Origin of the sequence: uncultured Caulobacter sp. (assembly GCF_947036865.1) — a bacterium.
In the GTDB taxonomy this organism is placed as follows: Bacteria; Pseudomonadota; Alphaproteobacteria; order Caulobacterales; family Caulobacteraceae; genus Caulobacter.
On the sequence record NZ_CAMQSF010000004.1, the window covers coordinates 1 to 57,671 of the forward strand.

The 57,671-nt window shown below is 68.6% G+C and carries 36 protein-coding genes (1 of these 36 running past the window's edge); 23 read left to right on the plus strand and 13 right to left on the minus strand.

Annotated elements, in window-relative coordinates:
* The first annotated feature begins 148 nt into the window (after positions 1 to 148).
* Positions 149 to 463 carry a DUF1330 domain-containing protein gene (locus Q0V34_RS04550; RefSeq protein ID WP_297508413.1) on the plus strand — a complete coding sequence of 105 codons (315 nt, stop codon included), beginning with the start codon at positions 149 to 151 and terminating at the stop codon, positions 461 to 463.
* Positions 464 to 468: 5 nt separating this feature from the next.
* On the opposite strand, the gene Q0V34_RS04555 is transcribed toward Q0V34_RS04550, so the two are convergent.
* Positions 469 to 2,079 (minus strand): class I adenylate-forming enzyme family protein, encoded by a 1,611-nt coding sequence (locus Q0V34_RS04555; RefSeq protein ID WP_297508415.1) that lies wholly within the window; start codon positions 2,077 to 2,079, stop codon positions 469 to 471.
* Positions 2,080 to 2,193: 114 nt separating this feature from the next.
* Between Q0V34_RS04555 and Q0V34_RS04560 the strand changes: the two genes are divergently transcribed.
* From Q0V34_RS04560 to Q0V34_RS04570, 3 genes are read left to right on the plus strand one after another with little or no spacing between them, the layout of a single operon-like run.
* Complete coding sequence (locus Q0V34_RS04560) at positions 2,194 to 3,591, plus strand: serine hydrolase (protein ID WP_297508419.1); 1,398 nt, start codon at positions 2,194 to 2,196, stop codon at positions 3,589 to 3,591.
* Positions 3,588 to 6,176 carry an aminopeptidase N gene (gene pepN / locus Q0V34_RS04565; protein ID WP_297508422.1) on the plus strand — a complete coding sequence of 863 codons (2,589 nt, stop codon included), beginning with the start codon at positions 3,588 to 3,590 and terminating at the stop codon, positions 6,174 to 6,176. Before Q0V34_RS04560 ends, pepN begins: the two co-directional genes overlap by 4 nt.
* Complete coding sequence (locus Q0V34_RS04570; RefSeq protein WP_297508425.1) at positions 6,169 to 7,290, plus strand: serine hydrolase; 1,122 nt, start codon at positions 6,169 to 6,171, stop codon at positions 7,288 to 7,290. The genes pepN and Q0V34_RS04570 overlap by 8 nt, the downstream gene beginning before the upstream one ends.
* Positions 7,291 to 7,321: 31 nt before the next feature.
* On the opposite strand, the gene Q0V34_RS04575 is transcribed toward Q0V34_RS04570, so the two are convergent.
* Genes Q0V34_RS04575 through Q0V34_RS04585 form a run of 3 tightly spaced genes read right to left on the minus strand, consistent with a single transcriptional unit; the run spans position 7,322 to position 10,602 of the window.
* Positions 7,322 to 8,113: an SDR family oxidoreductase gene (locus Q0V34_RS04575; RefSeq protein WP_297508429.1), complete on the minus strand. Its 792-nt coding sequence runs from the start codon at positions 8,111 to 8,113 to the stop codon at positions 7,322 to 7,324.
* 27 nt (positions 8,114 to 8,140) lie between these two features.
* Complete coding sequence (locus tag Q0V34_RS04580) at positions 8,141 to 9,271, minus strand: P1 family peptidase (protein ID WP_297508432.1); 1,131 nt, start codon at positions 9,269 to 9,271, stop codon at positions 8,141 to 8,143.
* Positions 9,268 to 10,602, minus strand: a complete 1,335-nt coding sequence (locus Q0V34_RS04585) for an aspartate aminotransferase family protein (protein WP_297508435.1) — start codon at positions 10,600 to 10,602, stop codon at positions 9,268 to 9,270. Before Q0V34_RS04585 ends, Q0V34_RS04580 begins: the two co-directional genes overlap by 4 nt.
* A 180-nt stretch (positions 10,603 to 10,782) precedes the next feature.
* On the opposite strand from Q0V34_RS04585, the gene Q0V34_RS04590 reads away from it, so the two are divergent.
* Entirely contained in the window at positions 10,783 to 12,165 is a 1,383-nt protein-coding gene (locus Q0V34_RS04590; protein WP_297508438.1) for an MFS transporter, read from the plus strand.
* A gap of 16 nt (positions 12,166 to 12,181) precedes the next feature.
* Here Q0V34_RS04590 and Q0V34_RS04595 read toward each other — a convergent pair whose 3' ends face one another.
* Positions 12,182 to 12,826 (minus strand): TetR/AcrR family transcriptional regulator, encoded by a 645-nt coding sequence (locus tag Q0V34_RS04595; protein ID WP_297508441.1) that lies wholly within the window; start codon positions 12,824 to 12,826, stop codon positions 12,182 to 12,184.
* 123 nt (positions 12,827 to 12,949) lie between these two features.
* Entirely contained in the window at positions 12,950 to 14,296 is a 1,347-nt protein-coding gene (locus Q0V34_RS04600; protein WP_297508444.1) for an amidase, read from the minus strand.
* A 264-nt stretch (positions 14,297 to 14,560) separates the two neighbouring features.
* Between Q0V34_RS04600 and Q0V34_RS04605 the strand changes: the two genes are divergently transcribed.
* The 7 genes from Q0V34_RS04605 (at position 14,561) to Q0V34_RS04635 (ending at position 27,423) form a co-directional block, all read left to right on the plus strand.
* Positions 14,561 to 16,783 (plus strand): TonB-dependent receptor, encoded by a 2,223-nt coding sequence (locus Q0V34_RS04605; RefSeq protein ID WP_297508447.1) that lies wholly within the window; start codon positions 14,561 to 14,563, stop codon positions 16,781 to 16,783.
* 284 nt (positions 16,784 to 17,067) lie between these two features.
* Positions 17,068 to 17,910, plus strand: coding sequence for a fumarylacetoacetate hydrolase family protein (locus Q0V34_RS04610; protein ID WP_297508450.1), 843 nt, complete (start codon positions 17,068 to 17,070; stop codon positions 17,908 to 17,910).
* Between the two features lie 70 nt (positions 17,911 to 17,980).
* A complete protein-coding gene (locus Q0V34_RS04615) occupies positions 17,981 to 19,255 on the plus strand; it encodes an MFS transporter (RefSeq protein ID WP_297508453.1) in 1,275 nt (424 codons plus the stop codon).
* 57 nt (positions 19,256 to 19,312) lie between these two features.
* Positions 19,313 to 20,461, plus strand: coding sequence for an ROK family transcriptional regulator (locus Q0V34_RS04620; protein WP_297508456.1), 1,149 nt, complete (start codon positions 19,313 to 19,315; stop codon positions 20,459 to 20,461).
* Between the two features lie 100 nt (positions 20,462 to 20,561).
* The gene (locus Q0V34_RS04625; protein ID WP_297508459.1) at positions 20,562 to 23,312 is read left to right on the plus strand and encodes a TonB-dependent receptor; all 2,751 of its coding nucleotides are present in this window, start codon (positions 20,562 to 20,564) and stop codon (positions 23,310 to 23,312) included.
* 196 nt (positions 23,313 to 23,508) lie between these two features.
* The gene (locus Q0V34_RS04630) at positions 23,509 to 24,429 is read left to right on the plus strand and encodes a glycerophosphodiester phosphodiesterase family protein (protein ID WP_297508462.1); all 921 of its coding nucleotides are present in this window, start codon (positions 23,509 to 23,511) and stop codon (positions 24,427 to 24,429) included.
* 150 nt (positions 24,430 to 24,579) lie between these two features.
* Positions 24,580 to 27,423 carry a bifunctional YncE family protein/alkaline phosphatase family protein gene (locus Q0V34_RS04635; RefSeq protein ID WP_297508465.1) on the plus strand — a complete coding sequence of 948 codons (2,844 nt, stop codon included), beginning with the start codon at positions 24,580 to 24,582 and terminating at the stop codon, positions 27,421 to 27,423.
* A 28-nt stretch (positions 27,424 to 27,451) separates the two neighbouring features.
* Here the strand turns inward: Q0V34_RS04635 and Q0V34_RS04640 are convergent, their stop codons facing one another.
* The 3 genes from Q0V34_RS04640 to Q0V34_RS04650 all read right to left on the minus strand — a co-directional run bounded on the left by Q0V34_RS04640 (position 27,452) and on the right by Q0V34_RS04650 (position 33,178).
* A complete protein-coding gene (locus Q0V34_RS04640) occupies positions 27,452 to 28,090 on the minus strand; it encodes a 4'-phosphopantetheinyl transferase superfamily protein (protein ID WP_297508468.1) in 639 nt (212 codons plus the stop codon).
* Positions 28,087 to 32,106 carry a Pls/PosA family non-ribosomal peptide synthetase gene (locus tag Q0V34_RS04645; RefSeq protein WP_297508471.1) on the minus strand — a complete coding sequence of 1,340 codons (4,020 nt, stop codon included), beginning with the start codon at positions 32,104 to 32,106 and terminating at the stop codon, positions 28,087 to 28,089. The genes Q0V34_RS04640 and Q0V34_RS04645 overlap by 4 nt, the downstream gene beginning before the upstream one ends.
* A 307-nt stretch (positions 32,107 to 32,413) precedes the next feature.
* Positions 32,414 to 33,178 (minus strand): isochorismatase family protein, encoded by a 765-nt coding sequence (locus Q0V34_RS04650; RefSeq protein WP_297508474.1) that lies wholly within the window; start codon positions 33,176 to 33,178, stop codon positions 32,414 to 32,416.
* A 112-nt stretch (positions 33,179 to 33,290) separates the two neighbouring features.
* Here Q0V34_RS04650 and Q0V34_RS04655 point away from each other — a divergent pair, with 112 nt between their 5' ends.
* The 11 genes from Q0V34_RS04655 (at position 33,291) to Q0V34_RS04705 (ending at position 50,948) form a co-directional block, all read left to right on the plus strand.
* The gene (locus tag Q0V34_RS04655; protein ID WP_297508477.1) at positions 33,291 to 34,184 is read left to right on the plus strand and encodes a LysR family transcriptional regulator; all 894 of its coding nucleotides are present in this window, start codon (positions 33,291 to 33,293) and stop codon (positions 34,182 to 34,184) included.
* 282 nt (positions 34,185 to 34,466) lie between these two features.
* Positions 34,467 to 37,310, plus strand: a complete 2,844-nt coding sequence (locus tag Q0V34_RS04660; protein ID WP_297508481.1) for a TonB-dependent receptor — start codon at positions 34,467 to 34,469, stop codon at positions 37,308 to 37,310.
* Positions 37,311 to 37,459: 149 nt separating this feature from the next.
* Positions 37,460 to 38,386, plus strand: coding sequence for a LysR substrate-binding domain-containing protein (locus Q0V34_RS04665; RefSeq protein WP_297508484.1), 927 nt, complete (start codon positions 37,460 to 37,462; stop codon positions 38,384 to 38,386).
* Positions 38,387 to 38,428: 42 nt separating this feature from the next.
* The gene (locus Q0V34_RS04670) at positions 38,429 to 39,013 is read left to right on the plus strand and encodes a metal-dependent phosphohydrolase (RefSeq protein WP_297508487.1); all 585 of its coding nucleotides are present in this window, start codon (positions 38,429 to 38,431) and stop codon (positions 39,011 to 39,013) included.
* Between the two features lie 74 nt (positions 39,014 to 39,087).
* Complete coding sequence (locus Q0V34_RS04675) at positions 39,088 to 40,362, plus strand: DUF5690 family protein (RefSeq protein WP_297508490.1); 1,275 nt, start codon at positions 39,088 to 39,090, stop codon at positions 40,360 to 40,362.
* On the plus strand, positions 40,359 to 42,521 hold the full coding sequence (locus Q0V34_RS04680; RefSeq protein ID WP_297508493.1) for a phosphocholine-specific phospholipase C: 2,163 nt from the start codon (positions 40,359 to 40,361) through the stop codon (positions 42,519 to 42,521). Before Q0V34_RS04675 ends, Q0V34_RS04680 begins: the two co-directional genes overlap by 4 nt.
* 131 nt (positions 42,522 to 42,652) lie before the next feature.
* The gene (locus Q0V34_RS04685; RefSeq protein ID WP_297508495.1) at positions 42,653 to 43,156 is read left to right on the plus strand and encodes an RNA polymerase sigma factor; all 504 of its coding nucleotides are present in this window, start codon (positions 42,653 to 42,655) and stop codon (positions 43,154 to 43,156) included.
* Positions 43,153 to 44,079: a FecR family protein gene (locus Q0V34_RS04690; protein WP_297508497.1), complete on the plus strand. Its 927-nt coding sequence runs from the start codon at positions 43,153 to 43,155 to the stop codon at positions 44,077 to 44,079. Before Q0V34_RS04685 ends, Q0V34_RS04690 begins: the two co-directional genes overlap by 4 nt.
* A 105-nt stretch (positions 44,080 to 44,184) precedes the next feature.
* A complete protein-coding gene (locus tag Q0V34_RS04695; RefSeq protein ID WP_297508499.1) occupies positions 44,185 to 47,076 on the plus strand; it encodes a TonB-dependent receptor in 2,892 nt (963 codons plus the stop codon).
* A gap of 207 nt (positions 47,077 to 47,283) precedes the next feature.
* Positions 47,284 to 48,531: an MFS transporter gene (locus tag Q0V34_RS04700; RefSeq protein WP_297508502.1), complete on the plus strand. Its 1,248-nt coding sequence runs from the start codon at positions 47,284 to 47,286 to the stop codon at positions 48,529 to 48,531.
* 2 nt (positions 48,532 to 48,533) lie between these two features.
* Positions 48,534 to 50,948, plus strand: coding sequence for a TIM-barrel domain-containing protein (locus tag Q0V34_RS04705; RefSeq protein WP_297508505.1), 2,415 nt, complete (start codon positions 48,534 to 48,536; stop codon positions 50,946 to 50,948).
* Between the two features lie 131 nt (positions 50,949 to 51,079).
* Here Q0V34_RS04705 and Q0V34_RS04710 read toward each other — a convergent pair whose 3' ends face one another.
* The 4 genes from Q0V34_RS04710 to Q0V34_RS04725 all read right to left on the minus strand — a co-directional run.
* Complete coding sequence (locus Q0V34_RS04710) at positions 51,080 to 52,012, minus strand: alpha/beta hydrolase (protein ID WP_297508508.1); 933 nt, start codon at positions 52,010 to 52,012, stop codon at positions 51,080 to 51,082.
* 265 nt (positions 52,013 to 52,277) lie between these two features.
* Positions 52,278 to 54,623 carry a TonB-dependent receptor gene (locus tag Q0V34_RS04715; protein ID WP_297508511.1) on the minus strand — a complete coding sequence of 782 codons (2,346 nt, stop codon included), beginning with the start codon at positions 54,621 to 54,623 and terminating at the stop codon, positions 52,278 to 52,280.
* Positions 54,624 to 54,742: 119 nt separating this feature from the next.
* Complete coding sequence (gene glpK / locus Q0V34_RS04720) at positions 54,743 to 56,251, minus strand: glycerol kinase GlpK (RefSeq protein WP_297508515.1); 1,509 nt, start codon at positions 56,249 to 56,251, stop codon at positions 54,743 to 54,745.
* On the minus strand, positions 56,248 to 57,671 hold the 3' portion of the coding sequence (locus tag Q0V34_RS04725; RefSeq protein WP_297508518.1) for a glycerol-3-phosphate dehydrogenase. Its footprint extends 94 nt past the window's final position; only the last 1,424 of its 1,518 coding nucleotides appear in the window; its start codon lies off the right edge, out of view — the gene reads right to left on this strand; the stop codon is at positions 56,248 to 56,250. The genes glpK and Q0V34_RS04725 overlap by 4 nt, the downstream gene beginning before the upstream one ends.

Sequence of the window (57,671 nt, forward strand, 5' to 3'; positions counted from 1 at the left end):
TCCAGGCCGCGAACGCCTTCCTCGAGGGCGAGGGCTGGCTGCGCTGGTGTTTCGCCGTCAGCGACGCCCGGCTCGAGGAAGGCGTTCGCGGCCTGGAGACCTGGCTCGCGGCCAGGGCGCGCTAGAGGCCATCGTGGAGAGAGCCACCATGTCGAACGGTTCCAAGGGCCCCAAGGGCTATGTCATCGCGCGGGTCACGGTCACGGATCCGGAAGCCTACCAGCGCTACGCCGAGGGCGCGCGCGAGGCGATGCGCGAGCACGGCGCCCGAATCCTGGCGCGCGGCGGGCGCTTCGAGGCGCTGGAGGGCGAGGCGCGGCCGCGCAATGTCATTCTCGAATTCGACAGCTTCGAAGCCGCCCGCGACTACTGGCGGTCCGAGACCTATCAGGCCGCCCGCGCCCACCGGCTGGGCGCGGCGGAGATCGAACTCTGCGTCGTCGAAGGGGTCGAGGAGGTCTAAGGCGATCAGCCTCCCGCCTCCCGCGCCGGCCGTTCTTCCCGCGCGAGCTCCGCCGCTCTTTGCCGCAGGATCTTCTTGTCGATCTTGCCCAGGGTGACTCTGGGCAACTCGTCGACCAGCACGATGGTGTCCGGGCGCTTGAAGCTGGCCAGCTTTTCGGCGCACGCGGCGAAAAGGGCGGGGCGAGGATCGGGCGCGCCCGGCGCGGCGATGACGAAGGCCATGGGGGTCTCGTCCAGCATGGGATGCGGCTTGCCGACGACGGCGACCTCGGCGACCAGGCCGGTGGCCATGAGCACGCGCTCGATCTCGGACTCGGCGACGTTCTCGGCGCCCACGCGCAGCATGTCCCGATCACGCCCCTCGAAGGTGACGCCCGTCGGGTGAAGGCTGACCCGGTCTCCGGTCTTGAACCAGCCGCGTTCGTCGAAGGCCGCGGCGGTGGCCGCGGGGTCGTTCAGATACTCCTGGAACAGCGAAAGGCCGCGCACGCCGCGGATCCACAGATGGCCGGTCTCTCCGAAGCCCACCGGCGCGCCGGCCTCGTCGCGGACCTCGATCTCGTAGCCCGGCGTCGGGGTTCCCATGGATCCGAGCCGGCTCTTCAGATTGGGCGTCGAGACCAGCGGCAGCGAGACGGTCTCGGTCATGCCGAACCAGCCCAGGCAAGGGATGCCGAAATGCGCGAGGACGGTCGGCGGATCGACCCCGCCCAGCCCCCAGAGCCGGAAGCTGTTGGCCGGCGCGGGCCTGGCCATCAGGGCCTTCAGCGTGAAGGGGATCTGGATGCCCCAGGTGCAGCCATGCTGGGTGACGCAATCCCAGAACCGGCTCGCGGAAAAGCGGCGCTGGAAGACGAGCGTCGCGCCCGCCCACAGCGTGCTGAGGTGGGAATAGGACAGCGCGTTGGTGTGATAGAGGGGCAGGCACGCGTGGCCGACATCCTGTGGTCCGACCTGACAGGCGAAGGCGCCCATCCGTCCGCCCCAAAGCGCGTTGGCGTGGGTCCAGACGACGCCCTTGGGCCGCGAGGTCGATCCGGAGGTGTATTGCACGCTGTTGAAGGCGAAGGGCTCGGGCGGTCGAAGCGGCGCGAGGGCCGGGTCGCCGGTCGCCAAGTCCTCGAACGGCGTCAACCCGGCCGGGCGGGGCGTCCCGGGCGTCTCGCCGCCGTCGGTGGCGGTGCAGGCGATCTCCACGAGATCCGGTCCCGCCTTGACAACGTTGGCGGCGTGGCAGGGCTCGGTCAGCGCGAGGCGCGCCCCCGAGTGGCCGATGAAATAGGCCAGTTCGTCCACCGAGGAGCGGGTGTTGGTCGTGACCGCCACCGCGCCGAGGCGAGAGCAGGCGTGCCAGGCCAGCAGGAACTCGATGCAGTTGTCCATGTGGATCAGCACGGGCTGGCCGAAATCGACGCCCCGGGCGGCCAGTCCGCCGGCCAGCCGCGCGACGGCCTGGTGAAAGGCCGCGTAGGACCAGATCTGGGGATCGCCCTCGAACGGGTGATAGATCAGAAAGGGATGGTCGCCCCGACGCGCGGCCTGGTTTTCCAGCAGGTGCGGAAGGTCCTGTCCCATGAAGGGATGCAGGGCGGACGGCTCCAGGCCAACAGTCACGGCGTCTCTCCCTTTTTATATAAGCGCTGATTACATTGACAGGGCTCTCGAAGCAAGGCTTGATATAATCACTGATAATATTTCCGGGCCCGCGCCATGCCGCTCAGCGATAGAATGCGCCGCTTCTCCGAGGCGCTGTTGCCGGTCAATCCCGTCGCCGGCGTCGACGAGACCTGGTCCGCCGCCGAGCGCCTGGCCCACTACAACTGTCCGGGCTTTTCGGTCTGCGTCATCGAGGATGGCGAGGTCGCGGACGCGGCGGGCTTCGGCGTCAAGACGCCCGGCGGAGACGCCGTCGAGGCCGACACCGTTTTCGCGGGCGCCTCGATCAGCAAGCCCCTGGCGGCGGTGCTGGCGCTTCAGCTGGTCGATCGGGGCGAGGTGTCGCTGGACGCGCCGATCAACACCTATCTGAAGTCCTGGCGCTTGCCGGAAAACGACCTGACCCGTCAGGTCCCCGTGACGCTCCGGCATCTCCTCAGCCATCGGGCCGGCACCACCGTGCACGGCTTTGGCGCCTATCCGCACGAAAAGCCCGCGCCGAGCCTTCTCGACGTTCTGAACGGAACGCCGCCCTCGCCGACGCCCGCCGTGGTGGTCGACAAGCTGCCGGGGACCTCGGTGCGCTATTCGGGCGGCGGCACCTCGATCGTCCAGCTTCTCCTCGAGGACCTGACCGGCCAGCCGTTCGCGGCGCTGGCGCAAGAGCGTCTCTTCTCGCCGCTGGGCATGACGCGCACGACCTTCGAACAACCCTTGCCGGAGCGGCTTCGGCCCTTCGCCGCCACGGGCCACCATCCCGACGGCTCGGCGGTCGCCGGGCGCTACACGTTCACGCCGCAGCTGGCGGCGGGCGGTGTCTACACCACGGCGCCCGACTACGCCCGTTTCATGATCGCGTGCCGCAAGGCCTGGCTCGGAGAGCCGAACCCGCTTCTGTCGCGAGACATCGCGCGCGAGATGATGACCCGACAGGGCGGCGGTCAGTTCGGTCTGGGCTGGGAAGTGTTCGGCGACGGCGCCTCGGCCCGCTTCGGCCACGGCGGTTCGAACGAGGGCTATCAGTGCAACACCGTCTGCGGCCTCGAAAAGGGCTGGGGCGGGGTGGTTCTGACCAACAGCCTCAGCGGCCTCATCCTCTATTACGAGGTGCTGAACGGGCTGGCGCGAGCCTTCGACTGGGACGGCTATCTGCGCGCGCCGCGCCAGATCCGCGCGCTGAGCCCCGAGGAGCAGGCCCGCTATGTCGGCCGCTACCGCATCACCGCCGGCATCGACGCGCCGCATATCGACATCTGGAGCGAGAACGGCGAGCTGCACAGCCACATCGTCGGCCTGATCCTGCCGCCTCGCCCGATCTATATGGACGAGAACGGCCGCTTCTTCTCGCAACAGACCCCCGGCGAGAGCCGGATCGAGTATGGTCCCGACGGGCGCGCCCAGCGCCTGATCGCCTATGCCGAGGGCGAGACCGAACTGCTCCGGGCCGAGCGGGTGGAGGAGGGCGCATGAACGGACCCGCCGTCGTCCGCCTCGCCGACTACCGTCCCTATCCGTTCGATGTTCCCGATATCGCCCTCGACATCGCGCTCGATCCCCAAGAGACCCGGGTGCGTTCGGTCCTTCGGATCGAGCGGCGCGCTGGCGGAGCCGGCGAGCCCCTGACGCTCGACGGTCAGGAGCTGGAGCTCGTCTCGGCCCGCCTGGACGGCGTTCCCCTGGATCCTTCGCGCTTCGAGGCGACGCCCGACCGCTTCGTTCTGCGCGCCGCGCCCGACGCCTTCACCCTGGAGCTGGAGGTGCTGATCCGTCCCGACCAGAACCTCGGCAAGAAGGGTCTCTTCTGGCACGCCGGCGTCCTGGCCACCCAATGCGAGGCCGAGGGCTTCCGCCGGATCACCTATTTCCCCGATCGCCCGGACGTGATGACCCGCTATCAGGTCAGGCTGGAGGCGGACGCGGACCGCTTTCCCATCCTTCTGTCGAACGGCGACCTGGCGGAGGAGGGCGTCGAGGGGGGACGCGCGTTCGCGCTGTGGAAGGACCCCTATCCCAAGCCGAGCTACATCTTCGCCCTGATGGCGGGCGACTTCGGCGTGGCGCGGGACCGCTGGAAGACGCCCTCGGGCCGCGAGATCAAGATCGCCATCCACGCCCGTCCCGGCGAGGAGGGGCGCTGCGGCTTCGCGTTGCAGGCGCTGAAGTCCGCCCTGGCCTGGGAGGAACGGACCTTCGGCCTCGAATACGACCTGGACCTCTACAACATCGTCGCGCTGGACGACTATTCCGGCGCCCAGGAGAACAAGGGTCTGAACCTGTTCGGGGCCGAGGGCGTCATCGCCGATCCGGCCATCACGACGGACGAGGAGTTCTCGCTGATCCAGCGGATCATCGGGCACGAATACTTCCACAACTGGACGGGCAACCGGGTCACCTGCCGCGACTGGTTCCAGCTGAGCCTGAAGGAGGGTCTGACGCGTCTGCGCGACCAGCTCTTCATGGAGGATGTGCTGGAGCCCGGCGCCTTCCGCATCGACCAGGTCAAGGCGCTGCGGCGCAACCAGTTTCCCGAGGACGACGGCCCCGCCGCCCATCCGGTGCAGCCGGACAGCTTTTCCGAAATCGAGAACTTCTACACCAACACCATCTACGAGAAGGGGGCCGAGATCCTGCGCATGCTGCGCAGCCTGGTCGGACCCGAGGTCTTCGTCGCCACGATCCGGGACTATCTGACGACCTTCGACGGCCAGGCCGTGACCATGGAGGATCTGTTCGACCTGTTCGCGCGGCGCAACGGGCTGGACCTTGATCTCTTCCGCAAGTGGCTGAAGCAGGCGGGCCGACCGACCCTGGCCGCCCGCGGCGCCTATGACCAGGCGGGCCGGCGCTACACGCTCACCCTCTCCCAGACCCCGCCCGACAAGCCGGGTCCCGGCGGCCCCCTGCACATCCCCGTCCAGGTGGCGCTGTTCGCGCGCGACGGCAAAAGGCTCTGCGCGCCGCGCCTTCTCGAGCTGAAGACCGAAGCCGAGAGCTTCGTCTTCGAGGGTGTCGCCGAGGCGCCGGTTCCCTCGATCCTGCGCGCCTTCACCGCGCCGGTCAGCCTGGACCTCGACCTCGCCGACGCCGACCTCGCCGTGCTGGCCCTGTGCGACGACGATCCGTTCGTGGCCTGGAACAGCGCCCAGGATCTGATGATCCGGGCCATCCGGTCCATGGCACGCGCGGAAGGGGAAGGGCGCTCGGCCGAGCCGCCCGAAGCCGTTCTCGATCTCGTCTCGCGCCTGCTGGAACAGGCCGAGTCCGCCCCGATGCTGACGGCGCTGAAGCTCGCGCTGCCGGACGAGCCGGTGCTGAGCGAGGGGCTGGAGGAGATCGCGCTCGATGCTCACATGCGCGCCCGCGCGCGCCTTCGCCAGCGCCTCGCCGAGCGGTGCGGCGCGCGGCTGTTCGCCCTGCACGAGGCGCTGGGCGGCCTCGATCCCCAGGACCGTTCGGCTCAGGCCATCGGCCGCCGGAGCTTGAGGTGCGCCTGTCTGGACCTGATGCTCGGCGGCGGCGCGGACGCGGCGGTGCAGGCGGCGCTGACCCAGATCGAGACCGGACCGTCGATGACCGAGCGGTTCGAGGCCTTGAGCCTGATCGCCCATGTCGACGTCCCGGCGCGGCGGGCGGCGTTCGAAGGCTTCTACCAGCGCTACAAGGACCAGCCCCTGGTTATCGACAAGTGGTTCAAGGCCTACGCCCTCTCGCGCGCGCCGGGCGTGATCGACGAGATCATGGCGCTGGAAGCCCATCCCGCGTTCGACATCCGCAACACGGCCCGCGTCGTCGCCTTCTATGGCAGCCTGTTCCGGCAGAACCGCGTGACCTTCCACGAGCCCTCGGGCAAGGGCTATCGCTTCCTCGCCGACCGGCTGCTGATGATGGACCAGATGGGGGGAGGCCGGCCCAGCTACTTCACGCCGCAACTCGACCAATGGCGGCGGCACCTGGAGCCCCGGCGCGGCCTGATGAAGGCGGAGCTGGAACGCCTGGCCGCGACGCCGGGCATCACCGCGCGTCTGCGCGAAGTGGTGGAGCGCGCTCTTGGCTGATCTGGCGTCGTCCTTTCTGCCCCAGGCGGAGGACCTTGTCCTCCGGGGCATGGAAAGCCTGAAGGTCCCGGGCTGCGCGCTCGCCCTGATCGAGGGCGGCGAAACGGTCGCGGTTCGTGTCTTCGGCCTGGCCGACGCCGAGAAGAAGACGGCGGTGACGGAGGAGACGCGTTTCAGCCTGCAGTCGATCTCCAAGTCCTATGCCGCGCTCGCGGTGATGGTCCTGGTCGAGGAGGGGCGTCTTGATCTCGACCAGCCGATCAATCGCTATCTCACGCGGTTCCGCCTGACCGCCGCCGGGCCGTTCGACCTGGATCTGGTCACGCCGCGCCGGCTGTTGTCGCACCACGCGGGCGTGACCGAGGCGGGATTTCGCGGCGTCGGGCTCGACCAGCGGGGCTTCACCCTGATCGACGCCATGGAGGGTCGCCTTCCGCCGCCGAACGAGGCGCAGGAGCGTCACTACGCCTATTGGGGCCTGCGTCGGGACGATGACCTGGTCGCGGTCACGCACCCGCCGGGCGAGGGCTGGCGGTACTCGAACGCCGGCTTCGGCCTGCTGGAATTGGCGATCGAGGACATCACGGGCCTGTCCTACGCCGCCTTCGTCGAGGCGCGGCTGCTGCGGCCGCTCGGCTTGTCCCGCACCGGCTTCGAGCGGATCGACGGCCTGCCCTTCGCCTCGCCGCACGACCGGGAGGGTCGGGTGACCGCCGATTACCGCTGGCTCTGCCGCGCCGCGGGCGGGGTCTACGCCACCGTCGGCGATCTCGCGGCCTTCGCGGCCGCGGAGTCGGCGGGGGCGCGGGGAGCGGCGCCAGGCCGCGGCGTGATCAGCCCCGCCTCGCTCGCCATCCTGCACACGCCTCACGGCGAGGCCGATTCCTTGCCCGATCTGCCGATGAAGGCGGGGCTGGGTCACATTCTCGTCGACGCGGGCGGGGTGCTGAACGTCCACCACTCCGGCGGCTCGATCGGCTGGCGCAGCATCTATTCGATCTTCCCGACCCTGGGCTCGGGCGTCTGCATGGTGATGAACGGCGAGGCCGCCAACGAGCTCTGGCAGCCGGTCGTTCGGGCCTGGACCGAAGCGGTTCTCACGCGCCGGGCTTGACGCCCCCGCCGAACCCGAACGACGCCGGGCCTCAGCCGACGACGCCCTGAGGGTTTCCGGCCAGTTGGCCGCCATCGCAGGTCAGGATGGCGCCCGTCACATAGGTCGCCGCCTCGGAGCAGAGGAACGCCGCCATGTCGGCCACTTCGCGCTTCTCGCCATAGCGTTGCAGCGGGATGGAGCGCGTGATCCGCTCGGCCATCTCCGGCGTGCTCGACAGCCGCCTCATGCCCTCGGTGTCGGCGATCGGCCCCGGCAGGATCGCGTTGACGCGCACGCCCATCGGCCCCCACTCGACCGCCAGGGCGCGGGTCAGCATGTCGATGCCGGCCTTGGCCGAGCAGACATGCGCCTGGAACGGCATGGCCTGCTGGGATTGCACGGCCGAGATGTTGATCAGCGAGGCGCCCGGCCGTCGAAGGTGCTCGAACGCCGCCCGAAGCACGTTGTAGGTCCCGTTCAGGTCGATATCGACGACGGTCCGAAAGGCGTTGGCGCTCATGCCGGCGGCCGGCGCGACGAAGTTGCCGGCCGCGCCCGAGACGACGAAATCGATGCCGCCGCCCTTCTCCGCGAAGGCCGACACCGCTGCCGCCACCTGGTCATACTGGCGCACATCGCCCGTATAGCCGCTGGCGTCGATACCGTCGGCGCGCAGGCTGGCGACCGCGGCGTCGATCTTGTCCTGGGTGCGGCTGAACACCGCCACCTCGGCGCCGAGCGAACCCAGCCTGCGCGCGATCTCCAGATTGATCCCCGAAGAGCCGCCCGAAACGAAGGCGCGCCTGTTCTCGAACAGGCCCGGGGCAAAGACGTCGCGCATGAAAACTCCTCCGGATGGGGCGAGGCGTCAGTCCGTCTCGACCAGGCGGTTATAGCGACGCAGAATATCACGGACGGCGTCGACGGGCAGGGCGCGGACGGTGAAGTCGTTGATCCCGCTCATGGTCTCGTTCGCGAACATGCTGTTGAGGATCGCTTCCTCGACGGCTTGGATCGTGGCCTCGTAGAAGCGGCTCATCGCCGCCTCGCCGACGAAACTGGCGCTGACCAGGCCCTCGTGCTGGCTGACGGCCTCGGCGTTCGCGGTCGAGAAGGCAAGGAACAGGTCCCCGGACTCGTTCGAGGCGATGCCGCCCGTCGCCGAGATGCCGTAGGCGGCGCGACGCGCGATCCGGCGCAGGTGGTGCGGGGCCATGGGCGCGTCGGTGGCGACGACGCCGATGATCGAGCCGAACTCCGGCGGCGAGAAGTCGACGATCGGCAGTTCCAGACCCACCGGAACGCCGGCGATCTTCAGCAGATGGCGCTTGCCGAAGTTGGACTGGACGAACGCGCCGACTGTGTAGGTCTCGCCGGCGAACTCCACCCGGCGCGAGGCCGTGCCCGAGCCGCCCTTGAACTCGAAGCAGCGCATGCCAGTCCCGCCGCCGACGCTGCCCTCCTCGATCCAGCCGCCGCGCGCGTCCTCGAAGGCGTCGATGACGTCCTGTTCCTTGACGTGGTGGCCGTTAATGTCGTTGAGCGAGCCGTCATGGGTCTCGGCCGCGACCGGCAGATAGAAGGGCTGGTCGGTCTTCTCGCCGGGCTGATGCTGGCTGTAGAGCCACTTCGCCGTCACGTCCCGCGTCAGACCGCAGGAATGGGTGTTGGTGATGGTGATCGGACCGTCGAAGCGCCCGCGCTCCTCGACAAAGGCCGCGCCGCTCATCTCGCCGTTGCCGCTCATGTTGAAGTAGCCGGCCCAGACGGCGCCTTCGGGCTTTTGCCGACCGCGCGGGAAGATGGCGGTGACGCCGGTGCGGACGGGACCCTGGCCCACGACCAGCGGGCCCGAACCCTGGATCAGGGTCTTGTAGCCGACCTCGACCCCCGCGACGTCGGTGATGGCGTTGGCCGGACCGGGTTCGCCGACGAAGGGCACGCCCGCGCCGCGCGCCCGAATCTTGCCGGCCGGCGTGGTGCGATGTTCCTGCCTCATGCGGCGGCCTTCCTCAGGGTCGAAAAGGCGACATGGGCCTCGTTGATGACATGGTCGATATCGGCCTCGGTGAGGGCGGTCGACAGGACGAAGAAGCCCGGCGCGCCCATCAGGACGCCATTGTCGAGCATATGGCGGAAGAAGTGCTCGGCCTTGCGGCCCGCCTCGGGGTTATCGACCCGCGACTTCACCATGTCGCGGAAGGTTTCGCCGGAGCCCGAGACGTGGAAGAGGCCGACGATCGACGCCGCGCCCGTGACCCGGGCGGTCGCGCCGGCGGCCGAGGCGGCTTCGGCGAGGCCTTTCCGCAGGCGGTCGCCGAGGCCCGAAAGCCGGTCGAACGCGGCGCGATCGAACAGGCGCATCGAGGCCGCGCCCGCCGCCATGGTCAGCGGGTTGGCGTTGTAGGTCCCGCCATGGGAGACCTTGGCCTTGCCGCCGCGCGGGTCGAACACGGCGCTCATGATCTCGGCCGAGCCGCCCACCGCGCCGACCGGCAGGCCGCCGCCGATGATCTTGCCCAGCGCCGTCAGGTCCGCCCTGACGCCCAGGACCTCCTGGGCGCCGCCATAGCCGAGGCGAAGGCTGTAGACCTCGTCGAAGATCAGCAGGGCGCCCGCGGCCCGGGTCTCCTCGCGCAGCATCTCGAGGAAGGCGGGAGAAGCGGGGCGATAGCCCAGGTTCTTGACGAGGGGATCGACCAGAACGCCGGCGAGTTCGGCGCCGTGGCGCCGGATCAGGCGTCGCCCGCCCTCGACGTCGTTCATCTGCAGGATGATCACGTCCGCCGCCGCGCCGGGACCCGAGCCCGGCTCGGCAACGCCTCGGCCTTCGTCCGGATCGGCCCATTTCGACGGATGGGGATAGGTGCTGACGGCGGCGGTGTCGTCGCTGCCGTGATAGGCGCCCTCGACCTTGGCGATCAGCCGGCGGCCGGTGAAGCCGCGCGCGGCCTTGATCGCCATCATCACGCCCTCGGTGCCCGAATTGGCGAAGCGGATCTGCTCCACCGAGGGCAGGCGCGCGCAGAGATGCTCCGCCAGCTCGATCTCGGCCTCGGTCGGCAGGGAGACGGCCTGCAAGGTCGCGGCCTGGCGGGTGATCGCCGCGGTCACTTCCGGATGGCAGTGGCCGTGAATCAGCGAGGAGTAGTTGTTGATGAAGTCCAGCCGCGAGACGCCGTCGACATCGGTCACCCGCGCGCCCTCGCCCTTGGCCGCGTAGACGGGATAGGGCGGAAAATAGACCGTGTGGCGCGAGTTGCCGCCGGGCATCACCTTGAGCGCTCGCTCGAACAGCGCCCTCGATCCGGGGTGGTCGTCAGGGAACATCCGTCTCCTCCTGTCGTCGGCGCCGCCGCGCCTTGGGCGCGTTAATGTGAGCAATGTATATATTCCGAGCAGCACGCGTCAATTGCGCGGCTGAAAAATCGCGGCACGCTTATCCTTTCTGGACAATGGCTTTTTAGTGTGCCGATGTAAGCGGCGATAATTTTTCGGCGGGGAGGTCGAATGTTTCGTTCCAGCCTTGGCTCGGGTCAGTCGCTCTCCGCGTTGCAGCGCGTGGTCTATGGCATGCCCTCCATGCCGCACGCCTTCATCGCCCTGCCGCTCTACATGCTGCTGCCGGCCTATTACGCGGGGCACACCCACATCACCCTGGCCCAGATCGGCGCCGTCGCGGCGCTGGGACGCGTGTTCGACGCGGTCTGCGATCCGATCATCGGCTTCCTGTCCGACCGGACCCGCGCGGTGTTCGGCACGCGCAAGCCCTGGGCCGTGGGTTCGATGATCTTCTGCGCCCTTTCGGCGACGCGCCTGTTCCAGCCGCCCGCGAACGCCGATGTGGGCTATTTCGCGCTTTGGTCGGCGCTTCTCTATCTAGGCTTCACCATGTTCGAGGTGCCCAACTCCGCCTGGGGCGCGGAGCTCAGCCGCGACTATGTCGAGCGCTCGCGCATCGGGGCGGCGAAGGCGATCTTCAATATCGCCGGCAGCCTGTCGTCCTATCTGCTTCCCATCGGGCTTTATTTCTACACGAAGAGCACGGCGATCAGCGGAACCTCGTTCGCGGTTCTCTCCACCGCCTATGTGATCGCTTTTCCGCTCTTCATGCTGCTGTCTCTGCTGATCGTGCCGAACGGTCCCGTGGTGGAGACCAGGCGGGTCGAGCTCGGGGCGGTGCTGTCCAGCCTGCGGCGCTCGGCCGTGTTGCAGCGCTTTTACGGGATCACCGCGCTGTGGGGCCTGGGCGAGGGCTTCTTCATGTCGACCACCTTCATCTTCATGACCGACTTCATGGGGCTGAAGGAGCAGTTTCCCTTCATCATGGTGGCGCTTTTCGTCGCCGAGATGGCGTTCCTGAACGTCTGGCCGCCGATCCTGAAGAAGGTCGACCGGCATCGGGCGTGGGCCTTCTGCGTCGCGGCCATCGTCTGCATGTCGCCGATCGTCCTGCTCCTGCCCAAGGGCGCGGCAGGCTTTCCCTTCTTCATCGGTCTCGTGTGCGTGCGCTCGTTCTTCGGCGCCCCGACCAACTTCCTGCCCGGCGCGGTGCTGGGCGACGTCATCGACCATGACGCCCTGAAGACCGGCTCATCCAAGGCCGGGAACTTCTTCGCCCTGCAGATGCTGATCATCAAGGTGATGATGGCGATCGGCGGCGCCTGCGCCTTCCTGATCCTGGACAAGGCCGGCTACAAGGTCGGGCGTCCGAACGGCGAAATCGCCAATCTCGGCCTGATCGCGGCCTATGTCGGGGTTCCGCTGATCGCGCATCTCTCCATGGCCTTCGTGGCCTGGAACTTCCCGATCACGAGCCGCAAGCACGGGATCATCCAGCGCCGCCTCGAGGCGCGGGCGCGGCGTCTGGAGGCGAAGGCGGCGACGGAGTGACGCCGGCGCGCGCCGCTCAGCCCATGTCCGTGATGAAGGTGCGGGTCAGCGCCTCGACATAGCGGATCAGGTCCTTTCGCGTGCCCGACGGGTTCGAGATCATGTCCGTCGAGATCGCCACCGCCACGCCGTATATGAACGAGAAGAAGGCGTAGGTCCGCTTGCAGTGCTCGTGCGACCAGGCGATGTCGTCGGCGCGGAAGATATCCTCGCCATAGACGATTTGCGTCAGGGTCGCGAGCGACCGGTCCGCCAGCTCGACATACTTCGGATTCTGCTTCGGATTTTTCGAGTATCCGAACATGATCCGGAAGAGCTGGGGCTTTTCGAGGCCCAGCTCGACGGTCTTGACCGCGCACTGGACCATGATCTCCTCGCGGGGCAGGCCGCGCTTCAGAAGGCGGCGCATCATGCGGATCCGCTCCTCGAAGCCCTTCGCGGCGATCTCCAGGAGCAGGAATTCCAGGCTCGGATAGTGGTTGTAGAAGTTGGCGGAGGTAACGCCCACTTCGCGGCAGAGGCGGCGGGCGGTGATGTCCTCGACGGTTTCGGTCGCCAGGATGCGCTCGGCCGCCTCCATCATGCGCAGCGGAACGTTCCCCTTGTGATAGGGGGCGTTGGCGCTGGCCGGCTCGGCGCCGGCGGGGGTGGGGGCGGTCATCGCGGCTTCATCGCTCCATAGTCACGGGGCCGTTCGGGCGGACGCAACCAGAACGCCCGCCTTGGTACACTTCGCGCCCCTCTTGATAAATGCCGGGTTGGGCCTCGTCTTCCGATCGCCGCGTCAAAGGGTCGGAAACGGCCATGGCGAGTCCAGTTCGGCCAGGCGGGCCAGTCGCAGCAGCATGTCGTCGCGATGGCGGCGCGCCGTGATCTGCAGCCCGACCGGAAGGTCGTCCGAGGTGAAGCCCGCCGGAATCGAGATCGACGGATTCCAGCAGGCGTTGGCCAGCATGCCGAAGGGCTCGGCGCCGGTATAGGTCGCGTCCCGGCCGTCGATCATCGGGGGAATCGGATCGTCGGCGCCATAAGGCGCGCACGCGGTGGCGGGGGACATCAGGAGGTCGACCTCGGAGAAGAGATCGGCCACCTGCCGCTCGAGGAGGTGGACCTGCTCCCACGACTTCTTGACGTCGACCTCGTCGCGGTGCTCGCGGAACTTGGACAGCAGGCGCTGAACCGGCGCGGAGAGCATGTCGAACCCGTCGGGCAGGATGCCGTCGCGCGTGAAGTCCTCCTCCAGCGTCGAGCCGAAGATCGCCCCGAAGTCGCGGTAGATGTTCACGGGGCGGAAATCGACCGGCGTCTCCGCCAGGCGCGCCGCGCGCATCAGCCGTTCCGCGGCCTCGCGCGCGATCGCCGCGACTTCCGGCTCCACCGGGGCGTAGCCATGGTCGGGCGTCCAGAAGGCGCGCAGGCCCGACACGTCCAGCGTCTCGATCGCGTCCTCGAAACGACCGGGATAGGCGGGCAGGGACTGGCGGTCGCCGTCGTGCGGGCCGCTGGCCACGTCCAGGTGACGGGCCGCGTCCGCGGCGGTTCGGGCGAGGGCGCCATGCACCGACCAGTTGGAGAAGCCGTTCATCTTGGGGATGCGGCCGTGGCTGGGTTTCAGACCGACAAGACCGGTAAAGGCCGCCGGCTCGCGGATCGAACCGCCCGCGTCGGTGCCGGTGGCCAGCGGCGTCATGCCGGCGGCGACCGCCGCCGAGGAGCCGCCGCTGGACCCGCCGGGCGTCTTGTCGAGGTTCCAGGGATTCCGCGTCACGCCATAGAGCCGCGAGGTGGTCGCCGAATCCATGCCGAATTCCGAGGCGGCGGTGATGCCCACGATCACGGCGCCCGCCGCCCGCAGCCGCGCGACGTGGCGCGAGTCGGCCTTTTCGGGCGGGTTGTCCTTCAGGAACCAGCTGCCCTGGGTGATGGGAAAGCCCTTGCAGGCCTCCATGTCCTTGACGCCCAGGGGCACGCCCGCCAGGGGGCCGGGATCCTGACCGGCCGCCACGGCCTGGTCGATCTCGTGGGCGCGGGCGAGGGCGCCGTCCGCGTCGACGCGAATGAAGGCGTTGATCGCGCCGTTGTGCTTTTCGATGGCGTCCAGCGCCTCCTTGACCCGATCCGTCGCCTTCAAGGCGCCTTTCCGGACCTGCTCCGCCGTTTCCACCGCCGTTCGCATAACGCCATCCACAGAAGGTTATCGGGTCTGACCCACCGGTAGCCTCGGCGCCGATCTTATAGGCGCCAGGGGTTCGCCGGGACAAGCCAGTATGAGCAGTGTTGACATTGTCTTCAGCCCGTCACAACACTGAAAAAAGTAAGCGGTGATCATATTAACGACGTCGCTCGCAGGTCGGAGCGATCAATCCGGGAGGGGAATATGAGGGGGTCTTGCCAGATGAAGGTTCTACTTCTCGCGGGCGCCGCCTGCTCGGTCATGGCTGCGGGCGCGGCGCGAGCCGAAGGTCCCGCCGACAAGGGCGACAAGGTGGAGACCGTGCAGACCGTGGTCGTCACCGCCCGCCGTCGGGCCGAGGCGCTGCAGGAAGTCCCCGCGACCGTGACGGCCATCAGCGGGGCCGATCTGCGCGAGCGGGGCTTGACCAATATCCGCGACATCGTCGGCCTGGTGCCCAACGCGGTGATCCAGGACTCGCCGAACAACCTGAACACCTTCATCAACATCCGCGGGATGCAGCAGGTGAACACCCAGGCCGAACCGAATGTCGGCCTCTATCGCAACGGCCTCTATGCCGGCGGCGAGCGGGAGAACCTCGGCGCCCAGGTCGATATCGAGCGGGTCGAAGTGCTGCGGGGGCCGCAGGGCGGCTACTACGGGCGCAGCTCGGTCGGCGGCACCGTCGACATCATCAACGCCATGCCCAAGCGCGACTTCGGCGGCTATGTGAAGGGCTCCTACGGGTCCTATCACCAGGCCGACATCGAGGGCGCGGTCAACGTGCCGGTCAATGACGTCCTCGCCCTTCGCTTGGCCGGGTGGAGCTTCAAGCAGACCCGGGCCGAAATGAAGAACGCGACGCTGAACCAGTACATCGGCGCGTTCAGCGATCGGGGCGTGCGCGCCAGCGCCGCCATCCGGCCCAACGATCGGCTGGATGTGGAGCTCCTCGCCGAATACGAGGCCTATCGCGGGCCGGCCCTGAGCTCGTTCGCGCCGGACGGCGTCCGCGGCAACGGCCTGACCTTCCAGCCGACGCCGAAGGAAACCTACAAGACGGTCTATCGCGACGCGTCGTCGGTCTCGTCGAAGACCAACGCCTACATGTTCGAGAAGACGTCCTATCACACCGACATGGGCGACCTGTCGTTGAACGCGAGCTATCGCCAGTACGGCTTCCACTCGTTCTACGACCTCGACCAGACGCCCCTGGGGCCGCCGTACAACATCGCCGCCACCTCGGGCGAGCACGACGTGGTGCACGACACCTTCGTGGAGGGCCTGTTCTCGTCCAAGCAGGACCAGCCCTTCACCTGGATGGTCGGCGCCTCGTACTTCAAGGAAGACTACGCCTATTCGGTCGCGGGCCGTTACACGCTGAACGTCGACGCCGTCACTGGGATGCCGCTGGGTCTCGGCGTCCAGACCGTTCCCGTCGGAAGCCCCAGCCCGGGCACCAGCATCAACACCCGGTCTTCCTCGGTGTTCGCCACCGCCGCCTACGCCTTCGACGACCACTGGTCCCTGAGCGGCGGCCTGAGGTTCAATCACGACAAGAAGGCCCTGGTCTTCCGCTCGGGGATCCAGCCGATCGCCAACCCGACCCTGGCCTTCGTGGCGGGCGCGGCCTTCGGCTCGGTCTTCCCGACCTACAACCTCGATATCGCCAAGTCCTTCAAGTTCACGGCCCCGTCCGTGACGCTGAAATACGCGGTCGACACCGACCTGAACTTCTACGTGACCTATTCGACGGGCTTCCGGCCGGGCGCCTTCAACCTCACCCCGACCTCGGCGGCCACCGTGCCGTACGACGAGGAGCGGGCCGAGAACTATGAGGCGGGCGTCAAGGCCGTGCTGTTCGGCGGCAAGGCCTCGATCGACGCGGCGGTCTTCTACATGCCGCAGGACAACGTGCTGATCACCCAGTCGACGGCGCTGGCTCAATCCTACTACGCCAATGTCGGGACGAGCCGCACCAAGGGCTTCGAGGTCGAGTTCCTGTTCAAGCCGGTCTCGTGGCTCAGCGGCGGGGTCAGCCTGGGCCTGCTCGATCCGCGCTTCGACAAGGCGGTGGTCAACGCCGGCAAGCCGAACGCCTTCACCCTGAACGGCAAGCTGCTGCCCTACACCCGCAAGGGCACCCTGAACGCGGTGCTCAACATCGATCGCCCCGTCACCGACGCCGTGCATTTCGTGGCCACGGGTTCGGCGCGCATCGAGTGGGGCGGCAAGCTGGGCGACTATGTCGGCGTGCTGCAGGGCTACAAGCAGTTCAACAAGATCGATCTGCAGGCCGGCGCCCTGGTCCACGACAACCTTCGGGTCACGGTCGGGGTGAAGAACCTGTTCGACCAGCACGTGCCGCAGTTCCTGTTCTACAACGGCGCCCAGACGGTGACCGAAGGGCGCACCTTCAGCTTCGACATCTCGCGCAAGTTCTGAGCGTAGACCGTCGCGACGGCCGGCGAGCGCCGGCCCGGCGGAAGGCGGACGCCTGGCAGCCCCCAGCGCGTCCGCCGGCGTGTCCGACCGCCCGGCGCTCGTCCGCATCGCTCCGTGTCCGGCTCGAGGCACGGAGCGATGCGGCTTCCAGAGGACTTTTCCCGCCTGAAAGGCCTGAGCGCCAAGCGCGCCTTGGCGCCGTCTTCGCGCCAGGCCCTGGTCATCCATGGCGGCGGGTCGATCCAGGCGGGGTCCGACCCCGTCTCTTGAAAGGAATACCGGACGTGAAATTCATCCGCTTTGGTGAGGTCGGCGCCGAGAAGCCCGGCGTGGTCGACGCCGACGGCGTGATCAGGGACCTTTCGGGCCACGTCTCCGACATTGACGGCGCGGCCTTGGCCAGGGGCGCCGATCTGGGGCTCGGCGCGCTGGATCTTTCCGCCCTGCCGGCGGTCGACGCGGCGACGCGGATCGGTCCCTGCGTGGGCGCGGTGGGCAAGTTCGTCTGTATCGGTCTCAACTATTCGGACCACGCCGCCGAGACCGGGGCGACGGTCCCGCCCGAACCCGTGGTGTTTCTGAAGGCGACCAGCGCCATCTGCGGGCCCAATGACGCCATCGAGCGTCCCCGCGACTCGACCCGGCTCGACTGGGAGGTCGAGCTTGGCCTCGTCATCGGCAAAAGGGCGAAATACGTTTCCGAAGCCGAGGCGATGGACCACCTGTTCGGCTATTGCGTGGTCAACGACGTCTCGGAGCGCGCGTTCCAGATGGACCGCCACGGCACCTGGGACAAGGGCAAGGGCTGCGACACCTTCGGCCCCATCGGCCCCTGGCTGGTCACGCGCGACGAGGTCGCCGATCCGTGCGCGCTGTCGATGTGGCTGGAGGTCAATGGCCGCCGCTTCCAGAACGGCTCCACCGCCACGATGATCTACAAGCCGGCCTTTCTGATCGCCTATGTTTCGCGCTTCATGACCCTGATGCCCGGCGATGTCATCTCGACCGGCACGCCGCCGGGCGTGGGCATGGGGCAAAAGCCGCCCGTCTGGCTACAGCCCGGCGACGTGGTCGAGCTGGGCATAGACGGCCTGGGACGGCAAAGGCAGCGGGTCGTTCAAGGCTAGCCTCGCGCGCGGAGCCTCGGCGAGCGGACCCTGTCATCGAACCGTTTTGCTGTTTGGTCATAGACAGCGCATGGGGCAGGTCGAGCAGCAGGGTCGGGAGGCGGTCGATCGGCCAGGGCGATCCCCGAGAACCGCCTATGGCGCCGGGCACTTCGCGAAAAGTCTCGCCTGGACATTCACGGATCTCCTGCTCGCCTACTATGTGAACGTGCGCGTGGGGTTGCCCGCGCACGAGACGGGCTTGCTGCTGTTCCTGTCGATGGCCTACGGCGCCGTGCTCGACCCGATCGTGGCCTATCTGCTGCGGGGCGCCGAGGGGAGCCGCCGCCAGATCCTGCGGATTCAGTTCCTGGCCGGGCTGGTCACGGCGGCGGCCTTGGTGGCGGTGTTCCTGCCGCGCGACCAGGGGGCCTCGGCCTTCCTCCATCTCGTCCTGGCGCTGGGTCTCCTGCGCACCGGCTACGCGGTCTACGACGTGGCTCAGAACGCGCTCGTATCGCTGCTGCCCGCCGACGACGCCGACGCGCATCGCTACGTGGTCTTGCGCCAGACGCTCAGCGCCGTCGCCCGCATCTGCATCGCGGCGCTTTCCTTCCTGATCGTGGACAAGGGGGCCCCGTCCGGGCGGGAGGTGCTCCTGGCGGGCGCGATCGGCTTAATGATCGTCGCCACCGCCAGCTGGATCCTGGCCTATTCCGGATCCGCGCGCGAGGGGTCCGCCCGCGGCGCGGCGGTCGGCCTTCGCCTGCCGAAGGGCGCGCCCCGCCTGTTGCTCGCCGCCGCCGTTCACGCGGGGCCGTTCAACATGACCGCGCGGATGCTGGCCTTCGTCGATCGCGGCGGACCGAGGGACCATACGGGCGCCTCGCTGATTTTCGCCCTGGTTCTCGGAACCCTGATCGGGCCGATCCTGATCGGCCGGTTCAGGGAGGACGTTCAGCGGCCTTGGGCGACTATGGCCTACACGACGCTCGGGGTGGCGGCGGGCGCGGCCTTCCTGGCGGCGCCGCGTTCGGGCGTTCCAGCGCTCCTGGCTTGCGCCGCCTATGGCGTCAGTCTCGGGGCGACCTTGACGATGTTCTGGCGGGGCATGAGCGCGGCGATCCGGGAGCATGCGCGCCTGACCGGCGAACGCACCGACCTGGCCGCGTTCGCCACCCTGACGGCCGCGCTGAAACTGGCCGGGGCGGTGTTTGGCGGCGCGGTCGGTCTGGCCCTGGATGGGTTCCGGGCCGGGCATGCGACGACGTCCCTGGCCCTGGGGCTGGTCATGGCGATCGGCGGCGCGTGTTTCGTCATGCTCATCGCGCCCGTCGGGCGTCGCCCGGCGCCGAGGCGGGTTTAATAGTTCACAGAAAAGAAATAACGGCTGGAGCTTTCAACGGCCCAGTCCGGAGCGCCCATGCGGTCGTCGCCCGCCATCCACCTCTCCGAGGATCAGAAGCGTATCGTCTGGCGCCTGCGCACCGGCGGCGAAGCGTCGCGGACCCAGCTGGCGCGCGATCTGGGGATACACAACGGCGCCCTGACCCGGCTCAGCCGCGAGCTGATCGCGCTGGGCGTGGTCGAGGAGCAGGATCAGGACGAACGCCCGGCGCGAGGGCGACCGATCATGCCCCTGAAGATCTCCGACCGCGCCGGCTATGCCGCCGGCGCGACCGTGCACCCAGGCTGGCTTGAACTATCGCTGGTGAATTTCGCCGGCGAGGTGGTCGCGCGCGACATCGAGCCGATCGAAAGCGACGACCCCGCCGATTTCGCGGAAGCGGTCGGGCGGCGGCTGCGCGGCCTGGCCGTCAATCACAACATGCTGCGCTCGCGGTTCCTGGGCCTGGGCGTCGGCATCCCGGGGCCGGCGATCGTGGCGCGTCCGAACCACTGGTGGGCCGTGGACTGGCTGCGAGGTTGGCGTGACCTGGACCTCGCGGCGTTCCTGGGCGAACGGCTGGGTCTGCCCGTCTGGCTGCAGAACGACTCCAGCGCCGCCGCGCTCGCCGAGTACTACACCGGCAGCCTGATCCGGGTCTGCGACTCGGCGCTGGTGCTGTTCATCGGGCACGGCGTGGGGGGCGGCGTGATCGCCGGCCGGGAGATGTTCGTCGGCGAATACGGAAACGCCGGCGAGGTCGGGCGTCTCTATCCCGGGGGCGGAAAACCGCGCCCATCGGGGATCGATCTCCTGGCGACCCTGCGCGCCGCCGGGGCCGAGGTCTCGTCGTTGCTCGACGTCGAGGACTGCTTGCGCACCCATCCGGACGTGATCGCCGGATGGATCGACCGCGCCGCGACGCAGCTGGAGCTGGTGGTCAATGCGGGCCTGGCCTGGATGGACCCTGGCGCCGTGGTGATTTCCGGCGCGCTGCCGCTTCCGGTTCTGGAGGGCCTGTCGCGCCATCTGGAGCGCTCGGCCTGGACCTTCATGACGCCGGAGAATCCGCCGCATCTCTCGCCGCCCTTGGTCAAGGCCTCCAGCCTGGGCAGCAGCGCGGTGTCGATCGGCGCGGCGCTGCTGCCGATCCACGAAATCGGCCGCCCCGGGGCGAACGACTAGCCCGATTTATTTCCATAGAAATAAATAAATATGTCGCCGTGGACCCTTACTCGCCCCGCCCAGGGCGCGGTCGGCGCATCAAAAAGCAGGGGGTCGGTTCATGAAAAGCCATCTCGTTCACGGCGTCGCGATCTGCGCGCTTCTCGGCGCCGCGGCGCCGGCCTTGGCGCAGACGTCGAGCGAGCCGGCGGCGTCGGTCGACGCGGTCGTCGTCACCGGCATTCGTCGCGCCAACATCAAGGCGATCGACAGCAAGCTGAAGGCCAGCGGCGTCGTCGACGTCGTCAGCTCCAACGAAGTCCAGGCCCTCCCGGACCTGACCATCGTCGAGGCCCTGCGCCGCGTCCCGGGCCTGTCGGTCCTGCCGGCCACCGACAACGAGCACCCGCGTGACGAAGCCGCCACGCCGGTCATCCGGGGCCTTGGCCCGGCCTACAACAACGTCACGATCGACGGCTCGCCGATCGCCTCGCCGGGCACGCCGAACGGCAACCTGGGCTCGATCGGCCGCGGCGTCCGCCTCGACATCCTGCCCTCGTCGATGATCAGCGAGATGGCGGTGACCAAGACCTTCACCGCCGACCTCGACCCCAACGCCGTGGGCGGCGCGATCGACCTGCGCACGCGAAGCGCCTTCGCCGGCGGCGGCAAGCCGTTCTTCACCTTCGAGCTCGCCGGCGGCGGCGCCAACGACCAGGGCCTGCCGCGCAAGCAGTCGCCGATCGGCGGCCGCGCGCAGACCACCGGCAGCTTCACGTTCGGTCCGGACGGCAAGTACGGCCTGACCGCCTCGGCCAACTATCAGAAGCTGGACACCTTCACCGAGACCCACATGACCACCGACACGGTGCATGCGGGCTTCTATAACGACGCCGGCGTCCTGCAGAGCGGCGAGAACCTGGGCAACGGGTTCGCCGTGCCGCAGCAGGACAAGTACTGGTACGTCCAGGACCGCCGCGCCCGCTACGGCCTAACCCTGAAGGGCGAGGCCAATTTCACCGACGCGCTCTACGGCTTCGTGACCGGCGGTCTCTACCGCTTCCAGGACACGATGGAGCGCAACGAGCTGATCCTCGACTCCAACCAGCGCGGGGTGGTGCTGAACCAGACCGCCACCAGCGGCCAATACGCCAAGGGCGACGTCGAGGTCGGCTTCGAACACGCCAACATCATCACCAACACCCAGCTGATCCAGGCCGGGCTGGATTGGAAGATCGCCGACGATCAGGTGCTCAGCGCCCGCGGCGCGATCTCGCGCGCGACCTATCGCGAGCCGATCACGATGATCAAGTACATCACCAACGCCGCCTATGGCGCGCCGGGGACCAGCACCGGGGCCACGGTTGTCCCGACCGCCGCCTACGCCTTCACCTACGACACCAGCCGGTTCAATCAGCGGTTCAACATGAACCCGGCGGCGTTCTACGATCTCACGGCCTACCGGGCCTTCTACTACCGTCCGGACTACAAGCGCTCGGCCAGCGACAACATCTACAGCGGTCGTCTGGACTGGCGGAAGAACCAGGGCCGCGACGCGCGGGGCTGGGGCTTCGCGGCGGGCGCCAGCTACACGCAGGACACCCCCGAATACAACGTCTACCGGGTCGAGTACGGGCCCAACGCCAACGCGACCCCGTTCACCCTGGCCACCGCGGCCGGTCCGGCGGGCGCGCCGCTGCGCTATTCCGACGGCCTGTTCCTGCTGACCCTGGATCCGGTGAAGGCCGCCGCCCAGTGGGAAGCCGCCCGCGCCGCCGGCGTCCTCAACCGCACCGACCAGAGCAACTTCAGCAACCAGGACAATTTCGAGCACCGCGAGCGGACGCTCGGCGCCTATGGCGTCGTCAACTACGCCACCGACAAGCTGAAGGCGCAATTCGGGCTGCACGAGGACTCCACCCGCCAGGACACCACCGGCCGCGCCCGCGTCGCGGGCGTGTGGACCAAGCTGGCGACCAAGTCGTCCTACGACTTCCTGCTGCCGTCGGCCCTGGTGACCTATGACATCACGCCGACCATCGACGTGCGTCTGGGCGCCAGCCAGACCATCGGCCGGCCCAGCTATGACAGCTACGCGGCCCGGACCGCGATCAACTTCACCCAGGCCACCGACAAGGGTAACCCCAACGCCACGGGCGTGAGCGTCACGGTCGGCAATCCCGACATCAAGCCGCGCCTGTCGACCAATCTCGACCTGGCGTTCGACTGGCGCCTGTCCAACCGCTACGGCGGGCTGGTGTCGGTCGCGGTGTTCGACAAGGACATCAAGGACGAGATCTTCAACGCCGCTTCGCAGGGCTTCACCTATGACGGCGTGACCTATGTCAACGCGGTGGTCACCCGGCCGGTCAACGCCAGCAAGGCCTCGGTGCGCGGGGTCGAGGCGAACCTGATCGTCAACTCGTTGGAATGGATCCACCCCTGGCTGAAGAACGTCGGCGTCAGCGGCAATCTGAGCCAGCTGGACGGCGAGCTGAAGGTGCTGCGCTCGAACGGCGTCGGCCGCACGCTCGACCGCCTGACCGGCCAGCCCGACGAGACCCGCAACGCGACGATCTTCTATAGCCACGCGGGTCTGGAGCTGCGGGCCGCCTATAACCACCAGGGCAGGGCGCTGCGCTCGATCACGCCCGACATCGCCTGGCAGGACCTCTACTGGGCTCCGCGCGATCAGGTGGACGCGCAAGCGACCTACGAAGTGCGTCCGGGCCTGACGGTCTACGGCCAGGCCAGCAACCTGACCCACACCCGCATGACCAGCCTGTATGGCCCGGGGAAGAACCTGCTGAAGGACACCTATTCGGTGCCGACGGTCTTCTGGCTGGGGGTGCGGTTCACGCCGCGCTTCTAGAGCGTGATAGCCGAAAGCGTGAGCGGTTTCGGCGGCTAGCACGCTCTAGCGAGCGACCGGCGCGCGGTCCGACCGCGCGCCCCGCGGAGCGACGTTTCACCCCCGAGCGTCGCTCCGCATCCTTCCTCCAAATCTCGACGCCTCGGAGATGGCTGTCATGCGCGAATCCACGGGCCGGCTTCTTGGGCTCCTCACGATGCTTATCGCCGGCGGTCTGGCCTCGACCGCGCAAGCCTCGCCCGCCGAGGCGCTGCGCAAGCTGAACGATCCGAACGGCGGCGTCTTCGTGGTGGCGCATCGCGGCTGCCACAATCCCGCGCCGTCGCGCGGTCTCTATGATCCGACCCCGGAGAACTCGCTTCAGGCCATGGATCGCTGCGTGGCGCTGGGCGTCGACATGGTCGAGACCGACGTCCGGCGCACCAAGGACGGCGTGCTGGTGATCATGCACGACGAGACGGTCAACCGCACCACCAACGGCGCTGGGCGGGTGGCGGACATGACCGTCGCGGAGTTCAAGCGCCTGCGCCTCAGGCAGAACTTCGGCGGCGCCATGTCGCCGATGCTGACCGACGAGGCGCCGTCGACCTTGGACGAGTTCATGGCGCACGCGCGCGGCCGCATCATGCTGAACCTCGACATCAAGGAGCCGATCTACGCCGAAGTCGCCGCGGCGGTGACCAAGGCGGGGCTGGCCGACCAGATGCTGGTCAAGGCCGACGCGCTGCCCGACGCGCTCCCCCTGGTCGACCAGGCGCCCTATCGCGACACCCTGTTCATGCCGATGCTGAACACCCTGAGGACGGGGCCCGGCGCCGATCTCGCCGCGATCCTGAAGGCTCAAGCCTCGGGCCATCGGCGGATCTCCGCGGTCGAACTCGTCTTCCTGCGGCCGGAGAGCTTTCCGACGGTCAGCTTGGCGGCGCGCGAGGCCGGCGTCAGGCTCTGGAACAATACGCTGACGGCTGTCGGCGTGCTGGGCGTCGTCGGCTACGGCGGCGACCTCGACGCGCTCCGCGCGCCCGACCGCGTCTGGGGGCGGCAAATCCGGGCGGGGATCAGCGTCTTCCAGACGGACGAGCCCGCCGCGCTGCTGGATTATCTCGCCGCCGCGTGACCGAGATCGCCTGGCTGGACCGCGCCTCGATCTGATCGCCACCCGAAGCGGGGTGACGGCCATACCGGCGCGCGCTCGATGTCGGCCGGCCGACACAAGATTGTCGCAAGCGCGCACTAGCGATGCCGCGAGGGTAGGGGAGAGCGGGCTATGCGGCTGTTCAAATCGGGCTTCGGACGTCCAGCGGCGCCGATCGTCTCGGCGCTTGCGTGCTGGGCGCTTTTGACGCCGGCGCAAGCCGCGGTGAACGCGAACGCCCCAACGCCCTTGCCCACGGGGCAGATGCTGACGCCGCTGGCCGCGCCCGGCGCGGTCTTCGAGCCGCTTCCGGCCCGCATCGGTCCGCTCCCCGAGACCCTGGCGGACGGCGCCTCGGCCATCGTGGCGAGCCCCGACGGCCGCGAGGTTCTGGTGCTGACCAGCGGCTACAACCGCGTGAACGGCCCCGACGGCAAGATCATCGCCGGGCAATCCAAGGACTATGTCTTCCGGTACGCGGTCGAGCCCACCGGCGCCCGCTTCGTGGAAACGGTTCAGACGCCCAACAGCTTCTCCGGCGTCGCCTGGACGCCGAACGGCGACGGCTTCATCGTCGGCGGCGGCGTGGACGACGTGGTCCATCGCTTCGTCCGCGCCCCCGAGGGGTTCCGCCCCGCGCCGGGCGGCCCCGTCGCGCTGGGTCACGCCCAAGGCAATGGCGTCAAGGTGAAGCCGGAAGCCGCCGGCGTCGCGGTCAGCCCCGACGGCGCCCGGGCCCTGGTCGCCAACTACTACAACGACTCGGTCAGCCTGATCGACCTGGCCAAGGGCGCGGCGGTGTTCGAACGCGATCTGCGCCCGGGCAAGATCGACCCCGCCCAGGCGGGAGCGCCGGGCGGCGAATTCCCGTTCGCCGTAGTGTGGACCGACGCGTCTCACGCGGTGGTCTCGGCCCCGCGCGATCGACAGCTGGTGCTGCTGCGGGTCACGGCGGACGGCGTCGAGGTGACCGGCCGGATCGCCACGATCGGCGAGCCCACCGCGCTGCTCTGGGACGGCAAGGCCCGCCGGCTCTACGCCACCGAGGACAACGCCGACCGCGTCGCGGTGGCCGATGTCGACGCGGGCCGGCTGGTCGCGGAGTGGAAGCTGGCGCTGCCCGGCCTCGACCCGTCCGTGGGCAAGGGCCTGAACCCCAACGGCCTGGCGCTGACGCCGGACGGGCGCCTGCTGGTCACCCTGGGCGGCGTCAACGCGCTGCTCGTCCTGTCGGCGGACGGCAAGACCGAAGGCGCCGTTCCCACCGGCTGGTATCCGAGCGGCGTGGCGTACGACGCCGCGGCCGGGCGGGTCTTCGTGATCAACCGCAAGAGCCCGCCGGGACCCAATCCGCGCGGTTGCGGACCCAAGGTGGCGTCCATCAAGTCGCAGGCCAGCGCCTGCGGCTCCGCCAACCAGTATGTGTTCCAGCTTGAAAAGGCCGGCCTGCTGACCTTCCCGCTGCCGTCGGGCGCCGCCCTGGCCCGGACCACCGCGCAAGTGGCCAAGAACCTGGGCGCGGACATGGCGCGCGAGCGCGCGGCGGCCGCCAAGACCATGGCGGAACTGCGCAAGCGCATCAAACACGTGGTGTTCATCGTCAAGGAGAACCGCACCTATGATCAGGTGCTCGGCGATCTGCCGGTGGGCAACGGCGACCCCAGTCTCGCGATCCTCGGCCGGCGCCTGACCCCCAACCACCACCGGCTGGCCGAACAGTTCGTCACGCTCGACAATTTCTACGACAGTGGCGAGCAGTCGAGCACGGGCTGGACCTGGACCACCGCCGCGCGCGCGCCGGACCTTCTGGAGAAGACCGCGCCGGTGAACTATTCGGGACGCGGGCTGTCCTATCACGCCGAGCAGGCGGACCGGAACGTGCCGACGGCGCTGAGCCTGGCCGAGCGGCGGGCGACCAATCCGGCGACGCCGAACGATCCGGACCTGATGCCCGGCAAGGCCCTGCTCACCGCGCCCGACGCCGACGGCGACGACGACGACGCCAAGGGCGCCGGCTTCCTGTGGAGCGCGGCGATCAAGGCGGGCGTCTCGGTGCGCAATTACGGCATGGCCGACGCTTCGGTGTACGATCAGGGCGAGCCGGGCGACGTCGCGCCCCTGCGCGAACCCTGGAAGACGCGCACGCGCATCCACACCGCCAGCGACAAGCTGCTGGCGACCCGCAGCGATCCCTATTTCCGCGGCTTCGATCAGCGTCTGGCCGACTATTGGCGCGTGATGGAGTGGCGGCGCGAGTTCGCGCAACAGGTCAAGAGCGGCGCCATGCCCAGGCTCACGCTGCTGCGCCTGAGCCACGATCACTTCGGCGACTTCAAGGACGCGCTGGACGGGGTCAACACGGTCGAGACCCAGATGGCCGACAACGATTTCTCGGTCGGTCTCGTGCTGGAGTCCCTGGCCAAGAGCCCGTTCGCCAAGTCGACCGTCGTGTTCATGATCGAGGACGACGCGCAGAACGGCGCCGACCACGTCGATGCGCGTCGGTCGATCGCCTTCGTGCTGGGCGCCTATGTGCGCCAGAAGGCGGTGGTCTCGACGCGCTACACCACGGTGAGCATGGTGCGCTCGATCGGCGATCTGCTGGGCCTCAAGCCGCTGAGCCTAAACGCGCGGATGGCCGCGCCCATGGCCGACGTCTTCGACCTGAAGCAGTCGCCGACCTGGACCTATCAGGCGGTCGCGTCCGACGTGCTGAAGGCGACGGGCCTGCCGATCCCCGCCGATCGGTTCGAGCCGACACGGACGAGCCAGGCCTGCCCGGTGCGCGACGCCGCCTACTGGGCCGAGGCCATGGCCGGCCAGAACTTCGCCAAGGAGGATCGGCTGGACACCGCGCGGTTCAACGCGGCCCTGTGGCGGGGGCTGGGAACTGGTCCCGAGCCGATCGTGCGGACCGGCGAGAACCTGGCGCGCGATCGCGACGCCCTGCTCTCGAAACAGCCCGTCTGCCGCTGAGCGGCGGCGGATCGGCCCCTCGCTTCGCTCAGTCCAGATCGGTCTGGCGCACGGCGAGGGTCGCGACGACGTCGCCGTCGCGGATCGTGAGGCAGCGCGACGCGTGGTCACGGCAGCGCGCGAAAAGGTCGCCGCCCTCGGCCCGCGTGGCGATGTCGCGCGCCTCGTAGAGACGGGCGCGCCCCGTGCGCTTGGCGTGGGCTTCCTTGGCGGTCCACAGCGCGAGGGCCAGCCGGGGCTGGCCGGCGATCCGCTCGCGTTCCGCCGGCGTGAAGGCGTCGTCCGGCGGGGGGTCTTGATCGACGCGCTCGAGGTCGACGCCGACCGGCTGTCGGGCCACGGCGACGGCCAACCGGGGCCAGCGGGCGCTCAGGCTGACGTGCCAGCCGTCGGGGCTCATGACGAGCGGCGCGCCGAGCGTCGAGCGGCCGATGACGACGGCGTCGGGGTGCAGATCGGCCAGGCCGGCGATCAGCCCCTTCACCAGACGCCGCCGCGCCAGCCGCGACGCGGCGTCGGCGCGTCCGGCGAAGTCCGCGTAGTCGGCCGGCGTCAGCGCGGCGCGCGCCATCAAGGACTCGGCCTCGGCGCTGTCCAGCGACGTCAGCCAGGCGAAGGGTTGGGCCGCCCGGACCGGGAGGTCCAGCGGCCCGACGATCCAACTCACCGCGCCGCGATCCGCGCGGGCGAGCCTTCCCACGAGGTGCCGGCGGGCAGCAGCTCGCCCTTCATCACCACCGACAGGTCCCCGAGCATCGCGTCGTCGGCCAGTTCGGCGTCATAGAGAACCACCGCGTAGGATCCGATCGTGACCCGATCGCGGACCTGGACGCCGCTGACCTTCATGACCCGGTCCTCGAAGAGGTGGGTCTGCAGGCCCCCGAAGTCGTTGATCGCCACGTCGTCGCCGATCTCGACGAGGTCGTGCTCGGTGACGTCGGTCGTGTCGAGATAGCCGCGCTTGCCGATCTTGCAGCCCATCAGGCGAAGATAGACCGCGAGCCAAGGCGTGCCGCGCAACGGCTCCAGCAGATTGGTGACCGCGAGGTTCTCGTAGGTGGCCGTGACCAACTCGGTGCGCCAGACGAAGGTGCTCCACAGCGGTTGGATCGTCGGCTTGTAGCGTCCGATCACCAGCCACTTCAGCGCGACCACGAAGAGACCGGCGGCGAGCGCGAACCCTATGTAGAGGAACGGGAAGCTGAGCGCGATGAGCAAGGCGCCGTTGGGGAGGTCGTCGAGATCGCCGACCACCGAGAGCAGGACGGAAAACAGCGCCAGGAACACCGTCAGGGACAGGATCACCCTCACGAACTCGATCGAGAGACGCGTGGCCACCAGACGCTTGGACGGGTTGAACCGGGCGCCCTCGTCGAACAGGCCGACGACTTGCCGGCTGGGCAGCGAGATCGGCGGCGAGCCGAACCAGGTGCCGCCGGGCTTGGCGGCCTCGCCCTGTTCCGGCGGCTTGGACAGCACCCCGATCAGCACCTCGTCGCCGATGCTCGCGCCGGTCGGCAGGAGGGCGGAGTTGCCGATGAAGCTGCGCCGGCCGATGCGGGTGTGCTCCAGGCGAATGGCGCCGGGCTCCACGCGCGCCGCGCCGAACTGAACCGCGTCGGCGATGAAGCTTTCGGGCCCGATCTCGACGAGGTCCGGCACGATCTTGGCGGCGGTCGAGATCTCGGCGCGGCGGCCCACCTTGACCCCCAGCGCCCGGTACCAGGGCAGGACATAGAGCGTCGCGTAGATCGGATGCAGCAGCCGCAGCGCCAGGTCGTTGATCTGCTGCACGAACCAGAACCGCACGTAGAACAAAGAGTTCAGGCTGTACCGGCCCGGCTTGACCTTGCCCAACAAGACCTGTTTGGCGAACACCGTCAGGACGCACATCATCACGACGTAGGTGATGGCCAGCAGGGGCGCGACCGCCAGGTAGCCGTAGTCGTCCGTCCGCCAGTCAAGCTCGATCATCATCACCAGACCTGGCGCGATCGGCAAAATGGCCATCAGCGGCAAGAGCAAGGCCCCCAGCATCAGGGCCAGGGTCGCGCGTCCCCGCGTGAAGGCGGTTTCGGCGGGCGCATCGCGATGCTCGGCGACCCGTCCCGTCGGTTGGGCGGGCGAGCCGTCCCAGATCTCGCCGGCGGGCACGTGCTGACCCGCGCCGAGGGCCGAGAGGTCCTCGAGCATCGCGCCCTCGCCCAGCGAGGAGTCGCGGCCCATCACGGCCATCGATCCCACGAAGGCGCGGGGTCCGATCGTCACGGGCCCCAGATGCAGCATGCCCCGCTCGACGGCGCTGGTCGCCAGCAGCGCGTCGTCGCTGAGGATCGCGCCATCGCCGAGGGTCACCAGATCCGCCGCGTCGATATGGCCCTGACCGATGAAGGCGCCCTTGCCGATCTTGGCGCCCAGGAAGCGGTAATAGACGCGGATCATCGGCGTCCCGGCCATGTAGGGCGTGGCGATCACCTCCGAGAACCGTCTGACGAACCACCAGCGGAAATAGTAGGCGCCCCACAACGGGTAGCTGCCCGCGCGGTAGCGGCCGATCACCAGCCACTTCACCGCGACCGAGACCGCCACGGCCAGCGGCGGGATCAGGATGAAGCTGAGACCGCTCAGCAGCAGCGCGGTGACCTTCGACATGTTGCCGTCGAGGTGCGTGTAGGTCAGGTAGGGGAAGAACCACTGCAGCCCCGCCACCGCGTAGATCGGGATCAGCGCCAGGGTCTGGGCGACGTAACAGGCCCAGCGCTTCCAATCGGCGATGCGATGGAAATCCTCGGGCGCGTGGCGCTTGCTGGACGTCCGTTCGCCGAGCCGGCCGGCCAGGCCGCGAATGGTCGGGGCGGCATAGAGGTCCTGGATCGAGACGCCCTCCAGGCCCGGCAGCTTGCGGATAGCCGAGACCAGGCGCGCCGCCTTCAGGGAGTGCCCCCCCAGGTCCTCGAAGAAGTCCTCCAGCACCGAGACCTTGCGGGGCGCGAACGCCTCGGCCCAGACGGCGTGCAGGGTCTCTTCCATCGGCGTGGCCGGCGGCTCGACGTCGCCTTCGGCTTGGACGTCGGCCCGCGGTCGAACCAGCGCCTTGCGATCGACCTTGCCCGAGGCCGGCAGCGTCGGCAGCGCCTGCAGTTGCTGATAGGCCGCCGGGCGCATGTAGTTGGGCAGCCGGTCTCTGACCCGCGCGCGGATCGGCTCCAGGTCGATGACCGCGCCGCTTCGGGCGACCACGAAGGCGGCCAGCATCTCGCTGCCGTCCTCGTCCTGGAACAGGTGCGCCACCGCCTGGGCCACCGCCGGATCCTCGGCGATGACCGACTCGATCTCGCCAAGCTCCACCCGGAAGCCGCGGATCTTCACCTGGGTGTCGATGCGGCCCAGGAACTCGATGTCGCCGACCGCGTCGAGCCGCACGAGATCGCCGGAGCGATAGACCCGCGTCGGCGCGCCGTCCGGGGTCTTGAACGGCGTGGTCACGAACTTGGCCTCGGTGAGGTCGGGCCGGTTGACATACCCCTGGCCGACCCCGGGGCCGCCAATGATCAACTCGCCCTCGGACCCCGCCGGCACCGGCCACAGCGCCTCGTCGACGATCCAGGCGGCGTAGCCGGGCAACGGCCGGCCGATCGTCACGCGCTGACCTGGCTGCAGCTCGGTCCAGGTGGCCGTGACCGTCGTCTCCGTGGGGCCATAGGTGTTGAGCAGCCGCAGCCCGGGCTTGGCCCAGCGCCCGACCAGCTCCGGCGGACAGGCCTCGCCGCCCAGGTTGAGCAGCCGCAAATCGGGCAGCTCATGGTCAACCAGCGACAGCAGGGAGGGCACCGCGTGCCAGACCGTGACGCCGGCCTCCGCCAAGGCGGGGGCCACGTCGGGTCCCGCCTTGGCCAGGGCCTCCGAGGCCACCAGCAAGGTCGCGCCGACGAAGAAGGCGCTCCACATGGTCTCCACCGACATGTCGAAGGCCAGGCTGAAGCCGCCGAAGACGCGGTCTTCCGGATCCAGGGCCAGCACGGCGCACTCGGAACGCACCAGGTGGCAGGCGTTGGCGTGGCTGATCATCACGCCCTTGGGGCGCCCGGTCGTTCCGGAGGTGTAGATGATGTAGGCCAGGTCGTCGGGCTGAACGCCCGTTTGCTCCCGCGTGACGGGGGCGGGGGCATGGGCGGCCAGGTCGCCCAGGGCCTCGTCGAGCGCCAGGGTCGCGACCGGCATCGCCCCGGCCCGCTCGCGCTCCGTCACGACCAGACGCGCGCCGCTGTCCTCGATGATGAAGTCGATGCGATCCTGGGGATAGGACCAGTCGACCGGCACGTAGCAGGCGCCGGCCCACAGGATGCCGAGAATGGCCATGTACTGATCGAGGCCGCGGGGCAGGCAGAGGACCACGCGGTCGCCGCGCGTGACGCCCAAGGTCGCGAGGTGATGGGCGAACCGCAACGCGCGATCCTCGAGTTCCGCGTAACTGATCTCCGCGCGACGCGTGCGGTCGAGCTCGGGCGCCAGGAACCGCAAGGCCCGTCGGGTCGGATGCTGTCGGCAGGTGGCCTCGAAGATTTCGTGGAGCAGCTCGTGGCGCGCATAGGGCTCGCCATCGCGGATCGGCACGGTCGGCGCTATCGGCGCGAACACGGTGTCGTCGGTCAAGGCGCCCGTCGGCGACAGATCATCAGCCATTCGTCACTCATCGTCTCGGCGCGCGGGGCCTGGCAGATTCGCACCCTACTGGGACAGGAATCTGACGTCTGCCACGAGCAGCGTCCACCATGGGGGCGGCGAACTCATTCCGGGAAACGACTCCGGCCGCGCCGAGACGCAGCGGCATGCCAGCCCGGCGCCGACGCCGTCGTTGAGTGCTTTAGTCTAAGCCTCTGGAAGCGCGGCCCCCCGTTGGCTGGGCCGTTGGTCAGGCGATCACGCGGCTTCGCCTCCGCGACGGTCGCGCCGTCGCGGAGGCGTCCGAATCCGCCAAGGCGGGACGCGGTCAGCGCAGATTGCCGCGGGCATAGGCGTCGAACACGCCTTCCGCGCCCATGGCCTGGAAGAAGGCCGCGGAGACCTTGTTCTTGTAGTCGCCGAGCATCGAGGTGATCATCGGCGTCACCACCATCTGATCGATGCCGGCGTTGTTCAGCAACGTCAGGCTGGTGCGCGCGCCAAGCTTGGTGGTCGCCGCGGAAATGTCGACGAGCGCCACCACGTTGAAGCCCTCCTCCTTCGCCGACAGGGCCGGCGGAACGAGGCAAACATCGGTGGTGAGCCCGCCGATCAGCAAGTTATGCTTGCCCGTCGCGCGGACGGCCGCCGCGAAAGCGGGATCGTCCCAGGCGTTGATCACGCCCGTGCGACGAATGCGGGCGGCGTATTCCTGGGGCAGGATCTGCTGGAACTCCGGCAGAAGCGGTCCTTGCGCCTCGGTCTCGAGGCTGGAGGTCAGCACGATCGGCATCCCGGCGGCCTTGGCGAACCGCGCGATCGTGCGCGTCCACATCTTGAGCTGGTCGCGTTCCTCTTGATTGGCGAGTTCGCCCGCCCAGCCGATGGTGCCGACCTGGTGGTCGACCAGGACCAGCGCGGTGTTTTCGGTGGTCAGGGCGCGAAATCCGCTTTTCGGACGCATTCGAGTCTCCTTGGGTTGGGGTTGAGACTGAGCGGCGGCAGGGTCGGCGGCGGCGACCAGAATGGCTCCGGTGGCGGTGGCGATACCGGCGAGAATATCGCGTCTGCCGAGTGTGGGTTCGGCCTGCATGCCTGGCTCCTCAGTGAGCGGTCGTTGATGACCACGCCCGACAGTAGATTGCGCCGGAAACGGCATTAAGATACCTGTACGGCGCTCAGTATGCCGCTCATGGGATAATAGCTTGGACGAGCTGCGCGATATCGCGAGCTTCGTGGAGGTCGCCAGAGCGCGGAACTTCGGCCGGGCGGCGGCGCGTCTGGGCGTTCCGGCGTCGACGCTTTCGCGGCGCATCGCCGAACTCGAGGCCGGGCTCGGCGCCCAGCTGCTGGTGCGGACAACCCGCCGCGTGGATCTGACGGAAGCCGGGGCGCTGTTCCTGTCGCGATGCGAGGACATCGTGGAGGCCGCGCGCGGGGCGCGGGCGGAGCTTTCCGAACTCGTCCACCGACCGCGCGGAACGCTCCGCGTCTCGGTGACGCCGGACTTCGCGACGGCCTTCCTGGCGCTTGTCGTCGTCGACTTCTGCAAGCGCCACCCCGAGATCGATCTGCGGCTGGACCTCAGTCCCCGACGCGCCGACCTGCTGGCCGACGGCGTCGATGTGGCGATCCGCATAGGGACGCCCCAGGAGCCCTATCTTTTCGCGCGCAAGCTGATCTCGGCGCGGCGTGGCCTCTATGCCAGCCCCGCCTACCTGGCGGCGGCGGGCGCGCCCCTGACGCCAATCGACCTGACGCGACATCAGTGTCTCAGCGTCTCGTCCGGACAAGCCGAGCCTTGGGTCCTGCGTCGCGGGGAGGAGCGGGCGGAGATCCCCGTCCGAGGTCCGGTTCAAGCGAACGCCCCCGGCATCATTCTGCGTCTGGCCGCCGGAGGGCTCGGGATAGCCGCGGCCGACGAGGTGATGGCGTCGGCCTACCTGGCGCGCGGAGAGCTGGTCACCGTCCTGCCCGACTGGTCGATCCGCCCGGTCCCGATCCATGCCGTGACCGCGACCAAGGTCTATCCGGTCAAGACCCGGCTGTTTCTCGAGTTCGTCCAGGCGGCGCTGAAGGGGTTTGGCGCCCCCGCCTGATCGCGCGCCGCGACGGGCCGCCGGGGCCTTTGCTCGGCCGACGTCAACAAGTCGTCATACTTTAAACGTATAGAAGAAAACATCTCATTTGCATTTCTTATATGCCTGTTCGCAAGGGGGCTTCGCGAATGGCGCATCGCAAACGGGACCCGGCCTCGCACAACTCTGCCCTGATCCGCCCGCTCTTGGGGCCTTCAGGTCGTTAGCCCACCGGTGATCGCCGGGGGGAGGGGACGGCGCGCGCCTTGAGCGGGCGTCGGGACACAATCAACGGAGTCACCCATGTTCAACCCGCCATCGCGCCTGAAGCTCGCGGCCCTGACCGGCGTCAGCCTATTCGCGCTCGCCGTCGTTCCGGCCGCTCGAGCTCAGACGACGAATAATCAGGCTCAGAAAAACCAGGCTGAACCCACCGACGCCGTCAGCGCGGTGGTCGTCACCGGCCAGCGCCTGTCGACCGTGAACTCGATCCAGGAGCAGAAGAAGGCCACCGGCGTCGTGAACGTCATCTCGGCCGACGACCTGGGCAAGCTGCCCGACGCCAACGTGGCAGACGCCCTGGCGCGCATCCCGGGCGTCAACGTCGTCGTCAACCAGGAGACCGGCGAGGGCGAGTACGTCTCCATTCGCGGCCTGGCCAGCACCTACAACGCCTATTCGATCAACGGCACCCGCGTGGCCTTGACCGACGCCAGCTCGCGCAAGATGTCGATGACGGTGCTGCCGCCCAACGGCCTGAAGGCGATCGCGGTCTATAAGACCCTGACGCCGGACCTGGACGGCGACGCCATCGGCGGCGCGGTCAACTTCGTCACCCCGACCGCCTTCGACTTCCGCAAGCCCACCCTGCGCGTCTTCGCCTCCTACGGCCTCAACGACCGCGCCAAGAAGGACGACGAGCCGGCCGGCAGCGGCCAGATCCAGGTCGACCTCGCGCGCAAGTTCGCCGACGATCGTCTGGGCCTGTTCGGCTCGATCTATTACGGCAAGAGCCACTACACCAACGAAGAGACCGAAAACGACGGCGAGTGGGAGCCCTATCGCTGGCGCAAGAACTCGACCGAGACGATCGACAGCCGCTCGATGTACCTGCCGGGCATCGACCTGGACTTCCGTCGGGGCGAGCAGAAGCGCTTCGGCGGCAACTTCTCGATCGACTATCACGTCGATCATCACGAGTTCTATGTTCGTGGCCAGTACGCCAAGCTGAACCGCAAGGGCACGAACGACTATACCGACGAGCGCAGCCGCACGACCGCGCGTCTGACCCAGGTCAACCTGGAAGACACGACCCTGCTGCAGCCCGAGCAGATGATCATCGGCAAGGACCCGGTGAAGGGCAATATCTACGGCTACACCCTGTCCCAGATCGTCGACGCGGATAAGGACGGCCTCATCACCGACGCCGACCGCAAGTCCAGCAAGTCGTACTGGTCGCTGTTTGGCCGTTCGGGCGTCTGGAACCCCAAGGCTTTCCAGTTCGCCCGCACCTTCGAGACCCAGGATCAGGAGTCGTCGCTCTATACGATCAACGCGGGCGGTCACAGCCGCTTCGAGCGCCTGACGGTCGACTACGACCTCAGCTACTCGTACGGCGAGAAGGGCACGCCGCTCTACTACGGCATCGGCTACAACTGCGACCGGTGCTCGACCGACCCGATGTTCACCTCGACCGGCATCCTGTGGTCGTCGGCCGATCCGCGCTTCCCGCTGGCGCAACTCCCGGCCTACGCCGCCAATGTCGACCGCCGCGACGACCTGCTGCCGTTCGACGGCGCGTCGATGAACAAGGACAAGCAGTCCGACGCCCGCACCGCGCTGAAGGTCGACGCCCGCTACGAAACGAGCGGTCTGGTCGATTACGTCAAGGGCGGCTTCAAATACCTGAAGTCGGAACGCGAATACGACTCCACGCCTATCTGGGAAGGCGACCTCTCCGGCACGCCGCTGAACGGCAAGTCGCTGGCCGGGTCCGGTCTGGTCGAGCGTCAGCTCGATGGCTTGTTCAAGGACCGCTACTATTACGGTTCGATCCTCAGCCGTGACCGCGTCGTCGCCGCCCTGACCGCCGCGCGCGCGGCCAATCCGGTCACCTACTCGACCGCCGACCTCAATCGCGACGACAAGAAGGGCTCGGAAACCATCTATGCCGGCTATGCCCTGGCCCACGTCCGCTCGGGCGACCTCGAGGTCATCACCGGCGCCCGGGTCGAGCACACCAAGGTGGAAACCACGGCGTGGATCGACGACGGCTCCAAATCGGGCTTCGGCAAGACCAGCCGCGACTACACCAATTTCCTGCCGAGCTTCACCGCCGTCTATCGGCAGGGCCAGAAGCTGATCTATCGCGGCGCCGTCTGGACCAGCTTCTCGCGGCCCGAATACGCCAACATCTCGCGCGGCGAGAGCGTGACCCGCGATCCGGCGACCAAGGAAATCATCGCCATCAGCCGCGGCAATCCGGACCTCAAGCCCGGCGAGTCGCTCAATTTCGACCTTTCGGCGGAATACTATCCGGATCGTTCCAGCCTGGTGTCGATCGGCGTTTTCCACAAGAAGATCAAGAACTTCATCTTCACCAACGGCCGTTCGGTCAATGCCGACACCAAGGAAGGCACGATCACCATCACTCAGCCGCAAAACGGCGAGAAGGCGACCCTGACGGGCGTGGAACTGAACCTGATCAAGTCGTTCGACGGCCTGGGGGCCCCGTTCGACGGCTTCGGCGTCGAGGCCAATATCACCTCGCAGACCTCGTCGGCGGAGACCGGCCTCGACTATCGCCGCGGCCATCCGATCTCGTTCCTGCAGGCGCCGGACCTGATCTACAACACCTCGCTGACCTACCAGAAGTACGGCATCGAGGCCAAGCTCAGCTACCAGTATCAAGGGGCCTATATCGAAGACACGCGGGACAACGCGGTCGACAAATGGGTTCAGCCCAACAAGTCGCTCGACCTGCACACCCGCTACAACATTCGCCCCGGCATGACGGTCGATTTCGACGTTCAGAACATCCTGGACGGTCACCGCTATTACACGACCAAGGGCAAGAACCCGAGCTACCAGAAGGACTACATGGAGCCCGGGCGTAACTTCATCCTGCGCGTCGCCTACGCCTACTGATTTCGGTTTATCCCTGACCTCGCCCTTCCGGCCCCGCCGGAAGGGCTCTTCTTTGGGCGGGGGGCAAGTGCCTGTTTCGCAAGGCAAAGCCTGTTTCGGTCCGGTGTCCTGATTTATATGCTCCGTCCGGCCCGTTCGAAGAGAGAATCATGACCGTTTCGCCTGACGACAGCGCCGAGCGTAGCCGCCGCCGCGAGACCGGCAGTCTTTCGATCGGGGCCCTGAAGGCCTTCGTCACCGTCGTCGACCAGGGCTCGTTCTCGCGCGCCGCCGCCGTGCTGGGCGTGTCGCAGCCCAACATCTCCAACCAGATCAACGCGCTGGAGCAGATCTGCGGGGTTCGCCTGCTGAACCGGCGCACCCAGAACCAGAACCTCACCGACGCCGGGCGCGAGCTCTATACGCGCGCGCGGCTGGTCATCAGCCGCGTCGACGACTTCGAGATGACCGCCAACCTGTTCAGCGGGTTGAAGCGCGGGCGCATGTCGATCGGCTTCTCGACGCCGCCGGCGGCCATGCAACTGATCAGTCAGTTCCGGCGCACCTATCCGGACATCGAGATCACCACCCGCCTTGGCAATACGCGGTCCCTCACCCAGGACGTGATGGAGTGCCGCGCCGACGTGGCGATCATCTCGCTGCTGGAGCCGGATCCGGTGCTGGCCTGCCATCTGGTGTTCGAACAGTCGCTGAACCTGATGGTGCCCGTCGACCATCCCTTCGCCCAGCGCGACCACATCGAGGCCCGCGAACTGGGCGGCCTGCCACTGGTGCTGCGGGAGGAGGGGTCGGTCACCCGCGCTCTGACCGAGATCGCGCTGGGCCGGGGCGCGGCCAGCGTCGAAAGGGGCTTCATCGTCGAGAGCCGCGAGGCGGTGAAGGAAGCCACGGCGCACGGCATCGGCTTCGGCTGCATTCTGGACGGCGAGACAGGACACGACGCCCGGCTCAAGGCGCTGCCGGTCCATGGCATGCCCCGAACGGGGGGCGTCTACATTGTCACCTTGCGGGAAAACATGGAAATTCCAGCGGTTTCCGCCTTTATCCGCCTTGCCGGCCTGCGGGGAAGCGCATAATAACTATATTAAATATCATCCGTAGATGGATTTAATATTTCTATGACAGCGCCTTCCGCCGCCGAGGCCTTGCATCAGGAAATCCGGGACATCTATCTGGGCAACGCCCGGCGTCCCTACGGCCTATATGGCATCAATCAGTTGCAGCACGCCTTGCAATCGGCCGCCCACGCCGAGGCCCAGGCCCTGTCGTCGTCCATGGTCATGGCCTGCCTGCTGCACGACGTCGGGCACATGATCCACGACCTGGGCGAGGCGCCGGCGGAAGACGGGGTCGACGACCTGCACGAGGCGCTGGGCGCGGCGTGGGCGGCCGAACGCTTTCCGCTCGCGGTCAGCGAACCGATCCGCCTGCATGTGGCCGCCAAGCGCTATCTGTGCAGCGTCGAGCCCGGCTACCAGGACGGCCTGTCCAAGGATTCCCGGATTTCCCTGGCGCTGCAGGGCGGCGTGATGGGCAATGCCGAGCAGATCGATTTCCTCAACGAGCGTTTCGCGGATCAGGCCATCGCCCTGCGGCGCATCGACGAGCTGGCCAAGGACAAGAACGCCGTCACCGACGAGCTCGAGGTCTTCCTGCGCCGTCATCTGGCGGCGGCCCTCGTCGCGGACGTCAGTCCCGCCTGATCGTCACACGATTATAGTAATTCAGAATTATAATTATATGCATATAATCTAGTGTTATAGATATCGGGGGCCGGATGACTTCCAGACTTACGCGCGGCCTGGCCCGGTCCGGGCCTGGGTGGGTGGCCGTCTACGCCCTCGCGGCGGCCTTCACGACCTACTTCTGCATGTACGCGTTCCGGAAGCCCTTCGCCGTGGCCAGCTATGCGGGCGTCTCGGGCTGGCCGTTCGCGATCGACTTCAAGATCGCCCTCGTGATCGCCCAGGTCATGGGCTACGCCCTGTCCAAGATGGTGGGCGTCAAGGTGGTCAGCGAGGCCAAGCCGCAGCGCCGGGCGCTGCTGATCGTGGGCTTCGTGCTCGCCTCCTGGCTGGCCCTGATCCTGTTCGCCGTCCTGCCCGCGCCGCTGAAGGTGGTCGCCATCTTCCTGAGCGGCCTGCCGCTGGGGATGATCTGGGGGCTGGTGTTCGGCTTTCTGGAGGGACGTCGCGCCACCGAATGGCTGGGCGCGGGTCTCTGCGTCAGCTTCATCGTCTCGTCGGGCGTGGTGAAGTCCGTCGGCCGGGCGCTGGTGGTGGATTACGGCGTGCCGGAGCTGTGGATGCCGGCGGCCACCGGCGCGCTGTTCCTGCCGCTGCTGGCCCTGTCGGTATGGATGCTGTCCCAGACCCCGCCGCCGGACGCCCGCGACGTGGCCGAGCGCATGGAGCGCCAGCCCATGTTCCGCGAGGAGCGGCGGGCCTTCTGGACCCGCGCGGGCCTGGGCCTGGCGCTGCTGATCGTCGCCTATGTCGTGCTGACGGCCCTGCGCGACTTCCGCGACAACTTCGCCGTCGAGCTGTGGGACGCGCTGGGCTATGGCGGCGAGCCGGCCATCTTCAGCCTCTCCGAGCTGCCGATCGCCGCGCTGATCCTGCCGCTGTTCGGCCTGACGGCGCTGATCCGCGACAATCGCCGCGCGGTGCTGGTCTATCACGTGATGATCATCGTCGGCGCGATCCTGGTCGCGCTGGCGACCCTGGCCTGGCAGGCGCATCTGCTGAGCCCGCTGTGGTGGATGATCGCCGTCGGGGCCGGGGTCTATCTCGGCTACATCCCGTATAACGCCGTCCTGGCCGACCGGCTGACCGCCGCGCTCGGCCTGCCGGGGAACGCGGCCTTCTTCATGTATCTGGCCGACGCCTCCGGCTACGGCGGCAGCGTCGCGCTGATGCTGCTGAAGAACTTCGGCCTGTCCCTGAGCTGGCTCGGCTTCTTCACCGGTCTCTGCTACGCGGCCGCCGCCATCGTGGGCGTCGCGACCATGGGCTCGGCCCTCTACTTCGCCCTGAAGGTCTTCCGCGAATGACCTCGACCCGCCGCCCCGTTTCCGCCGACCGCCGCCAGGTCCTGAAGGCGCTGGGCGCCGCGGGCCTGAGCGCCGCCACCCTGGCCACGCTGGAAAAGGCGATGGCCACCCCGGCCCACAACCGCACCGGCACGATCATGGACGTCGAGCACGTCGTGATCCTGATGCAGGAGAACCGGGCCTTCGACCACTATTTCGGCAGCTTCCCCGGCGTGCGCGGCCTGGGCGATCCGCGTCCCCTGCGCCTGCGCAACGGCCACACCGTCTGGCGCCAGCCCAGCGACCAGCATCCGGACGGCTATGTCCAGCCCTACTGGGCCGATTCCAAGAGCGCCAACGCCTATGTGGTCGACGGCGGCGATCAGGGGCACACGGCCGCGACGATCATCGTCAACGGCGGGCGGTTCGATCAGTGGGGCGTGTCGCGCCAGCTGCACAACCGCATGACCTACTACAAGGCCTCGGACCTGCCCTTCTACCACGCCCTGGCCTCGACCTTCACGATCCTGGACGCCTATCACTGCTCGACCCTGACCCAGACCTATCCCAACCGCCTGCACCTGTGGACCGGCTGCAACGGCGGCGGCCGGGTGGGCGGCGATCCGGTGATGAGCAATTACGGCGAGGACGAGACCCCCTCGGCCGACATGGCCACCGATCAGCCGATCAAGGCCTATGAGTGGACGACCTACGCCGAGCGTCTCGAAGCGGCGGGGGTGAGCTGGAAGGTCTACCAGGAATACGACAATTTCGGCGACAACATCCTGTCGGTGTTCAAGCCCTTCCGGCCCTGCGACAAGGCCTCCAACCTCTATAAACGCGGCCGGTCCTGGGTGTCCGAGCACAAGGACGGCCCCGATCGCACCCGCTCGGACGGCCAGCAGCTGGTCGAGGCCTTCCGCGCCGACATCGCCGCCGGCCGCCTGCCGCGGGTGTCGTGGATCGTCACCGCGGCGGCCCTGTCCGAGCACCCGAACTGGACGCCGGCCGACGGCGAGAACCTGACCGCCAAGCTGATCGAGGCGCTGGTCGACCATCCGGAGGTGTTCTCCAAGACCGTCTTCATCCTGAACTATGACGAGGCGGGCGGCCTGTTCGACCACATGCTGCCGCCGATGCCCGCCGCCGACGCCAGCCGCGGCCACAGCGGCGTCAGCGTGGCCGGCGAGTTCAAGGATTACGACAAGCATCCCCACCCCGGCGTGAGCGGCCCGCAGCCCCTGGGCCTGGGCATCCGCGTGCCGGCCATCGTCGTCTCGCCCTGGAGCCGGGGCGGCTATGTCTGCTCGCAGGTGTTCGACCACACCTCGACCCTGAAGTTCCTCGAAAAGCGCTTCGGGGTGAGGGAGCCGAACATCTCCGACTGGCGGCGCGCGGTGTCGGGCGACCTGACGTCGTGCTTCGACTTCAAGACCCCGAACGCCGACACGCGGGGCCTGGCCCTGCCGTCGACCGACGACTACGGCCAGCGCCTGGCCCACGCCGCGCGCCAGCCGGCCCTGAAGATCCCCGCGGTCCAGACCGCCGCCAGCCAGCCAGCCGTGCAAAGGCCCGCGCGGGCTTTGCCCTATCGCCTGGGCGCGGACCTGCGGCCCGAGGGGGAGGGCGTGCTGATCGACCTCGTCAACACCGGCGACCAGGCGGCGGTCTTCTCCGTCCACGATTACGCGCCCTACGGCCTGGGCGCGGCGTGGCACTACACGCTGGTCGCGGGCGAGCGCCACACGGCGGGGCATTGGAACGCGGCCGACAAGGAAGCCTATGACCTGGCCGTGCACGGCCCGAACGGCTTCTATCGCCACTTTCGCGGTCCGAAGCCCAAGGGCCTCGGCGTGCGGGTCGCGCTACGCGAGGCCCCGGAGGCCGGAAAGATCGTCCTGGACCTGCGGAACGACGCCTCGACGGAGGCGGCCCTCGGCCTCGCGATGGATCCGCGCTACCCCGTCGCGCCCGGCGCGGCGCGAACGCAGGCCATCGCCCTGAAGCCCGGCGAGCGGCGCGAGATCGCGCTCGATCTGACCGCCAGCGACCTGTGGTACGATCTCAGCCTGACCGACGCGGCGGGCGCCGACACGCTCTGGCGCTATGCCGGCCACGTCGAAACCGGCAGGCCCAGCCGCACCGATCCCGGCATTGGCGCGATGGTGCTGACGGCGTGATCGCCCGCGTTCGGCGCGAGCGATCGCGAGCCGCGCCGAACGCAAACTGTCACGAAGCCGTGCTAGCGGCGCGGCATGCTCGAGGCGCGTTGGTCATCGCAGGCGGTTTGTGATCCGTGGGGCTCGCGCTCATGACGGATCTGGCGAGCCTGCGGGCGCAGCGGCGCGATCTCTACCAGTTCATCGTGCGGCGCACGCGCGATCCGGCCGCCGCCGAGGATCTGGTGCAGGAGACCTTCGAGCGCCTGCTGGCCTATGAGCGCGCCCGTACGATCGCCGATCGGGCGGCGCTGGGCTATCGCATCGCGCTGAACCTGGTGCGCGATCACTTCCGGCGGGCCCAGCGGCGGCCGGCCGAGACGCTCGACGACGACATCCCCTGCGAAGCCCCCGCGCCGGAGCAGATCCTGATGCATCGCCAGAAGGTCGAGGTGTTCAGCAAGGCGCTGGACGCCATGCCGCCGCTTCGGCGGGACGTGTTCATCCGCCGGCGCCTGCATGGCCAGTCGTCGCGCCAGATCGCCGACGAACTCCGGCTGAGCGAGGCGGCGATCGACAAGCACGTGGCGAGGGCCTTGGAGCAGTTGCAGCGCGAGGTCGCCAAGGCTGAACGCCGGGCGGGAGGTCGCCGATGAGCCGCGCCCGCCGGGACGCCGCCGTCTGGGCGGCGCGTCGCCTCGACGCTCAACGGCGGGACGAGGCCGCCTTCGAGACCTGGAAAACGTCCGACCCGGCCCACCCCGGCGCCTTCGAGCAGGTGTGGGAGGTCAGCCAGGACCCGGCCCTGATCGAGGCCCTGAAGCTCAGCGAACAGCGCCGCGCGGCGCCGCGTCGCCCGGCCTGGCCGCTCGCGACGGTCGCGGCCGGCCTGGCCGCCTGCGTCCTGGCCCTGACCCTGGCCTGGCCGCGGCTCGAACTGATGACGGTGACCCCGCTGTTGCTGGAGACCTCGCCGGGCCAGCATCGCGACGTGACGCTGGCCGACGGCAGCAGGCTCACCCTGGATGGCGCGACGCGGTTGGAGGTTCGCCTGGCGCGTCACCAACGCGAGGTGCGGCTCGATCGAGGCGAGGCCTTCTTCGACGTGGCGCACGACGCGCGGCGGCCCTTCACGGTCAGGGCGCCCGAGGGCTCGGCCCGCGTGCTGGGAACGGCCTTCGACCTTGAGCGCGTTCAGGGACGACTTGAGCTGTCGGTACATCGTGGCCGCGTGCGGCTGGCGCCGGTCGGTCTGATCCACCGCACCGCCGACCTGACGGTGGGCCAAAGGGCGTTCGCCAAGGAAGGGCGTCTCTCGGTGATCCGGACCTTCGACCCCGCCGCCGACGACTGGCGCAGCGGCTGGCTGGAGACGGAGGGGCTGACCCTGGACCGTCTGGTCGAGCGCCTGAACCGGACATCGCCGAAGCCGATCGTCATCGGCGACCCGGCCCTGGGCCGTCAGCGTGTAGCCGGGCGTTTCCGTCTCGACGATCCCGACGCGCTGGTGCGCAATCTGGCGCTGATGCACGGCTTCACCGTCCGTCAGTCGGCGGAGGGTCTGGTCCTGGCGCGCTGAGCGCGTCGCCGAAACTTCACAAAATTCCCTGTCCGAGTCTTGCGCCCTCCAGCGTCTTCCCGGCCGAAGCCGGCGACCACGCCGGACGAAATCGGGGATGACATGATGACTTCGAAGACCTGGATCCCGCGCGGCGCCGTCTCGGCCCTGGCGCTGCTGGCCGCGAGCTCGGCCGTCGCCGCGCCGGCCGAGCAGCCGACCCTGGCCATTCCGGCCGGCGACCTGGCCTCGGCCCTGCCGAATTTCTCGCGCGCCACCGGGCTGCAGGTCATGGCCGATCCGGCCCTGCTGACCGGCAAGCACACCGACGGGGTCCACGGCCGTTTCGACGCCGAGCGCGGCCTGACCCAGCTGCTGCGCGGCACGGGTCTGACTTTCATGCGCAGCGGCGGCGCGGCCATCCTGCGCCCCGCGGCCCAGAAGATCTCGACCGCCCGCGCGCCCGCCGCCGCCGCCGTCGCCGCTCGCGCCGAGACCGCCGCCGCCCCGATCGAAGCGCCCGCGACCGTGGACGCGGTCGTCGTCAACGGCTTCGCCAATTCGCTGACCCGGGCGCTGTCGGAAAAGCGCAAGGCGGCGAACGTCGTCGACGCCATCTCGGCCGAGGACATCGGCAAGTTCCCGTCCAACAACATCGCCGAAGCCCTTCAACGCGTGCCGGGCGTCGCCATCACCCGCGACCGGGGCGAGGGCCTGTTCGTGCGCGTCCGGGGCCTTGGTCCCAACTTCCAGATCGTGACCCTGAACGGCCGCAGCGCCGCGGTGAACGAGAACATGCGCGACAGCGGCCAGAGCGGCCGTCAGTTCCGCTTCGACACCCTGCCGTCGGAACTGGTGGCGGGCGTCGAGGTCGGCAAGACGCCGCTGGCCTCGCTGGACGAGGGCGCGATCGGCGGCGTCGTCGACATCCGCACCTTTCGCCCGCTAGACCTGGGCCGCAGCACCCTGGCCCTGTCGGCCACCGGCAGCCGTCCCGAACTGGCGGACAAGACCGATCCGCGCGTGTCGGGCCTGGCCAGCTGGACCAACGCCGCGGGCACCTTCGGCGTCTTGGCGGCGGCGGTCTATGACGAGCGCACCCTGCGCCAGGACCGCGTCACGGGCGTGGGCTGGAGCTATCCGAACGCCAGCACCACCCTGGGCAAGAGCCTGCTCGCTCAAGGCGTGACCCTGTACGCGACCAACATCCGCCCGACGCTGGAGCGCGAGAATCGCAAGCGCAAGGGTCTGGTGCTTTCCGCCCAATACCGTCCCAGCGAGGCGACGGAAATCACGCTCGACGGCAGCTACACCAAGCTGGACGACCACTATGACGAACTGACCTATTCGGTCGATCCGGACCTCTCGACCCTGGTCGCCGGCTCCGCCGTGATCAAGGACGGCGTCATGACGGGCGGCACGGCCAACGCCAACAGCCAGATCGGCCACGAGGTCAGCGACCTCGCCCACGACAACATGATGGTCGCCGGCAAGATCCGTCAGAAGCTGGACGCATGGACGTTCACCGGCGATCTGGCCTATGCCCGCGCCTATTCGGAGACCTCCAAGCCGATCACCCGCACCCGCTTGCAGGGCGCGATGGGGCAGGCGGCGTTCAATCTGCCCAAGGCCGGCGAAGCGCTGCCCCAGGTCAAGCTGCTGACGGCCGACCTGAACAACCCCTCCCTGTTGCCGTTCCGCCGAATTGAGTGGCGCATCAACAACGCGACGGACGACGAGACCGCGCTCCAGTTCGACGCCGAGCGTCCCGTGAGCTTCGGCCCGGTCAGCCGGCTCCAGTTCGGGGTCAAATACCGGGAGCGCTCGCGATCCTATAATCGCGCGGACATCAACTATACGACCAACCTGACGGGCAAGTTCTTCGGGGCGGACTATTTCGACCCGTTCCCGGTGAGCAACTTCCTGGGCGGCGCCTCCGCCGGCCTGCCGACGGCCTGGGCCGTGCCGGATCCGGCCGCGTTCTGGGCCGTGCGCGATCCGAACCAGAAGGGCACCGCCCGCGCCGACCAGCGCAACTCGTATCGCGTGTCCGAGAAGATCGCCGCCGGCTATGCCCTTGGCGACATCGATACGACCCTGTTCGGCGCGGCCCTGCGCGGGCAGGTCGGCGCGCGGGTGGCTCAGACCAAGCAGGTCTCGTCCGGCTATGCCGACAACGGCACGGCGGCGCTGCCGGTCCGTTTCGAGAAGACCTATACGGACGTCCTGCCGACGGCCAACTTCGCCCTGGAGCTCACGAACCGCCTGCAGGCCCACGTGGCCGCCGCCAAGGTGATCACCCACCCGTCCTTGGCCGACCTGGCCCCGCGCCTGACGCTCAACTCCGGGACCCTGCTGACCGCCGTCGGCGGCAATCCGCTGCTGAAGCCGTTCGAGGCCTGGCAGTATGACGCGACCCTGGAATGGTACTTCGCCCCGGGCAGCGCCCTGATCGGCGGCGCCTTCTACAAGGACATCACGACCTTCGTTTACAGCCAGAACACCAACATCGTCATCGACGGCCAGACCTATGTGCTGACCTCGCCGACCAATGGCGGCAAGGCGACGATCAAGGGCGTCGAGCTGGCCTATCAGCACCTGTTCAAGAGCCTGCCGGCTCCGTTCGATGGTCTGGGCGTCTTGGCCAACTACACCTACACCGACACCGAGGCGACCTATTCGCCGACCCTGCGGGACGAGATGGTCAATGTCGCCAAGAACAGCTTCAACCTGACCGGCTTCTACGAGAAGGGGCGCTTCGCGGCCCGGGCCAGCTACAGCTGGGTCGACGACGTGCTGCAGGACGTCGGCGGCGCCGGGCTCTCGGCTCTGAACGACAAGGCGTTCGGCTCGCTGGACGCCAGCATCAGCTACAAGATCACGCCCCGGATCACGGCGGCGATCGAGGGCCAGAACCTGACCGACGCCTCCCAATGGCAGTTCGTCAAGGGCGGCTGGTTCGGCGGCTACACGCGCTATGGCCGCACGGTGAGCTTCGGCCTGCGCGCCCGCTTCTAAGCGACTTCAGCCTATCCGCCTTGGCCCGCGCGCGCGTCGCGCGGGCCTTTGTTTTTGGACGTTTGCGTCCGCGCGAAAGCGCGGCCTTAAAGTGGCCTGACCACTCTTTGCAAATTGACAGGCCAATCCGGATTGGCCATGGATGGACGAGCCAGGCGGACGGGCGGCCAGCGCTTTAATGAACAATAAGAACGGGTAGGAAGATCAATGACCTGGCGCTCGGCGCGGCTGCGCATCCTCCTGCTGGTGATCGTCGGCACGATCATCAACTACATCGCGCGCAATTCGCTGGGCGTGCTGGCGCCGCAACTGAAACAGCACTTGGCGATCACGACCGAGCAATACAGCTATGTCGTCGGCGCCTTCCAACTGGCCTATACGGTGATGCAGCCGATCGCGGGCCTGCTGATCGACAAGATTGGCCTGACCGCCGGCTTCGCCCTGTTCGCCCTGGCCTGGAGCCTGGCCAACATGGCGCACGGCGCGGCCCGAGGCTGGCTGTCGCTGGCGGCGTTTCGCGGCATGCTGGGCATGGCCGAGGCGGCCGCGATCCCCGCCGGCATGAAGTCGATCGGCGAGTGGTTCCCCGACCGCGAGCGCTCCGTCGCCGTCGGCTGGTTCAACGCCGGCACCTCGCTGGGCGCCGTGATCGCTCCGGTGCTGGTGGCCCTGGTGGCCAAGACCTGGGGCTGGCAGTCGGCCTTCGTGGTCACGGGCGCGATCGGCGTGGTGTTCGCCGGCGTCTGGTGGCGGTTCTATCGCTCGCCGACTCAGGCCTCGTACGTCTCGACCGAGGAACTGGCTCAGATCCAGGCGGGCCAGCGTCCGGTTCCGGCCAGCGCCGTCACCCTGCGCGCCATCGCCGCGACCCCGCGCTTCTGGGCCATCGCCGTGCCGCGTTTCCTGGCCGAGCCGGCCTGGCAGACCTTCTCGTTCTGGATCCCGCTGTATCTGGCCAAGGAGCGGGGCATGGATCTGACCCACATCGCCCTGTTCGCCTGGATGCCGTTCCTGGCCGCCGACGCCGGCGGCATCCTGGGCGGCTATCTGGCGCCGCTGCTGCAGAAATGGCGCGGCCTGTCCCTGGAAGGCTCGCGCATCGCCGGCATCACCCTGGGCGCGGTGCTGATGATCGCGCCGGGCTTCGTCGGCCTGGTCGGCCATCCGATGGCGGCCATCGCGCTCCTGGCCATCGGGGGCTTCGCCCACCAGGTGATCTCGGTGTTGATCAACACCCTGTCGGCGGACGTCTTCCCCAAGGGCGACATCGCCAAGGCCAATGGCCTGGTCGGCATGGCCGGCTGGACCGGCGGGCTGCTGTTCTCGCTGGCGATCGGGCAGCTGGCCGACAAGATCGGCTTCGCGCCGCTGTTCGCGTGCCTGGGCGTCTTCGATCTGCTGGGCGCGGCCTGGCTGTTCGCCATGCGCCGCCATCTCGTCGTCAAGGAAGCCTGACCATGCGCAAAGCCAGCCTGGCCAAGCCGCCGCTCTTCGCCCTGGCCGAGCGCGAGGGACCCCGGGTCACCCTGCGCGCCGACACCGGCGCCGTGGCCCATGTCTTCGTCCTGGAGGAGGACGTGGTCCGCGTCCTGCTGCTGGCGAACGGAGAGGTGACCTCGCCGCCGAGCTGGACGATCGCGCCAGGGCAAAGCGACATCGCCGAGCCGGGCCGCGACCGGATGGACGTCTCGGGCTTTTCCGCCCCCGCCTTCACGTTGGACGAGGCGGACGGGGTCCTGGTCGTCGCCACCGGGCGTCTGCGTCTGGAGATCACCCTGGCCGGCCTCTTCTGTCGCTGGTCGCAGGCGGGCGCGGACGGCTGGCGCGTCATCGCCGAGGACCGCCCGACCCAGGCCTATAACTTCGGCTGGTGGGACGAGGGCGTCTATCACTACGTCAAGCGCCAGCCGGGCGAGCGCTATTACGGCCTGGGCGAGCGGGCCGGGGCGATGGACCGCGCCGGGCGGCGCTTCCGCCTGACGAATCTGGACCCGATGGGCTACGACGCCTCGGCCGACGATCCGCTCTACAAGTCGATCCCCTACGTCCTGGTGGTCGACGCCGAGGGCGCGGCGCACGGGGTGTTCTACGACACCATGGCCGACCCGGTGTTCGACTTCGGGCACGAGCACGACAACTACCACCCCCACTATCGGTACATGCGGGCCCAGGGCGGCGATCTCGACTACTACATGATCGCCGGACCCGACGCCCGAGAGGTCACGCGGCGCTACACCTGGCTGACGGGGCGGCCGGCGCTGATGCCGCGCTGGGCCGTGGGCTATTCCGGCTCGACCATGACCTACACCGACGCGCCGAACGCCCAGGAGCGCATGGGCGAGTTCATCGCCGGCGTGGAGCGTCACGACATCCCGTGCGAGTCGTTCCACCTGTCGTCGGGCTACACCTCGATCGGCGACAAGCGCTACGTCTTCCACTGGAACCGCGACAAGTTCCCGGACGTGGAAGGTTTCGTGCGGGGCTATGCCGAGGCCGGTGTCCAGCTGGTCCCGAACATCAAGCCGGCCCTGCTGGTCAATCACCCGCGCTACGACGAGCTGGCCGCCAAGGGCTGGTTCGTGCGCGACGCCGACGGCGATCCGATCGTCTGCCAGTTCTGGGACGAGGTCGGCAGCTATGTCGATTTCACCCACCCCGAGGCCGCCGCCTGGTGGCGCGCCCAGGTGACCGAGCAGCTGTTGGCCCACGGCATGCGCTCGACCTGGAACGACAACAACGAGTACGAGATCTGGGACCAGCGGTCGCGCATCCACGGCTTTGGCCAGCCGCGCGCGGCGGCGGGCGAGCGCCCGGTCCAGACCCTCCTGATGATGCGCGCCAGCCGCGCGGCCCAGATCGCCTATCGCCCGGACGAGCGCCCTTACGTCGTCACGCGCTCCGGCATGGCCGGCATGCAGCGCTACGCCCAGACCTGGTCTGGCGACAATTACACCGCCTGGAAGACCCTGCGCTTCAATCAGAAGATGGGCCTGGGCCTGGCGCTGTCGGGGGTCTCGAACACCGGCCACGACATCGGCGGCTTCGCGGGACCCGCGCCGGAGCCGGAACTGCTGCTGCGCTGGGTGCAGGCCGGGATCGTGATGCCGCGCTTCTCGATCCACAGCTGGAACACCGACCGCACCGTCAACGAGCCCTGGATGTATCCTGAGGCGACGCCGGCCATCGTCGGCATGATGAAGCTGCGGCGGGCGCTGCAGCCGCTGCTGCACGAGCTCTTGTGGCGTCACCACGCGGACTACGAGCCGGTGACCCGGCCGCTCTGGCTGGATTTCCCGGACGATCCGAAGGCCTGGGACGATGGCGACACCTACCTGCTGGGTCCGGACCTGCTGGTCGCCCCGGCGCTGGACCAGGGCGTCGAGACCGTGCGCGCCTATCTGCCGGCCGGCGCGACCTGGCGCGATCTGCGCGACGATAAGGTTTATGCGGGCGGCGCGGAGCACGACCTCGCCGCGCCGCTGGAAGGCCTCCCGCCGATGCTCGTCCGTGAAGGCGCGGGCGTGTTCCTTGATGTCGCCCCGGCGGGCTTCGTCGCCGCGCCGCCCGAGCCGGCGGTGCTGCTCTATCCGCCGACGAGCGGGGCGATGGCCTGGCGCGGCTTCGACGAGGCCGACGCCGGCTGGCGCGATCCGGACGCGCCGCAGGGCTGGCGCGTGACCGTCGAGGCCGGCGCCGAGGTTCTGGAGGTCACGGCCACCTGGGTCGGCGAGGTCCCGCCGCCGGCCAAGGCGCTGAAGCTCGTCCTGCCCGCCGCCGAGACCCGGACCGTGGTCCTGAACGGTAAGGCCGTGACTCCTAGCCTCGACGAGGTGCTGGGCGTGTCTCGCGGCGTGCTTACCTGGAGCTTGTGAAGCCCTCCTCGTGTCATCCCGGAAGCCTCGAAGAGGCTATCCGGGACCCAGGGGCCACAAGCGCGGCGTTACCGCACCCCTGGGTCCCGGCTATACGCTTCGCTTCGGCCGGGATGACACAATAGGTTTGCCTACGGCGCGAACTTCATCGCCTTGAGCCACAGCGCGTACTGGTCGAACCAGGCGTCGCTGGTCGTGCCGTGCGGCTGTGAGGCGAAGCCGTGGCCGCCGGCGCTGTAGAGATGCAGCTCCACCGAGCCGCCGGCGCGCCGCCAGTTGTGGATCAGGCTGAGATCCTGCGATCGGAAGAAGCGGTCGTCGGCCGCCAGGGCCGCGAACAGCGGCGGGGCGTTGGCGGGAACCGTGCTCGACTCCGTGGGGCCATAGATCATGCCGGCGAAGTCGGGCCGCGCGTCGGCGGCGTTGGCCTGCAGCGCGCCCAGCGTCGTCATCGCGCCGGCCGAGAAGCCGAGAATGCCGACCCGGGCGGGATCGACGCCCCAGTCGCGGGCGTGCGCGCGGACGGCGCGGATCGCCGCCTGGGCGTCGGCCACGGCATAGGGGATCTGCCGCGCGCGTTCCTCGGCGCCTTCGCCGCGCTGGAAGGTGGCGGCCAGGGCGGCCTTGAAGCCGTCGAAGCTGTCGGGCAGCGGCAGGGTCCGGTACTTCAGGATGAAGACCCGCACGCCCAGCGGGCTCAGGCGCTTGGCGACGTCGTAGCCTTCGTTGTCCATGGCCAGGAACTGGTAGCCGCCGCCGGGGATCAGGATCACGGCGGGCGCGGCCCGGTCGGCGGGCGGTCCGCCCGGCATCAGGGTCAGGGTCGGGCGCGAGACGTTGTAGACGAGGCGCTGCTTCGGATCCTGCTGGGCCCAGGCCTCGCGCGCCGGGTTGGCCAGCGGCGTCGCCACGGGCAGGGCGAAGGTCGGCGGCTCCTTCGGCGTCGGGATCGCGGTGACGCCATTGACCCATTCGCCAGGCGCGGCGTGGGCGCCGAGGGCGAGCAGACACGCCGACGCGCCGGCCACGAGGCCCAGCAGGCGGCGGGAGAGGGCGTTGTTCATGCGGGTCTCCTGATTTGGCGGGGATAAAAGAAGGCTTTGCTCACGTTGAGTGTGGCGGCGGGGCCGAATGGAAATCCTCGTCCCCCCCGGGTCCGGCGGCGCCGGCCCGAGGACATGCTTCGACAAGCTCAGGATGAGGATTTTGCGCCAGCGGAGCCGACAGTTGTCCTCACCCTGAGCCTGTCGAAGGGCGAAGACAGCCAAAAAAAGGGGGAGCAGGCATGGCCCGCTCCCCATCGCAGGGTCGTTCGGGGAGGAACGAGTCCTAGAACTTGGTGTCGACCTTGACGCCGAAATAGCGGTCGCTTTCGCGCGACAGGATCTGGGTCACCAGGTGGACGCCATACGAGCCGAAGCCGTCGGCGATGCCCGACACGAAGTGCTCGTTGAACAGGTTGTTGACGAAGACCGTGGCCTTGACGTTGCCGCGTTCCACCGCCGCCGAGGCGTTCAGCAGGCCATAGGCCTTCTGCTCGGCCAACGGGTTGCCCAGCAGGTCGAAATTGACCTTGCTCTGGTACTGATAGTTGACCGTGAACACGCCCTTCAGATCGCTGGCCAGGTCACGCGTGACCGTGCCGCCCAGATTGATCTTGAACTTCGGGCTGTTGGGCAGCTGGGTGTTCGAGCGATCCTGGACGTTGCCCAGGCCCGGCGGGTTCACCGACGGCGCGCAGCCGACGCCGGTCGCCGCCTGGCCCGGATAGCAGGCCGCGTTCGGGAACGAGACCACCTTGGCGTCGGTATAGGCGGCCGAGGCGTCCAGGCGCAGCCATTCGACCGGCATCGCCTGGGCTTCGACTTCCAGGCCCTTGGTGCGCAGCTTGCCGACGTTGTTCAGCTTCTGCTGCAGCGCGCCGTTGATGTACTGCGACGACTGGGCCTGGAAGTTGTTGTAGTCGGTCAGGAAGGCCGCGACGTTCAGCTGGACGCGGTTGTCGAAGAAGCGGCTCTTGATGCCGCCTTCGTACGAGGTCGACTTCTCGGGTTGCACCGGGTTCTGGGTGCGCAGCGGGGTGTAGCCGGACGAGATGTCGTAGGCGAAGCCCTTGTAGCCGGTGGCGACGCTGGCGTAGCCCGACACGCGCGGCGCCAGTTCCTGGTTCAGCGACAGCTTCCAGGTGGCGACGGTGTCGGTGTTGGTGCCGGCGCACAGCTGGCTGCCCGCGCCGCAGGTGCCGATGCTGGTCGGCGAGGTATAGACGGTGGCCGTCGGCAGCAGGTTGACGAAGCTGTCCTCGATACGCTCCTTGTTCAGACGGACCGCGCCGCTGACCGTGGTGTTGGTCGGGAACTTGTAGTCGACGCCGGCGAAGGCCGCGATGCTGCGGGTGCTCTGCCAGCCGCTCCACTTGGCCAGGATCAGAGCCGGGCCGCGCTGGAACTCACGCGTGGTCTTGGCGTCGGCGTAGAAGGCGCCGAGCACGTAGGACAGCGGACCCTCGCCCTTCGAGGTCAGGCGCACTTCCTGGGTGAACGACTTGGCGTGATACGGACCGGAATTGCTGACGCCGGCGCCCGGCGAGATCGGGTTGGTGACGTTCGGCGCCGCGCCGTTGACCGCCAGATCGGTGCCGTCGACATCGGCCGAGAAGTTGTACTTCCAGTCCTGGTACGAGGTGACCGAGATCAGGCTGGCGAAGCCGAGATCATAGGCGAGCTTGCCGCTGAAGCTGGCCTGCTTGTTGTCGTTGAAGGCGTCGTTGTCGACCCGGACCTTGCGGTTGTCCGCGCCGGGGGTGATGCCGACCAGGGCGGGCGCGATCGGCACGCCGTTGTACTTCGGGATCACCGGCGTGGTGGCCCCGGCGGGGATGTAGTTCAGGTCGATGAAGCGCAGCGGCGCCGCCGTGCCGTTCGACTTGGACTTGGCGTAGGAGCCGTTCAGCGACAGCACCAGCTTGTCGGTCAGGTCCGAGCGCAGCTTGGCGCGCACGCCGTAAGAGGTGTTGTCGTTCAGCCTGTGGCCGTTGCTCAGGTTGTCGACGTTGCCGTCCCAGTGGCTGTAGTAGGCGCCCAGGCGGAAGCCGGTCTTGTCGCTGATCGGACCCGAGATCGCGCCGTCGGCCTTGTAGCCGTGATCGGTGGTGGCGGTGGCCGAGGCGTGGCCGCTGAACGCGACCGAAGGATCCTTGGTGACGATGTTGATGGCGCCGGCGCTGGCGTTCTTGCCGAACAGCGTGCCTTGCGGGCCGCGCAGCACCTCGATGCGCTCGACATCCGACAGGTTGTCGAAGGCCTGGGCCTGCTGCACCACCGGCACGTCGTCGATGATGACCGCCACCGACGGCTCGACGCCGATCGAGAAGGCGTAGGTGCCGATGCCGCGCAGGATGATGGCGTTGTTCGGCGCGGCCGTGCTCTGCGTCAGGGTCAGCGAGGCGGCGGCGCGGGTCAGGTCGCTGAACTCGGCGATGCGCTGGTTCTGGATCGTCTCGCCGGTCAAGGCGGTGACGGCGACCGGCACGCTCTGCAGATTGGCCGAGCGCTTGGTGGCGGTGACGACGACCTCGGCGAGGCCGGTGACCTCGTTCTTCTGCTGCGCCGCGGCCAGGCTGGGCGCCGCCAGGACGCTCGCGGCCGCGCCCGCGAGCAGGATCATCTTGTACATGTTACCCTCCCTAAGTCTTTGATTTTAGTTTATTTAAGCTTTGCTATATCTTTAGCCGCAACTGGTCAAGCCAATCCGCAAAGTGGCTGAACAGTTTTCGACGGTGTCGTATTTCTGTCTCATGCGGCGTGCGCCTGAGGCTGATAGAGAGTCCGGGCGACGGCGTCGCGCCATCCCTCCAGACAGCGCGCGCGCGCCGGCGGCGTCATCGCGGGATCGAAGCGCCGGTCGAGACGCCAGCTTCGGGCGATCGTGTCGAGGTCGGGCCAGAGCCCCGCGCCCAGGCCGGCCAGGAAGGCGGCGCCCAGGGCGGTGGTCTCGATATTGACGGGGCGCTCGACGGGGGCGTCGATGATGTCGGCCAGGAAGGCGCAGAGCCAGGCGTTGGCCGCCATGCCGCCATCCACCCGCAGGGCGCTGGGACGCGAGGCGCCGTCGGCGAACATCGCCGCGATCAGGTCGTGGGTCTGGAACGCCACCGACTCCAGCGCCGCCCGCGCCACGTGGGCGGCCGAGGTGTCGAGGGTCAGGCCGTGGATCAGGCCTCGGGCCTGCGGGTCCCAGTAGGGCGCGCCCAGGCCGACGAAGGCCGGCACCATGTAGACCCCGTGGCCGTCCGGCACCTGGGTGGCCATGCTCGAGGTGTCGGAGGCCCGCACGATCAGGCCCATCTGGTCGCGCAGCCACTTGATGGCCGCGCCGGCCACGAAGATCGAGCCTTCCAGCGCATAGACCGGCTGGCCGCCCAGGCGGTAGGCGACCGTGGTCAGCAGGCGGGTGTTCGAGGCCACCGCGCGCGTTCCGGTGTTCATCAGCATGAAGCAGCCGGTGCCGTAGGTCGCCTTGACCATGCCCTCGCCGAAGCACGCCTGGCCGATCAGCGCCGCCTGCTGGTCGCCGGCCATGCCGCGGATCGGCACGGGGACGCCGAACAGCTCGGCCGCCGTCTGGCCGAAGTCGCCGCAGTTGTCGCGCACCTCCGGCAGCAGCGAGGCGGGGATGTCGAACAGGCGCAGCAGGTCCTCGTCCCAGACCTGGCGGTGGATGTCGAACAGCAGTGTCCGCGAGGCGTTGGTCGCGTCGGTGGCGTGGACGGCGCCGCCGGTCAGGCGCCAGAGCAGGAAGCTGTCGATCGTGCCGAAGGCCAGCTCGCCGCGCCCGGCCGCGTCGCGCGCGCCCGGGACATGGTCGAGGATCCAGGCCAGCTTGCTGGCCGAGAAATAGGGGTCCAAACGCAGGCCGGTCCGCGCCTGGATCAGCGCCTCGTGGCCCGCGCGCTTCAGCGCCTCGCACTGTTCGGTGGTGCGGCGGTCCTGCCAGACGATGGCCGGATGGATGGCCTGGCCGGTGCGGCGATCCCAGACCACCACGGTCTCGCGCTGGTTGGCGATGCCGATGGCGGCGAGGGCTTCGGCGGCGACGCCGGCCGCCGCGACCGCGGCGCGGGCGGTGTCCACGACGTCGCGCCAGATGGTCTCGGGATCGTGCTCCACCCAGCCCAGGTTCGGATAGCTCTGGGCGAACTCGCGTTGATCCAGCCCCGCCACCGCGCCCTGGTCGTCGAAGACGATGGCGCGCGTGCTGGTCGTGCCCTGGTCGATCGCCAGGATGTAGCGGCCGGCGCTCATGCTTCCAGCGCCTTCATCGCGGGCGCGTCGGCCTTGCCGGCCAGATAGGCCTCGAGCCGGGCGACCGCCTCGCGCGGCAGATGCAAGCCGAGCTTGCTGCGGCGATAGAGGATGTCCTCGGCCGTGCGGGCCCATTCCTCGGCGACCAGATAGTCGACCTCGGCGGCGTAAAGCCCCGCGCCGAAGGCCTCGCCGAGATCCTTGGGGCTCGTCGCGCCGGCCATGAACCGCCGCGCGCGCGTCCCGTAGGAGCGCGCCAGGCGCAGCGCCAGGTCGTCGGCGAGGAACGGGAACTCCGCGCGCAGCGCCTGGGCGAGGGCGCGCTGGTCCAGGTTCGGCACGTCGCCGCCGGGCAGGACGGCGCCGCGCGTCCAGGACGGTCCGGCGTGGGGGAAGAAGGTCGCCAGCCGATCCAGCGCGTGGTCGGCCAGGCGGCGATAGGTGGTGATCTTGCCGCCGAACACCGACAGCACCGGCGCGGCGCCCTCCGGCGCGTCGACCTCCAGCACATAGTCGCGCGTCACGGCCGAGGCGTCGTCGGCCTGGTCGTCGAACAGCGGGCGCACGCCGGCATAGCTCCAGACCACGTCGTCTGGCGTGGTGGGACGGGTGAAGTAGCGATTGAGGCTCTCGCACAGATAGTCGACCTCGGCGTCCGAGATCCGGGCCGGTCCCGGCGCGGCGTCCCAGGCGACGTCGGTGGTGCCCACCAGGGTGAAGCGATCCTCGTAGGGGATGGCGAACACGATCCGGCGGTCGGGGTTCTGCAGCATGTAGGCGTGATCGCCCTCGAACAATCGGGGCACCACGATGTGGCTGCCCTTGATCAGCCGGGTCCCGCTGCCGCCGGCCACCTTCAGGGCGCCGCCCAGCACCTCGGACACCCAGGGGCCGGCCGCGTTGACGATGGCCCGGGCGCGGACCTTCCTGGCCGGCCCGTTCTCGGGCTCGAGCAGCGCCTCCCAGGATGCGCCGCTGCGGCGGGCCGAGACCAGCTTGGTTCGGGTCTCGATCTGGGCGCCGCGCGCGCGCGCGTCCAGGGCGTTCAGGGTCACCAGCCGCGCGTCGTCGACCCAGCAGTCCGAATAGACGAAGGCCTTGCGGTAGTCGGGCCGCAGCGACGCGCCCTCCAGCGCGCCCTTCAGGTCGAGGCCGCGCGAGCCGGGGAGGCGACGACGGCCGCCCAGATGGTCGTAGAGAAACAGGCCCAGCCGCACCAGCCAGGCGGGGCGAGTGGCGTGAGCGTGGGGCAGCACGAAGCGCAGCGGCCAGATGATGTGCGGGGCCATGGCCAGCAGCGTCTCGCGCTCCTCGAGCGCTTCGCGGACCAGCCGGAACTCATAATATTCGAGATAGCGAAGGCCGCCGTGCACCAGCTTGGTGCTGGCCGAGGACGTGGCGCTCGCCAGGTCGTTCTGTT

What these genes read in the sequence shown, in the direction of transcription:
- Q0V34_RS04590 (WP_297508438.1), top strand. Translation starts at nt 10,783, where the DNA reads ATGTTTCGTTCCAGCCTTGGCTCGGGTCAGTCGCTCTCCGCGTTGCAG.
- glpK (WP_297508515.1), bottom strand. Translation starts at nt 56,251, where the DNA reads ATGAGCGCCGGCCGCTACATCCTGGCGATCGACCAGGGCACGACCAGC.
- Q0V34_RS04710 (WP_297508508.1), bottom strand. Translation starts at nt 52,012, where the DNA reads ATGAACAACGCCCTCTCCCGCCGCCTGCTGGGCCTCGTGGCCGGCGCG.
- Q0V34_RS04635 (WP_297508465.1), top strand. Translation starts at nt 24,580, where the DNA reads ATGCGGCTGTTCAAATCGGGCTTCGGACGTCCAGCGGCGCCGATCGTC.
- Q0V34_RS04645 (WP_297508471.1), bottom strand. Translation starts at nt 32,106, where the DNA reads ATGGCTGATGATCTGTCGCCGACGGGCGCCTTGACCGACGACACCGTG.
- Q0V34_RS04560 (WP_297508419.1), top strand. Translation starts at nt 2,194, where the DNA reads ATGCGCCGCTTCTCCGAGGCGCTGTTGCCGGTCAATCCCGTCGCCGGC.
- Q0V34_RS04615 (WP_297508453.1), top strand. Translation starts at nt 17,981, where the DNA reads ATGGGGCAGGTCGAGCAGCAGGGTCGGGAGGCGGTCGATCGGCCAGGG.
- Q0V34_RS04675 (WP_297508490.1), top strand. Translation starts at nt 39,088, where the DNA reads ATGACTTCCAGACTTACGCGCGGCCTGGCCCGGTCCGGGCCTGGGTGG.
- Q0V34_RS04660 (WP_297508481.1), top strand. Translation starts at nt 34,467, where the DNA reads ATGTTCAACCCGCCATCGCGCCTGAAGCTCGCGGCCCTGACCGGCGTC.
- Q0V34_RS04605 (WP_297508447.1), top strand. Translation starts at nt 14,561, where the DNA reads ATGAAGGTTCTACTTCTCGCGGGCGCCGCCTGCTCGGTCATGGCTGCG.
- Q0V34_RS04665 (WP_297508484.1), top strand. Translation starts at nt 37,460, where the DNA reads ATGACCGTTTCGCCTGACGACAGCGCCGAGCGTAGCCGCCGCCGCGAG.
- Q0V34_RS04690 (WP_297508497.1), top strand. Translation starts at nt 43,153, where the DNA reads ATGAGCCGCGCCCGCCGGGACGCCGCCGTCTGGGCGGCGCGTCGCCTC.
- Q0V34_RS04580 (WP_297508432.1), bottom strand. Translation starts at nt 9,271, where the DNA reads ATGAGGCAGGAACATCGCACCACGCCGGCCGGCAAGATTCGGGCGCGC.
- Q0V34_RS04630 (WP_297508462.1), top strand. Translation starts at nt 23,509, where the DNA reads ATGCTTATCGCCGGCGGTCTGGCCTCGACCGCGCAAGCCTCGCCCGCC.
- Q0V34_RS04625 (WP_297508459.1), top strand. Translation starts at nt 20,562, where the DNA reads ATGAAAAGCCATCTCGTTCACGGCGTCGCGATCTGCGCGCTTCTCGGC.
- Q0V34_RS04695 (WP_297508499.1), top strand. Translation starts at nt 44,185, where the DNA reads ATGACTTCGAAGACCTGGATCCCGCGCGGCGCCGTCTCGGCCCTGGCG.
- Q0V34_RS04620 (WP_297508456.1), top strand. Translation starts at nt 19,313, where the DNA reads ATGCGGTCGTCGCCCGCCATCCACCTCTCCGAGGATCAGAAGCGTATC.
- Q0V34_RS04595 (WP_297508441.1), bottom strand. Translation starts at nt 12,826, where the DNA reads ATGACCGCCCCCACCCCCGCCGGCGCCGAGCCGGCCAGCGCCAACGCC.
- pepN (WP_297508422.1), top strand. Translation starts at nt 3,588, where the DNA reads ATGAACGGACCCGCCGTCGTCCGCCTCGCCGACTACCGTCCCTATCCG.
- Q0V34_RS04700 (WP_297508502.1), top strand. Translation starts at nt 47,284, where the DNA reads ATGACCTGGCGCTCGGCGCGGCTGCGCATCCTCCTGCTGGTGATCGTC.
- Q0V34_RS04550 (WP_297508413.1), top strand. Translation starts at nt 149, where the DNA reads ATGTCGAACGGTTCCAAGGGCCCCAAGGGCTATGTCATCGCGCGGGTC.
- Q0V34_RS04585 (WP_297508435.1), bottom strand. Translation starts at nt 10,602, where the DNA reads ATGTTCCCTGACGACCACCCCGGATCGAGGGCGCTGTTCGAGCGAGCG.
- Q0V34_RS04575 (WP_297508429.1), bottom strand. Translation starts at nt 8,113, where the DNA reads ATGCGCGACGTCTTTGCCCCGGGCCTGTTCGAGAACAGGCGCGCCTTC.
- Q0V34_RS04685 (WP_297508495.1), top strand. Translation starts at nt 42,653, where the DNA reads ATGACGGATCTGGCGAGCCTGCGGGCGCAGCGGCGCGATCTCTACCAG.
- Q0V34_RS04715 (WP_297508511.1), bottom strand. Translation starts at nt 54,623, where the DNA reads ATGTACAAGATGATCCTGCTCGCGGGCGCGGCCGCGAGCGTCCTGGCG.
- Q0V34_RS04705 (WP_297508505.1), top strand. Translation starts at nt 48,534, where the DNA reads ATGCGCAAAGCCAGCCTGGCCAAGCCGCCGCTCTTCGCCCTGGCCGAG.
- Q0V34_RS04650 (WP_297508474.1), bottom strand. Translation starts at nt 33,178, where the DNA reads ATGCAGGCCGAACCCACACTCGGCAGACGCGATATTCTCGCCGGTATC.
- Q0V34_RS04670 (WP_297508487.1), top strand. Translation starts at nt 38,429, where the DNA reads ATGACAGCGCCTTCCGCCGCCGAGGCCTTGCATCAGGAAATCCGGGAC.
- Q0V34_RS04680 (WP_297508493.1), top strand. Translation starts at nt 40,359, where the DNA reads ATGACCTCGACCCGCCGCCCCGTTTCCGCCGACCGCCGCCAGGTCCTG.